Source organism: uncultured Albimonas sp. (assembly GCF_963977235.1).
Classification (GTDB): domain Bacteria; phylum Pseudomonadota; class Alphaproteobacteria; order Rhodobacterales; family Rhodobacteraceae; genus Albimonas.
In genome coordinates this window covers 1-57,518 of the sequence record NZ_CAXBOD010000019.1, presented here as the reverse complement: position 1 = coordinate 57,518, position 57,518 = coordinate 1, and the positions used below count along the sequence as shown (strand labels likewise).

Sequence of the window (57,518 nt, the reverse complement as noted above, 5' to 3'; positions counted from 1 at the left end):
CGGCGTCGCGGGCGCGAATCGCCTCCATCAGCGGATCGTGGGAGGCCGCGATCCGCTCGGGATCGTCGTAGAGCCGCCCGACGATGGCGATTCCCGCCCGGAGCTGGGTCGCGAGCTGGTCGAAGATCCGCAGGATCTGGCCGTTGTCCCCCAGCTCGCACAGCATCCGGTGGAATCGGTAGTCCTCGGCCACCTGCTCCTGCGCCGCGCCGGCCCGGCCGAGCCGGTGCAGCGTCTCGACCTGCGCCTCGAGGCGGGCGAGGTCCGCCTCGGTGATCCGCTTCAGCGCCATCCGCGAGGCGTGGATCTCGAGCACCTCGCGCAGGTCGTAGATGTCGTGCATCTCCTTGGAATCGTAGGCATGCACGAAGAATCCCCGACGGGGATGCGAGACGATCAGCCCCTGGCTCTCGAGCAGCCGCAGGGCCTCGCGGGCGGGCGCGCGAGAGGTGCCCAGCTCCCGCGCCAGCTTCGCCTCGGCCACCTTCTCGCCGGGGCGCAGCCGGCCGTCGCCGATCGCGCGCACCACCTGGTCGGCGATTCGCGTCACCAGATCGTCAGGCTCGAGCACCTTGAAGGTGCGTGCAGTCGATGGGTCCTGAAACTTCTCGAACATACTCGAAACAAGTCCTCTTCCGCCTCCCGGACGGGCCTCGGCCGCGGCGGTTGTCCGCCGTCGATCCCCCCGCCTGGTCCGGCCGCGCGCCGCGGTCGGGACGCGTGAAGCGAGTCGCACAAGGGAACGCCGAAGAAAACAATCTGTCGACAGTTGATTTGTCGAGAAATCTTCATCATCGTGTTTTGCGACGCAGCAGAATCGTCCGGACAACCCCGGACGGCAAGCCTTTCCGGAGTTTGCCATGACGATCCAGACCCAGATCTCCACCGCCCAGCCGGTGGAACGGGTTCACCTCGCCGCCGCCTACCGGCTGATCGCCGAGTTCGGCATGGACGACTCGATCTTCACCCACATCTCGGCCCGCGCTCCGGCGGCTGAGGGCGAGCACGCCTTCCTGATCAACCCCTACGGCCTGCGCTTCGACGAGGTGACGGCCTCGAACCTCGTCACCGTGGATCTCGACGGGAACATCCTGCGCGACGACTACGGGCAGGGGATCAACAAGGCGGGGTTCACCATCCACTCGGCCGTGCACATGGCTCGGCCCGACGTGCATTGCGTGCTGCACACGCACACCGTCGCCGGCGTCGCGATCTCCTCGGCCGAGGAGGGGCTGCTGCCGCTGAACCAGTGGTCGCTCGAGTTCTACGACCGCATCGCCTTCCACGACTACGAGGGCATCGCCCTGAACCTCGAGGAGCGCGAGCGCCTGATCGCCGACCTCGGGACCAAGATGATCATGATCCTGCGCAATCACGGGCTGATGACCTGCGGGACCTCGGTGGGCGACGCGTTCAAGGCGATGTTCAACTTCGAGCGCGCCTGCAAGGCGCAGCTGGCGCTGATGGCGACCTCGATGACCCCGCGCCTGGTCGCCCACGACCTGGCCGAGTTCACCGCCCGCCAGGGCGAGGACTGGTCGGCCAGGCACGAGGCCTCCGGCAAGCCCGACCCGGAGTGGGAGGCCTACCTGCGGCTGGCCAAGAAGCGCTGCCCGGACTTCGACTCCTGAGATGAATGCGATCCCGCCCCTCCAGCCCTTGCCAGAGGGCGAGGCGCCGGCCGCCCCGGCGATCGGCGTCTACCTCTCCAGCCGCCTGGACCTGAAGGAGATCTTCGGCGAGGCGACGGACCCTCGCCTGGTCCTGATGCGCCCCGAGGAGGTCGAGGATCCCGCCGCCGTCATCTGCGCGCTGTGCTGGCAGGCGCCCGACGACGGGTTCGACGCCTATCCCAACCTGAAGGTCGCGGGGTCGATCGCGGCGGGGGTGGACCATATCCTGTCCTGCCCCTCGCTGCCTGCCGACGCCGTGGTCACACGGGTGCGTGACGACAGCCAGGCCGACCTGATGGCGGGCTTCGCGGCCTTCCACGTGGTCTGGCACCACCGCCGCATGGACGATTTCCACGCCTGGCAGTCCCGCGGCGAATGGCGGCGCACCGACCGCCCCGCCGAGCCGTGCGAGACCACCGTGGGCGTGCTCGGCTACGGGCTGATGGGCCGCGCGGTGGCGCGCGCGGTCGCGGCCCTGGGGTTTCGCGTGGTCGCCGCGGCCCGCAACGCGGCAGAGGGCGACCCCGGCGTCGAGGTCGTTTCGGGCGAGGACGCCATCGGCCGCGCGGCCGAGCGCGCCGACATCCTGGTCAACGTCCTGCCGCTGACCGAGGCGACGCGCGACGTGCTCGACGCGGCGCTGTTCGCGCGGATGCCCAAGGGCGCCTGCGTGATCCAGATCGGCCGGGGCGAGCAGATGGTGGAGGAGGACCTCCTCGCCGCGCTGAACGCCGGCCAGATCGCCGCCGCCTCGGTGGACGTGTTCCGAAACGAGCCGCCGGGCGACGACCATCCGTTCTGGGCGCATCCGCGGGTCTTCGTGACCCCGCACCGCGCCTCGGACACCTCGCGACACGCCACGGTCCGCCAGCTTGCGGACGCCGTCGAGGCGCTCGCGCAGGGCCGCGCGCCCGAAAACCGCGTCGACCGCGCCAAAGGCTACTGAGCGCGTCCTCCCCCTCCACGCCCCCCCTTCCCGGAGCCGACAATGACCCCAACCGCCCCCGCCGCCCCCCTCCCGGAGCTTCGCGCATGACCCGGACCGCGGACCGCATCCTCGTCGGGGGCAAGATCTGGGCCGGCCTCGCGGAGGGTTTCTTCGAGGCGCTGGCGATCGAGGGCGACAAGGTGCTCGCCACCGGCACGCGCGAGGAGATCGAGGCGATGGCGGGCCCGCAGACCGAGGTGATCGACCTCAAGGGAAAGCTCGCCACGCCCGGTCTGAACGACAACCACATGCACCTGCACATGTACGGCTTCAACATGAAGCAGGTGGACCTGCGCGCCCGCGACGGCGTCCGCTCGGTCGAGGCGCTGCTGGCGCGGATCGCCAAGGCCGCCGAGACCGCCGAGCCGGGCGAGTGGATCGTGGGCCGCGGCTACGACCACGACAAGCTGGCCGAGAGCCGCCACCCCCACAGGCGGGAGCTGGATGCGGCCGCGCCCAACAACCCCGTCTATATCGTGCGCGCCTGCGGGCATGTCGGCGTGGCCTCCTCGAAGGCGCTGCAGATCGCCGAGATCGGCCACAACACCCCCGACCCGTTCGGCGGCGCCATCGGGCGGGCCGAGGGCGAGCTGACCGGCTGGCTGGCCGAGACCGCGCGCGAGCCGGTGCAGCGGGCGATGCCCTCGCCGACCGTCGACGACATCGTCGAGGCGATCGAGGTCGCGGGCCGCGACCTGCTGACCTACGGCATCACCTCGTGCATGGAGGCCGCCATCGGCATCCGCGACGACATGAGCGAGATGCGCGCCTACCAGAAGGCCCACGCCGAGAACCGCCTGCCGGTGCGCGTGGCGGGCGTGCTGATGGGCGACCTCGACCGCAACGTCGTCGACCAGTGCCACGCCGAGGGTCTGGTGACGGGCGTGGGCGACGACATGTTCCGCATCGCGGGCGTGAAGATCTTCCTCGACGGCTCGGCCGGCGGGCGCACCGCCTTCATGTCCGAGCCCTACGAGTCCGAGACCGAGGGCGCGCCCGCGAACTACGGCCTGCAGTGCCAGACCGCCCAGCAGACCGAAGACTTCGTGATGAAGTACCACAAGTGGGGCTACCAGGTGACGCCCCACGCCATCGGCGACGCGGCCATCGAGCAGATGCTGGTCGCCTACGAGAAGGCCTACGCCGCCCACCCGGTCGAGGATCGCCGCCACCGGATCGAGCATTGCGGCTGGCTCTCGCAGTCGCAGATCGACCGGATGGCGAAGATGGGCATCGTTCCCGCGCCCCAGCCCACCTTCATCTACTTCTTCGGCGACGGCTACGAGGCGTGCCTGGGCAAGGAGCGCCCGCAGTTCTGCTATCCGATGAAGGCGTTTCTCGAGGCCGGCGTGCATCCCTCGGCCTCGACCGACTGTCCGGTCTGCGACATCGACCCGTTCGCCAACATCTATGCTATGGTCACCCGCAAGACCGATACGGGCGTGGTGCTGGGCGAAGATCAGCGTCTGAGCATGGCCGAAGCGCTGCACTGTTACACCTACGAGGCCGCCTACGGCGTCCACGCGGAAGAGCGCAAGGGCCGCCTGATCCCGGGCCAGTACGCCGACGTGGCCGTGTTCTCGAACGACTTCTTCGAGATCGACCCCGAGGCGATCCTGACCACCGTCTGCGACATGACCCTGCTGGGCGGCGCGGTGGTCTTCGACAGGGAGGCGAACGCGACATGATCTCCACGATCACCGACCGGCTGCTGCTCTCGATCCCGGTCCTGTTCGGCGTGCTGCTGTTCGGGTTCCTGCTGCTGCAGCTTGTCCCCGGCGACCCCGCGCAGGTGGTGGCGGGGCCCATGGCCGCGCCCGACGTGGTCGAGGCGATCCGGGTCCAGATGGGCCTCGACCAGCCGATGATCTACCAGTTCTGGGCCTATCTCGAGCGGATGGCCCAGGGCGACATGGGCCGCTCGATGATCTCCAACAAGGCGGTGACCGAGGAGCTGTGGTCGGCGATCGGCCCGACGGTCGAGCTGATGGTCGCCTGCCTGTTCTGGTCGGTGCCGCTGGGCATCGGCATGGGGACGCTGGCCGCGGTGCTGCGCGGCTCGCTGGTCGACCGCTTCATCATGGGCCTGTCGGTGGCGGGCGTGTCGCTGCCGATCTTCTTCATCGGCCTGCTGGCGGTGCAGTATTTCGGCGTGCTGTGGTTCAACCTGCCCTTCATCGGGCGCGGCGGGCCGCTGTGGTCGGCCGACGGGCTGATGCACCTGATCCTGCCCGCGGTCTCGCTCGGCGCGATCATGATCGGGCCGGTGGCGCGGATGACGCGGTCCTCGGTGCTGGAAGTGCTGAAGCTCGATCATGTCCGCACCGCCCGGGCCAAGGGCCTGACCGAGACCCAGGTGATCCTGCGCCATGGCTTGCGCAACGCGCTGATCCCGGTGGTGACGCTGATCGGCCTTCAGGCCGGCTACCTGCTGGGCGGCGCGGTGGTGACCGAGACGATCTTCTCCTGGCCCGGCATCGGGCGGCTGACGGTGGGGGCGATCCTGAGCTCGGACTTCACCGTGGCGCAGGGGGCGATCCTGGTGTTCGCGCTGGCGTTCATCATCATCAACCTGATCGTCGACGTCCTTTATTCCCTTCTCGATCCGCGGGTGCGCCGATGACCCTGGCCGAAGCCTCCTCCGTCGCCGCCGCCCCGGCCGTCCCGCCCGAGGACGCGGCCCCTCCGCGCCGCAAGTCCTGGTTCCGCCGCCTGCTGCGCGACAAGGCCGCCGTGGTCGCGATGTCGGTGCTGGGGATCATCATCCTCGGCGCGATCTTCGCGCCGCTGCTGGCCACCCACGATCCCTATGTGAACTCCCGCTCGGTGATGACGCCGCCGGTCTGGCAGGCGGGGGGCGAGGCCGAGCACCTGCTGGGCACCGACGGGCAGGGGCGGGACATCTTCTCGCGCATCCTCTACGGCTCGCGCCTGACGCTGCTGATCGGGCTGATCTCGGTCGGTGTGGGCGGGTTCATCGGCTCGATGATCGGGCTGCTGTCGGCCTTCTACACGCGGCTCGACGCCTGGCTGATGCGCCTGATGGACATGATGCTCAGCTTCCCCGCCATCCTGCTCGGCCTCGCGCTGGTGGCGGTGATGGGGCAGGGGGCGGTGCCGGTGATCATCGCGCTGGCGATCTCCTCGATCCCCGATTGCGCCCGCATCTCGCGCGGCATCGCGGTCGGCGTGATGAAGATGGAGTTCATCGAGGCGGGCCGCGCGGTCGGCCTCTCGGACCGGGACCTGTTCCGCAAGTACCTGCTGCGCAACTGCATCTCCTCGATCATGATCTTCATCTCGCTGCGCTTCGGGCAGGTGATCCTGATCGGCGCGGCGCTCAGCTTCCTCGGCCTGGGCGCGCGCCCGCCGATGGCAGAGCTGGGCATGATGGCCTCCCAGGGGCGCGACTACCTGCTGTTCGCCCCGCATATCGCGGTGATCCCCTCGGTGGTCATCTTCATCATCGTCCTTTGCGCGAACGTCGCTGGCGACGCGCTTCGCGACGTGCTCGATCCGCGGCTTCAGGCGTAAGCCGCGGCCAACCCCGCATCGCGGACCGGGGCGCAAGACCCCGGCCGCCATCGCACCAGACACGTGCCGACAAGGAGGGCCCGTTAGATGACCAAGAGAACCCTGGGACTGGGGGCGGCGCTGGCCGTCTCGCTCCCGGCGCTGGCGACGGCGCAGACCGTCACCATCGTGCGCGAGCTCGACTCGAACAAGTACGATCCCCCCGCGATCACCGCGCTGGCGGGCTCGGAGGCGCTGTTCATGATGGGCGACACGCTCGTCGCCCTGAACGACGACATGCAGACCATCGAGCCGCTGCTGGCCGAGAGCTGGGAGGTCTCGGAGGACGGCAAGACCTACACCTTCAAGATCAAGGAAGGCGTGACCTTCTGCGACGGCAAGCCGATGACCGCCGAGGACATCGCCTACTCGATCAACCGCTGGGTCAGCCCCGAGCTGAAGTCGGGCGTCGCCTGGCGCGCGGGCGACATCAAGGAGGTGGTCGCGCTCGACGATTACACCCTGAAGTACGAGCTGAACGCGCCCTATTCCGAGCTGCTCTACCAGCTGGCCCAGTCCTTCGGGACCGTGGTCGACAAGGACAACGTCGAAGCGCTGGGCGAGGACTTCGGCATCAGCGGCTTCAACGGCACCGGCCCCTTCTGCTGGGAGAGCTGGGAGCCGCGCAACCAGCTGACCATGACCAAGCATGAGGGCTACAACTGGGGCCCGCCGATGTATGGCGAGGGCGCCGAGGCCAAGGTCGACAAGGTGGTCTGGAAGGTGGTCCCCGAGGCCGCGACCCGCACCGTGGCCCTGCTGACCGGCCAGGCCGACGTGTCCTACTACGTGCCCTTCATCGGCATGGAGAAGATGCGCCAGGCGCCCAACATCGAGGTCGTCCGCTCCGACGCCGCGTTCTGGACCAACTTCATCGGCTTCAAGGTCGACAAGCCCGGCATGAACGACCCGGCGGTCCGCAAGGCGATCAACCTCGCCGTCAACCGCGAGGCGATGGCCGAGGATCTGTTCTTCGGCGAGGTCGATCCGGCCTACACCTACGTCTCGGCCGGCGCGCTCGACTACAACCCCGCGGTCGAGGAGTTCGTGTTCAAGTACGACCCCGAGCAGGCCAAGCAGATCCTCGAAGAGGCCGGCTGGACCCTGAACGGCGACGGCGTGCGCGAGAAGGACGGCGTGGTCCTCGAGCCGACGATCTACTCGTTCATCGGCGAGTGGGCCAAGACCTCCGAGGTGGTCCAGGCGGACCTGCTGAAGGTGGGCATCAACCTGCAGATCCAGGCCTTCGACCCCACGGTCATCTGGGGCAAGCTGGCGACGCAGGAGTTCGACATCTTCACGATGGGCTTCCCCTACGTCTCGACGGGCGACGCGCTGAACCTGTACTTCCGCTCGGCCAACATCCCCTCGCCGAACCGGATGAACTGGAACGACCCCGAGACCGACGAGCTGCTCAAGACCGCGGCCGCCGCCACCACCGACGAGGCGCGCGCCGAGGCCTACGGCAAGGTGCTGATGAAGGTGCAGGAGGCGGTCACCTGGCTGCCGATCTACGAGCGCCCGATGCAGATCGCCTACGTCTCCAAGCTCGCGCCGATCACGCCGCACAACATCTACGGCGCCGGCCTCTACAAGGGCCTGCAGCTCGAGTTCGTGGACTGATCCGTCCTTGAAGACCGCGCGGCCCTTCCGGGGGCCGCGCCCTTGAAGACCGGCGCAGCCCTCCCGGGGGGGCGCCATGACGACCGCGCCGGCCCCCTTCGAGGGCCGGCGCCTCCCTCCCGAATTTCCGCCCGCGCCGGCGCCCAAGCGCCGCCCGGGCCGCGACCCGAGGTCCGCCCCAGATGTCCGACGCCTCCGCCCCCGTCACCGTGATCCGCAGCGCCGCCTGGATCGTCGCCTGGGACGAGGCCAGGGGCCGCCACGTCTATCTGCATGACGGCGACGTCGCCTTTGCCGGCGACCGCATCGTGCAGGTCGGCGGCCGGTATGAAGGCGAGGCCGCGGTCGAGCTCGACGGCCGCGACCGCATGGTCGCCCCGGGCCTGATCAACATCCACTCCCACCCCTCCTCCGAACCGATGAACAAGGGGATGCTGGACGAGCTCGGCTCGAAGCGCCTCTACATGTCCTCGCTCTACGAGTTCATGCCCCTGTTCCGCCCCGACCCCGAGGGGGTGCAGCACTGCGCGCAGGTGGCGCTGTCGGAACTGATGATGTCGGGCGTCACCACGCTCGTCGACCTCTCGGTCCCCTACGAGGGCTGGCTGGACCTGCTGGCGCAGAGCGGGCTTCGCGCCTACGCCGCGCCGATGTACCGCTCCGCCCGCTGGTACACCAGGAACGGCCATGTCACCGAATACGAGTGGGACGAGGCCGCGGGCGAGACGGCGATGGAGGAGGCGATGGCCGTCGTCGAGGCCGCCGTCGCCCATCCCTCGGGCCGCCTTTCGGGCATCGTCTCGCCCTCCCAGATCGACACCTGCACGCCCGAGCTGATCCAGGCTTCCGCCGCCGAAGCGAAGCGGCGCGGCCTGAAGATGACCCTCCACGCGGCCCAGAGCGTGGTGGAGTTCCAGGAGATCACGCGGCGCCACGGCATGACGCCGATCGAGTGGCTCGACAGCCTCGGCGTGCTCGACGACAACCTGATCATCGGCCACGGCATCTTCCTCAACGATCACGCCAACGCCAACTGGCCGATGGCCAACGATTTCGAGACGCTGCAGAAATCCGGCGCGGCGGTGGCCCATTGCCCGACCGTCTTCCAGCGCCGCGGCATCACCATGCGCACGCTGGGCCGCTATCTGCGCGGCGGGATCCCGATGGGGCTGGGGACCGACACCTACCCCCACAACATGCTCGAGGAGATGCGCAACGCGCTGACCAACTCCCGCGTCATGGCCACCAACGTCTATGACATCCGCACCGCCCAGCTGGTCGACATGGCCACGACGGGGGGCGCGAAGATCCTGGGCAACGACCAGATCGGCAAGCTGGCGCCGGGGATGAAGGCCGATCTCTTCACCGTCGACATCCGCCACCGCGCCATGCGCCCGGTGCGCGACCCGCTCTCGTCGCTGGTCTACGTCGCCGCCGAGCGCGCCGTTTCGGACGTCTATGTCGACGGCCGCCAGGTGGTGAAGGACGGCGACTGCGTCGCCTTCGACCTCGACCGTGCGCTCGACGGGCTCGAGGCCGCCCAGCGTCGGGCCGAGGCGATGTTCCGCCAGCTCGATTTCGCCGGCCGCAGCCATGCGCAGGCCGCTCCCTACGTCTACGCCAACGAGGGCGCCGAATGACCGACACCTCCGACGCTCCCCTCCTCGAGGTCCGCGACCTCCAGGTTCATTTCGACACCGAGGCGGGCACCTTCCGCGCGGTCGACGGCGTGTCCTTCTCGGTCCGCCGCGGCGCCACGCTGGGCATCGTGGGCGAGTCCGGCTGCGGCAAGTCCGTGACCAGCCTGGGGATCATGCGCCTGATCGCCCGCCCGCCGGGCCGCTACGCCGGCGGCGAGGTGCTGTTCGAGGGCAAGGACATCCTCAAGATCTCCGAGAACGAGATGCGCAAGCTGCGCGGCGGGCGCATGGGGATGATCTTCCAGGAGCCGATGACCTCCCTGAACCCGGTCTACACGATCGGCGACCAGATCATCGAAAGCCTCCGCGCCCATGGCTGGAAGGACAAGGCCAAGGCCCGCGCCCGCGCGGTCGAGATGCTGGACCTCGTGCGTCTGCCCTCGCCCGAAAGCCGGATCGACGACTTTCCCCACCAGCTTTCGGGCGGGCAGCGCCAGCGGGTGATGATCGCGCTGGCGCTGGCCAACGACCCCGAGCTGCTGATCGCCGACGAGCCGACCACCGCGCTCGACGTCACCATCCAGGCCCAGATCCTCGACCTGATGCGCGACCTGCGCGAGCGCACGGGATCGGCCATCGTGCTGATCACCCACGACCTCGGCGTGGTGGCCGAGACCTGCGACGACGTCGTGGTGATGTATGCCGGCAAGGTGGTCGAGAAGGCGCCGGTCGCCGATCTTTTCGCCTCGGCCCAGCATCCCTACACGCTGGGGCTGATGGCCGCCGTGCCGCGGCTCGACGTGCGGGCCGACCGGCTCGAGACGATCCCCGGCTCGGTGCCCCCGCCCTATCTCCAGCTTCCGGGCTGCCGCTTTGCGGGCCGCTGTCCGCTCGCCACCGACCATTGCCGCGCCGCGCCGCCGCCGCTGAAGGAGATCGGCCCCGGCCGCTCCGTCGCCTGCTGGCGCGCGCCCATCGAGGAGGCCGCCGCATGAGCTCCCCCATTCTCGAGGTCCGCAACCTGACCAAGCACTTCCCGATGAAATCGGGCGTGTTCAAGCGCACCACCGGCGCCGTGCAGGCGGTGACCGACGTGACCTTCTCGGTCGGCGCGGGCGAAACGCTGGCCATCGTGGGCGAGAGCGGCTGCGGCAAGTCCACCACCGGCCGGGCCCTGCTGCGCCTGCTGGAGCCTGACAGCGGCTCGGTGGTGCTCGATGGCGAGGACATCATCGCGCTGCCCCCCGCCCGCCTGCAGGGCGCGCGCCGGCACATGCAGATGGTGTTCCAGGACCCGTTCGGCTCGCTCAACCCGCGCATGACGGTGCGCGAGACGCTGATGGAGCCGATCCTGCTGCACCGCGTCGCCTCGGGCCCCGCGGCCGAGAAGCTGGTGGCCGAGCTGCTCAAGACCGTGGGCCTGAACGCCTACCACGCCGAGCGCTACCCCCATGAGTTCTCGGGCGGCCAGCGCCAGCGCATCTGCATTGCGCGGGCGCTGGCCACGCGGCCCCGGCTGATCGTGTGCGACGAGCCGGTCTCGGCGCTGGACGTGTCGGTGCAGGCCCAGATCGTGAACCTTCTGCAGGATCTGCAGAAGCAGTTCGGAATGGCCTACGTGTTCATCTCCCACGACCTCGCCGTGGTGCGCCATATCGCCAAGCGCGTGGCGGTGATGTACCTCGGCCGCATCGTCGAGGAGGCCCCGGCCGAGGAGATCTTCGCCACCCCCCGCCACCCCTACACCCGCGCACTGATCGAGGCCGCGCCCAAGCCCGTGCCCGGCGCGGCCGAGGGGCGGGAGATGGTGATGGGCGACGCGCCCTCGGCCCTGCGTCCGCCCTCGGGCTGCGCCTTCCACCCGCGCTGTCCGCTCGCCCAGGACATCTGCAAGACCGAGCGGCCGGTGCTGCGCGCCATGCCCTCGGCCTCGGGCCCGGCCGCAGCGGCCTGTCACTTTGCCGAAGCCGTGGCCGCGATGCCGACCGGGGTCGCCCGCCCGACGCCCGAGCTTCTGGCCCGCCGCCTCGCCGTCCTCTCCGACGCCCGCGCCGCCCAGGCGGCGGCCCCGGCCGCCGGCTGAGCCCCGCCCGGGCGACCGCAGCAAGACCCAAGCGCCCCGGGGCATCCCCCGGGGCGCGCGTCGTTTGGGCGGGGGGGCGGCGGTCTCAGGCGACGTCGCGGGCAGGGGGCCTGGGCGCGGCGGCCAGAAGCTCGGCGGTGTAGGGATCGGCGGGGGCGGTCATCACCTGCTCGGTCGGGCCCTGCTCGACGATCTCGCCGGCCTTCATCACCACCACATGGTCGCACAGCAGGCGCACGACGTGCAGGTCGTGGCTGACGAACAGGCAGCTCATCCCCAGCCGCGCCCGCAGGTCCGCCAGCAGGTTCAGCACGATCGCCTGGATCGAGACGTCGAGCGCCGCCGTCGGCTCGTCCAGCACCAGGAACCGCGGGTTCACCGCGATCGCCCGCGCGATCCCCACCCGCGCCTTCTGCCCGCCCGAGAGCTGGTGGGGAAACCGGTCCAGCAGCGGGCGGGGCAGGCCCACCAGATCGGCCAGCTCCTCGATCCGCTCGGCCCGCGCGCGTCCGCGCAGGCCCGCCATGGCGCGCAGCGGCTCGGCGATGGTCTGGCGGGAGGTGTGGCGGGGGTTGAGGCTGTCGGTGGCGTCCTGGAACACCATCTGGATCCTGGCGCGCATCGGATCGCGCGCGAACCCCGCCGCCGGGCGCTTCGCAAGGTCCTCGCCGTCGAAAAGGATCTGGCCCGAGGTCGGATCCAGCAGCCGCACCACCATCGAGGAGGTCGTCGATTTCCCGCAGCCGCTCTCGCCCACCAGGCCCACCGACTGGCCCTCGTTGACCTCGAAGCTGACGCCCTTGACCGCGTGCACGGGGCCCGACTTGCCGGCATAGGTCTTGACGAGGTCGCGCACCGAGAGAAGGGCGGTCTGCGAGATCTTGCGCGCAGGCTCGGGCGTGCGGGCTTCGGCGGGCAGCAGGTCGCGGATCGAGGCGCCCTCGCGCGGCGTCGCGTCCACCAGCTTGCGGGTGTAGGGATGCGCGGGCCGCGCGAACATCGCCGCGGGGTCGCCCGTCTCGACGATGCGGCCGTCCTTCATCACCACGATCCGGTCGCAGTACTGCGCCGCGAGCCCCAGGTCGTGGGTGATCAGGATCGCGCTCATCGCGCGGGCGCGTATCAGGTCGGTCACCAGCTCCATCACCGCCTTCTGGGTGGTGATGTCGAGGCCGGTCGTCGGCTCGTCCATGATCAGCAGCCTTGGGTCGCAGGCGAGCGCAATGGCGCACACGATGCGCTGGCACATGCCGCCCGAAAGCTCGAACGGATAGGCGTCATAGCGCGCGGCGGCGTCGTTGATCCGCACCGCCTCCATCGCGGCGATCGCCTTGGCCCTGGCGTCCTGCGCGTCCGCCCGCGCGTGGCGCTTGAGCACGTCCTCGATCTGGCGGCCCACCTTGCGGATCGGGTTGAGGGCCGAGCGCGGGTTCTGGAAGATCATCGAGATCTCGCGCCCGCGCAGGCCCTGCATCTCCCGCTCGCTCGCGCGGCGCAGGTCGACGCCGCCATAGACCGCCTCGCCGGCCTTGATCCGGCCCCCCGCGTCGAGGATCCGCATCAGCGCGTAGGAGGTGACGGACTTGCCCGAGCCGCTCTCGCCCACGACGCCCAGCACCTCGCCCTCGGCGACCTCGAACGAGACGCCGCGCACGGCGTCCACCTCTCCGCCCCGGGTGCGGAAGGCGACGGCCAGGTCCTTGATCGACAGCATTCTCGGGTCCTCCCCCTCAGGTCCGGCGTCGCGGGTCGACCATGTCGCGCAGCCCGTCGCCCAGCAGGTTGAAGGTGAACACCGCGAACATCAGGCAGAGGCCGGGGAAGATCGCCAGCCACCACTCGCCCGAGACGATGAAGTTCGCGCCCTCGGCCACCATGATCCCCCACTCCGCGGTGGGGGGGCGCACGCCGAGCCCGATGAAGGACAGCCCCGCGGCGTTCAGGATCGCCCAGCCGAGGTTCAGCGACACCTGCACCATCATCGGGGGCAGGGCGTTGGGAAAGATGTGCATCGCCAGCACCCGCACGTCAGTGTTCCCGGCGAGCTTCGCGGCCAGCGCGAACCCCGCCTCGCGGCGGATGTTGACCTCGGCGCGCACGAGGCGGGCGTAGAAGGGCACGTTGATGATCGCGGTGGCGTAGACGATGTTCTCGACCGTGTTGCCGAGCGCGGCCACGATCCCCATCGCCAGCACGAACAGCGGGAAGGCCATGATCGTGTCCATGACCCGGCTCAGCCCCACGTCGAGCCAGCCGCCCCAGTAGCCCGCCGAGGCGCCCAGCACCGAGCCCACGACGAAGCTCAGCGCCACCGCGGCGACCGAGATCAGCAGGTCGAGCCGCGTCGCCACGATCGCGCGGCTGAACACGTCGCGCCCCAGGTTGTCGGTCCCGAACCAGTGCGCCCCCGAGGGCGGCTGCAGCGCGACCGAGGCGTTGGTCGCCACCGGATCGTAGGGAACGAGCGAGGGCCCCAGCACCGCGGCGACCAGCAGCACCGCGAACATCGCGAAGGCCAGCAGCGTGACCGGGTTGTCGCGCAGCACATAGATCACATGGTCCAGCGCGCCCTTGCGCCGGGCGGGCGTCGCGGCCTCGGCCGGGATCTCGGTCATCGCAATCATTTGGAATCGAACCCGATGCGCGGATCGATCATCGAATAGGCCAGATCGATCGCAAGGTTGAGGGCCACGAACAGCAGCGCCATGCACAGCACGAACCCCTGCACGGCGGCGTAGTCCGAGGCGACCAGCGCCTCGACCGCGTAGGAGCCGATGCCCGGCCAGGCGAACACCTTCTCGACCAGCACGTTGGCGCCGAGCGTGAAGCTGAACACCATGCCCAGCGTCGTCACCACCGGCAGCAGCGCATTGCGAAAGGCGTATCCGAACAGGATCCTGCGCCGCGTCAGCCCCGAGGCCCGCGCGGTGCGGATATAGTCCGACGACAGCGCCGAGAGCATCGAGGCCCGCGTCATCCGCGCGATGGGCGCCAGCGTGAACAGCGCCAGCGTCGCGGCCGGCAGGATCAGCTGGCGCAGGGCCGCGAGCCAGGTCTCGCCGTCGCGCGCCAGCGCCGCGTCGATCAGGAAGAACCCGGTGACCTCGGGCGGGTCGAGATAGATGAAATCGAGCCGCCCCAGCGGCGAGGGCGCCCAGCCGGTCAGGTAGTAGAAGACGTAGATCAGCGCCACGCCGGTGAAGAAGGTCGGCAGGCTGACCCCGGCCGTGACCAGCAGCCGGCAGGCGTGGTCCACCCAGCTTCCCGGCCGGGTGGCCGCCAGCACCCCCAGCGGCACGGCGATCCCGCAGCTGACCAGCAGCGCCACCAGCGTCAGCTCCAGCGAGGCCGGAAGGCGGCGCGAGAGCTCCTCGATCACCGGCTGGCCGGTGGTCAGCGACTGGCCCAGGTCGCCCTGGACCAGCTGCCACACATAAAGCCCGAACTGCTCGGGCATCGACCGGTCGAGGCCCAGCTTCACCCGCGTCGCCTCGATCGAGGCGGCGTCGGCCGCGTCTCCGGCGAAATAGGCCGCCGGATCGCCGGGCAGGGCGCGGGTCAGCAGGAAGCTGACCAGCACCACCCCCAGGATCACGGGAAGCGCCTGCGCAAGGCGCGCCAGGACCGCCCGCAGGCGCCGGTTCATCGGCTCAGCCCTTCGCCAGCTTGCGGGCGTCGAGCTCGCGGTGGAACCAGTACTCGTATCCCGTGGCCCCGTTCATCGCGACCGAAAGGGCGGGCTGGAACAGGGGGATGCGGGGCAGGTCCTCGAAGGCGATCTCGAACATCCGCTTCACCTTGGGGGCGTAGTCGGGATGCGCGACGGGCAGGTCCAGGGTCTCGCCGACCAGCCGCTCGATCTCGGGGTTGGCGTAGTTCGAGGAGTTGAACAGGTGGCCCTCCTGATAGGCCCAGAAGAAGTAGTAGCAGGGATAGTTCAGCCAGCCGCCGAAGGTTTCCAGCGCCAGCGGCAGGCGCTTCTCGACCAGGCTCGCGGTGCGCCAGTTGGCGCCGGGGATCTTGTCGATGGTCGAGGTGATGCCGAGCTTGGCGAGCTGCTCCTGGATCAGCAGGGCGGTCGGCTCCATCCAGTCCGCCTGGCCGAGGTCGATCGAGAAGGGCACGTCGAAGCCGTTGGCAAAGCCCGATTTCTCAAGGTGCGCCTTGGCCTTCTCGAGGTCGAACGCATAGGGGCTGGGCTGGGGCCAGTCGATGGTCTCGATCCCCGAGCCGCCCCACATCGGCACGCCGCGGCCGTAGGCGGCGGTCTGGAAGATCTCCTCGTAGGGGATCGCGTAGGCCACCGCCTTGCGCACGTCGGGGTCCTGGAACGGCTCGAACTGGTAGTTCAGCGAGACGACGTAGATCGCGTTCTCGATGGGGGTCGAATAGACCTCGACCGCCCCGTCGAGCTCGCTGGCGTCCTTGTTGGGGATGTTCCACGACATCTGCACGTCCCCGCGCTCGATCAGCGCGCGGCGGGTGGCGGGGCTGGGCACCTCGCGCAGCACCACGCGTTTGGCGCCGGGCAGGGGGCCGCCGGTCCACTTGTCGTTGCGCTCGTAGACGAGCTGCTGGCCGGGGTCCCAGCGCACCACCTTGTAGGCGCCCGAGCCTATGGTGTTCTTGTGGACGTACTCCATCGCCCAGGGGTCGGCGTCGGTGACGTGCTGTTTGGCGAGCGTCGCGTTCAGCACGAAGGGCACCGGCACGGCGAGGTCGGGCAGCGAGAGCTTCGAGGGCTTGTCGAGGGTGACCGTGAAGGTCTCCTCGTCGAGCGCCGCGAACTGGTCGGGGCGCAGCAGGCCGCCGGCGGCCATCTGGGTGGTGGGGAAGCCGCCGACCGAGACGGCGCGGTCGAAGGACCACTTCACGTCCTGCGCCGTCACTTTCGATCCGTCCTGGAACACCGCCTCGGGCTTGAGCTTGAAGGTGATGACCTTGCCGTCCTCGGAGACGCTCCAGCTCTCGGCCAGCTCCGGCACGATGGTGGAATAGTCGTAGGAGAGCGAGCCGTCGGGCAGGGTCTTGGTCCCGAAGCTGACCAGCCGGTCGTAGCAGTTGACCGCCACCTGGTAGGAGGGCCGGTTGGTGCCGGTGCGGTGCAGGTCGAGGCTGTTGATGGTCTGGCCCATCACCACCACGACCGTCTCCTCGCCCGCCGCATGGGCCGGCATGAGCTTCAGGAACGGCAGCGCCGCCGCGCCCAGGGCGACGGTCCCGCCGCCTTTCAGAAAACCTCGCCGGCTCGTGTCCAGGCCCATGTCGCTCTCCTTGTCGGTCGTGGGGGATTCGCGACTTTCTTCCGCGCCGCGTGTCGGGAGAAAGCGTGCGGGCGTGCGGTGATCGCATCCATTGCTATTTCCGCAGTGATCCGCTTCCCTTTTTGCAGCGCTCGGCCCGGGCGCCGGCCCGGCGCGGCCCGCTTGTCAGCGTAGGGAGCGCCCCCACCCCGGAGGTCCTGCCATGCGCCACCTTCAGACCCTGCGCCTGATCGAGGCGGTGGCCCGCGCGGGCTCCATCCGCAAGGCGGCCGAGGACATGGCGATCACCTCGTCCGCCCTGAACCGGCGCATCACCGGGTTCGAGGACGAGTTCGGCTATCCGATCTTCGAGCGTCTTCCCCGCGGCGTCCGCCTGAACCCCGCCGGCGAGCTGCTGATCCAGCACATCCGCGGCCAGGTCTCGGATCTGGAGCGGGTGCGGGGCCAGGTCGCCGACCTGTCGGGGGAGCGGCGCGGCCATGTCTCCATCGCCTGCTCGCAGGCGCTGCAGCCCTATTTCCTGCCCGAGCAGATCTCGGCCTACCGGAGCGGGCATCCGGGCGTCAGCTTTTCGGTCCATGTGCGCGACCGGGCCTCGGCCGAGGAGGATCTGTCGGCCTTCCGCTCCGACCTCGCGCTGGTGGTCGAGCCGGTGTATCTCGCGGAATTCGAGGTGCTGTTTGCGCTGCAGCAGCCGATCCACGCGGTCATGGCGGTCGATCACCCGCTTGCCGCCCAGACCGAGCTGCGCCTGCGCGACTGTCTCGCCGGCCCCCACGTGGCGCCCACCTCGCCCTACGGCGTGCGGCACCTGCTGGAGCTGGCGACGCGGGGCCGCTCGATGCGGCTGAGCCCGTCGATCGAGGCGGATTCGTTCGAGTTCATGCGCCACTACGTGCTGCATGAAGGGGCCATCGGCTTTCAGATTCCCGTCGGCCTGAAGGACGGGCCGGAGGTTGTCTCCCGCCCGGTCTCGGTGCGCGACGTGCCGCCCGCGCACCTGCTGCTGGGCCAGATGCGGGGGCGCACCCTGCCGGTGGCGCCGGCGCGGTTCGCCCACCAGCTGCAGGCGGCGCTCGCCGCGATGGCCGAGGCCGCCGGCCGCCCGGGAGAGCCGTCGCCCTCCTGAGGCCGGGCCCGACTTCGCCCGGGAGGCGCCGGGTCAGGCCCGGCGCCCCGCCTCAGCCCCTGGCGATGGTCAGCGTGGCCGAGGGCAGCCCCTCGATCTCGGTCGCGCAGACGTCGCCCGGCTCCAGCGCGCCGACGCCCGCGGGGGTGCCGGTGTAGATCAGGTCGCCGGCCGAGATCGCGATCGAGCGGCTGAGGAAGGCGATGACGCCGGCCACATCCCAGATCATGTCGGCGAGCCTGGCCTCCTGCTTCGTCTCGCCGTTGACGCTCAGCCGGATCGCGCCCGCGGGCCGGCCCATGTCCTGCGCCCGCACCAGCGGCCCGCACAGCGCCGAGCGGTCGAAGCCCTTGGCGAAATCCCACGGCCGGCGCATGTCCTTGGCCTGGTTCTGCAGATCGCGCCGGGTCAGGTCGTTGCCCGCGGCGTAGCCCCAGACGTGGGACAGGGCCTCGGCCTCGTCGATCTCGAAGCCCGCCTTGCCGATGGCGACCACCAGCTCGCCCTCGAAATGCAGGTTCTGCGTGTCGGGCGGGTAGGGGATCACGGCGCCGTCGTCGATCACCGCGTCGCCCGGCTTGGTGAAGAAGAACGGCGGCTCGCGGTCGGGGTCGTTGCCGAACTCGCGCGCATGGGCGGCGTAGTTGCGCCCCACGCAGAAGATGCGCCGCACCGGAAAACGGGCGGACGAGCCCGCGACGGCGACCGTCGGGGTCGGCGGGGCGGGGAGGACGAGCTCGGTCATGGGGGAGGCTCCCGGGGCAGGTGTCGGCGGCGCGCGCGCGTGCCGGATCGCGCGAAGGGCGACAGGCGGCGCCCGTTCGCGATAGCCTGCGCAACGCCTCAGGGGAAGGAGAGATCGCGTTGGCCGACCGCCCCGCCACAGAGCCCGAAGAGATCCTGCGCGCCGCCGTGGACAGCCCCGGCGAGGGCACGCTGGGCGAGCTCGCGATGCAGGCCGAGCGGGTGCAGGGCGTGCTGGAAAAGCTCGGCGAGGACGAACTGCGCCGCAGCTACGCCACCCTCGCGCGGATCGTCGGGGGCGTCGAGAAGGGCGAGGATCCCGACGCGGGCGGCGCCCCCCTCGCCGCCCTCGCCGCGGTGCTGGGACGGATGGGCCGGCCGGACGGCGCCCCGACCCGGGCCGAGCCGCGCAGCGAGGGCCGGGAGGCGCATGGCGATACGGCGAAGGTCCGCGTGTCGAGGTCCCGGCCCCGCTCGAAACTGGCCGAGAAAACCGCTGCCGATCCCCTCGAGGGCGACGAACCGAGCGACCTGCCGATGGACGACCCTGCGCCGGCCTCGCCGCCCGACCCCCGCGCCGTCCTGCTCGACCGCCCCGACCGCGCCGTGCCCTTGCACGCCCTTGCCGAAACGCCCGCGCTTGAGGGCGAGATGCTGCTGGCGCCGACGCTGTTGCGGCTTCTGCAAGGCGCGGCCGGGTCGCGCGAGGCGCGCCTGATGCCCGCGCCCCATGACGCGCAGGCGCGCGTGGTCGGGGTCACGCCGGCGGCCTTCCTGTCGGCGGCCCTCGCGGAGGGGCGGGACGAGCCCTCGCTCGGCTCGATCACGGGCGCGCTCCGGCGCGAGGCCGAGAAGCTCGGGGCGATCCCCGCCGCGCCGGAGCGCGAAGACGCCCTCGATCCCGCGCGGACCGAAGGGGCCGAGATCCTGGTCGGCCCGGCCCTGCGCGGGATCCTCGCGCAGGCGGCGCAGCTTGCGGCCGAGGTGCGCGGACGCTCGACCGCGCCGGGGCGCAAGTTCGCGCTTGCGGCCCTGATCCTGACGCCTGAGGGCCGCCAGGCCTTCGCCGACCTCGGGATGATCCGCGGCGCGCCGGGGGGTTTCTTCTCAGACCTCGCGCAGTGGCTCTCGGACTGGCTGACGCAGGACGACGCCCGGCACGACCGGGTCGACTGGGCCGCCTGGTTCGCGGCCAACCCCCTCGATCCGCCCGAGGCGCTGGCCGAGGGCCTGGACCTGCGCCTGCCCGCGCGCCTGTCGGTGCCCGACTACGCGGCCGACGACGCGGCGCGGCGGCGCGGGGCGCAGGGCTCGATGCTCGAGGGCGACCGGCTGGGGGTGGCGGCGGACGCGCGGGCGCTCGCCGACCTGGTGTGCCTGCAGGCCGCGCGCCCGCCGCTCGCCATCGGGCTGTTCGGGCCGTGGGGCTCGGGCAAGTCCACCTTCATGCGGATGATCGAGGAGGCCGCCGAGGCCAACCGCGAGACGGCCGCGAGGATGCGCGCGGCCGGCGCCGCCCCGCCCTTCGTCGAGACCATCGCCCACGTCTGGTTCAACGCCTGGCACTACCTCGACGCCAATCTCTGGGCCTCGCTGGTCAGTCACATCTTCCGGGAGCTGCACCGCCTGTCGCGCGGCGCCTCGCCCGAGGAGGCGCGGCGGATGGATTACCTGGTCGAGAAGCTCGCCTCCGCCGCCCAGGCCGAGGCGGCGGCGCGGGAGGGGGTGCGGGCGGCCGACGCCTCGGTCGACGCGGCCGAGAGGCGGGTGGCGGAGGCGGACAGCCGCCTCGACGCGCTCCGCCGCCAGCTGGCCGAGGCGGCGCCCCGCGCGCTGGAAGACCTGCTGGCCGAGGAGACGCGCAGGGGGCTCGCGGCGCTGGAGGGGGCGGGCGTCCCGGGCCCCCTGCGCAGTTTCGAGCAGCTGCGCGACCTGCGGCGGGAGCTTTCGGGGATGGGCGGGCGGCTGCGGCTGCTGGGCTCGGCGATGCTGCGCGGCGGGGCGCGGACCTGGGGGGCGCTGGGCCTCGCGGGGGCGGCGCTGACGGCGGGAGGGCTGGGCGCGGCCTGGCTGGGGCAGGGCGGCGGCGAGGCGACGGGCTGGCTTCGGGCCTTCCTCGCCGAGGCCGCGGGGTGGCTCGGCGTGGCGGGGGCGGTCGCCGCGGCCGTGGCGCCTCACCTCAAGCGCGCCAACGCGGCGCTCGACGCGCTGGCCGCGGCCGAGGAGGAGGCGCGCGCCACCCTCGCCGCCGCCGAGGCCGAACGTCGGCGGCTGGAGGCCGAGCTTGCGGCGCTCGAGGCCGAGCGGCTGCGCGCGCAGGACGACCTCGACGCCCGCCGGCGGGAGCGGCAGCGGCTGGAGGCGATGCGCCGGGGCGAGCAGCCCGCCGAGCTGCTGGCCCAGTTCATCGAGGAGCGCGCCCGCGCCGAGGGCTATCGCAAGCACCTCGGGCTGCTGTCCCAGATCCGCGCGGATTTCGAGCTGATGGCCGATCTGCTGGCCCCGCGCTCGCCGGCTGTGAAGGCGGACGCGGCCCGGCGGATCCAGGCCGACCCCGAGGCGCTGCCCCATATCGAGCGCATCGTCCTCTATATCGACGACCTCGACCGCTGCCGGGACGAGCAGGTGGTCGAGGTGCTCGAGGCGATCCACCTGTTGCTCGCCTTCGACCTGTTCGTGGTGGTGGTGGGCGTGGACGCGCGCTGGGTCGAGGGGGCGCTCTCGCGCTTCTACGCCCAGCAGCTGAGCCCTGGCGAGTCGCACGACGGCCGGCCCAGCGTGGCCGACTACCTCGAGAAGATCTTCCAGATCCCCTTCCGCCTGCGCCCGATGGAGATCGGGGAGGGCGGCGGCTACGCCCGCCTCGTCGCCGAGATCGTGGGCCCCGTGCAGGAGACCGATGAGGGGGAGCCGGACCTGCCGGCCGAGGCGAGCGACAGGGCCTCGTCGTCCGAGGCGCCGCGCGACCCCGCCGGCCCGCCGCCCCTGCCGGCCATCGACCTCTCGTCCGTCTGGCCGGCGCAGGAGACGCCCGCGCAGGTGCTCGAGCGGGTGACCCTGACCCGCCCCGAGCTGGATGCGATCCAGGCGCTGGGCCCGCTGGTCGGCCGCTCGCCCCGCACCGCCAAGCGGTTCGTGAACCTCTACCGGCTGCTGCGCTCGCGGCGGCGGGGGGAGGCGCTGGAGGCGTTCCTGGAGGGGCGCGAGGGCCACGCGGCGCCGTTCCGCGGCGCGCTGTTCTGGCTGGCGCTGGAGACCGGCCTCGACACGCGGCAGGCCGCGCTTCTGGGCGAGGCGCTGGGCGGCGACTTCGTCCGGAGCTGGCGCGAGTTGATCGACGCGCAGCAACCTGCGCTGCACCGGATCCTGGACGACGCAGGGCTCCCTGAAGATGCGCGCAACGCGATCGAGCGCCGCAAGGCCTTCTGGGACTCGATCGACGGCGTCGAGCGTCTTGCCGTCCTGACCGACGGCTTCGAGACACTGGACGCTGTCTGGCCCGACGACCGCGCCGCCCTCGTCGCCGAGGCCTCGCGCTATTCCTTCCGCTTTGGCCCGAGCCTCTGAGGGCGTTGGGCCGGGCAGCTCTGGCCGCTCGGCGGCCCTCGCGGCCCTGTGAGCGATCCTTCCCCGACGTCGCCGTCGCCCTCGTCGCTTCGGACGATCCGCGACGGTTTCCGCTTCCTTAATCGTTCAACTAACCGGCGCCCTCAATGCGTCGCACGGGAGGAAACATTGACGTCGTTGCTCGACCTGCTCGACAGGACGGGGCTGTGGCTGTCGCGCATCGGCGCGGCGGGCACGGTGCTCGCCCTCGTCGCGATGATGCTGCACATCTGCGCCGACACGCTCGCGCGGTGGCTGTTCCATAGCCCCTTCACCGGAACGCTCGAGATCGTCGAGAACTACTACATGACTTCGGTCGTGTTCCTCGCGCTGGCGCTCGTCCAGCGCGCGCGCGAGCACATCAAGGTCGAGATCTTCGCCAAGTTCTTCCCGCCCCGGATGATGCGGATCACCGACCTGATCGCCTCGACGCTGACCGCGGTGTTCTGTTGCGGCTTCGCCGTCGCCGCGATCCAGGAGACCGCCCGCCAGACCGAGAAGGGCGCGTTTCGCGACGTGATCTTCTTCGACATGCCGATCTGGCCCTCCTACTGGATCATGGCCTTCGGCGGCGTGCTGATCGCGCTGGCCACCGCCACCAGCCTGCTCTCGGACCTGCTGCGTCCCGAGCGCGACGACCCCCACGAGAATCCCGAGGCCTTCCTGTGAGCGACTCGATCCAGATCGTCCTGACCGCGCTGGCCGCGCTGCTCGTGCTGTTCGCCATCCGCGTGCCGATCGCGGTGGCGCTGGGGATCGTGTCGTTCCTCGGCATCGCCTATGTGCGCGGCTTCGGCGCCGCCTGGGGCGCGCTGAAGACCGCGCCCTACGAGTTCGGCGCCCACTGGTCGCTGTCGGCCGTGCCGATGTTCCTGCTGATGGGGGCCGCGGCCTTCCGGGGCGGGCTGACCTCGTCGCTGTTCGAGGCGATGCGGGTCTGGTTCGGGCGCCTGCCCGGCGGGCTCGCGATTGCGACCAACATGGCCTCGGCGGTGTTCGCGGCGGCCTCGGGGTCCTCGGTCGCCTCCTCGGCCGCGATGGCGCGCATCGCGGTGCCCGAGATGCTGAAGTCGAACTACAGCCCGGCGCTGGCGACCGGCGTGGTCGCGGCCTCGGGCACGCTGGGGGCGCTGATCCCGCCCTCGATCATCTTCGTGATCTACGGCTGGTACACCCAGACCTCGATCGGCACGCTGCTGATCGCGGGCATCATCCCGGGGCTGCTGACCGCCGGCTGCTATGCGCTGCTGGTGCTGGGCATCGCGCTCTGGAAGCCCGAGATGGCGCCGCGGGACACGCGGATCTCCTCCTTCGGGGAGAAGATGCGGGTGCTGGGCACGATCTGGCCGGTGCCGGTGCTGATCGTGGCGGTGATCGGCTCGATCTACTCGGGCGTGGCGACGGCCACCGAGGCGGCGGCGCTGGGCGCGGTCTCGGCGATCGTGCTGTGCGCGATCCGCGGCACCCTGACCCGGCAGAGCCTGCGCGAGATGATCGGCGACACCGTCGGGGCGCTGGGCTCGATCTTCTTCATCGCGCTGGGCGCCTCGCTGCTGACCCGGTTCCTCGCGCTGTCGGGCTTCCCGACGTACATGATGGTGATGGCCCAGGGCGCCGAGCTTTCGCCCCTGATGATCATCATGGCGCTGGTGGTGGTCTACCTGATCCTGGGCGCCTTCCTCGACCCGATCGGCATCATGCTGGTGACGCTCCCGATCCTGCTGCCGCTGTTCCGCGCGGCCGACCTCGACATGATCTGGATGGGCGTGATCGTGGTGAAGATGATCGAGATCGGCATGTTGACGCCGCCCGTGGGATTGAACGTCTTCGTGGTCAAGGCGGCGCTGGGCGAACGCGTGGCGCTGGGCACGATCTTCAAGGGCGTGTCGTGGTTCCTGATGGCCGAGATCGTGATCATGACCCTGATCATCGCCTTCCCGCAGCTGACCCTGTGGCTTCCCGAACTGATGTCCCGCTGAGGCGGGACGTCCAAGACCAACAAGGGCGGCCGCGCTGCGCCGCCCGCACCCGGACGCTTCTGTCCCAGACGACTAGGAGGAAACTCATGTCCAGAACGACCCTGGCCTCGACCGCCGCGGCGCTTGCGCTGACCACCGCCGCCGCCGCCCCGGCCCTTGCGACCGATCTCGCCTACGCCACCCACATCCCCTCGACCAACGTCACCGTCGACCTGGCGCTGCAGCCCTGGGCCGACCGCCTCGAGGAGAAGGCCGGGCTGAACGTCAACTTCTTCTGGGGCGGCACCGTGGCCAAGCACGGCGCGATCCCCTCGGCGATGCGCGACGGGCTGGCCGACATGGGCTTCATGGCCGACCTCTACGGCGCGCAGGACCTGCCGAACTCGGTGCTGGTCACCAACATGCCGCTGGTCAACCTCGACCCGATCGTGATGACCGCGGTCGCGGCCGAAGCCCGGATGATCGGTTGCGAGGGCTGCGAGGAAGAGCTCGAGGAGTTCGACGCCTTCAACTACAACGTCTTCTCGCTGCCCTCCCAGTACCTGATGTGCCGGGAGCCTGTGACCTCGCTCGCCGAGCTCGAGGGCAAGAAGGTCCGCGTCACGGGCGTTCTGGGCCGGATGCTGGCCAAGTGGGGCGCGGTGCCCGTCGCCATGCCCGTCACCGACGGCTACGAGGCGCTCGAGCGCGGCCAGGTCGACTGCACCACCGGCATCATGACCTTCATCCAGGACTACTCGTGGTGGGATTCCACCAAGTACGTGCTGGACATGCCGCTCGGCGTCTTCGCGGGCGTGCTGACGATGATGTCCCAGAGCAAGTTCGACAGCCTCTCGGAGGAGGAGCAGTCCGCCCTCCTGTCCGAGCGCGCGCGCATGGCCGGCGAGAGCGCCTTCGCCTACTCCGACAAGAGCGCCGAGGCGCGCGAGCTCGCGATCTCCGAGCATGGCGTGACCTTCGTCGACCCGGCCGAGGACATCCAGGCCGCGCTTGAGGAGGCCCGCTTGGCCGAGCGGGAGGAGAACCTCGAGCAGTCGCAGAAGCTCGGCGCCACGGACCCCGAGGCGCGCATCGCCAACGTCGCGGCGCTCGCCGAGAAGTGGCAGGCGATCTTCGACGAGACGAACGGCGACAAGGCGGCGTTCATCGAGGCGATGGAGCGCGAGATCTACTCGAAGGTCCAGCCCTGAGCGATCGCGCCTGAACGGCCCTGACCCCGCTTCCGGTCGGGGCCCGGGGGCCCCGGCCTGACGGCGCGCCGCGCGCGCCCGACGGTCCGGCCCTTCCCGCGGCGCCGGGTCCTCCCACCCGCCGCCGCGGCTGACGACCCTGGCCCTGCGCGCGCCTCGACGCTGGACGTCGGCGCGCGCGCAGGGCAGCTTCGCCTCCCCGGATTCGATCCGCGCCGACGCATTCCGCCTTGGCGCGGGCGGTCCGCCGGATCCCCGGTCGGAGGCGAGCCCCCTTGTCCCGCGTCTACATCGGCGGAAAATTGCGACCTCCTTCGATCACGTCGGACCACCTGTCGCGCCGGCGGCTGGCGGAGCGTTTTCTCGCTGCCCCCGGAGCCCGGCTGACGGTGCTGCGCGCGCCCTCGGGCTTTGGCAAGACCATGCTGATGGCCGAGTGCCGCGAGGCGCTGGCCACCCAGGGGCTGCGCACCGCGTGGCTGGCGCTCGACCCCGCCGACAACGACGCCTCGCGGTTTTCGGCAGGGCTGATCGGGGCGCTGGCCGAGCTGGGGATCGAGCCGCCCGAAGGCGGCGAGCGCGGGGCCGAGGGCTGGCTGGCGCTGCTCGACCGGCTGGCGCGGCACCCGTCCGCCTTCGCGCTCTTCCTCGACGATTTCGAGTTCGTGGCCGACGACGCCGTGCTCTCGCTGGTGCGCGAGCTGATCCAGGCCTTTCCGCCGGGGGGCGCGGCTTGTGGTGGGTTCGCGCACGCCGCCCGACCTGGGGCTCGGCCGCCTGCGCGCCCAGGGCCTGTTGCAGGAGTTCGACGCCGGCGACCTGCGCTTTTCAGGTCCCGAGACGGCCGAGTTCCTGACCCGCGCCCGCGGCCTGCGCCTGGCGGCCGGGGATCTCGCCCGCCTGCAGGACAAGACCGAGGGCTGGCCCGCCGCCGTGCGCCTCGCCTCGATCGCGCTCGAGCGGCAGGGCGAGGGCTCGGATTTCGTGGCCCGCTTCTCGGGTTCGGACGAGGCGGTGGCCGAGTATCTGGCCGAGGACGTGCTCGCCGCCCAGCCGGCCGAGCGGGTGCGCTTCCTGCTGCGGACCTCGATCCTGCGCCGTCTGGACCCGGAGCTGTGCGACGCGCTGCACCCGCCCGGCGGCTCGGCGGCGATCCTCGACGCGCTGGCGGCGGGCAACGTGCTGCTGACGCCCGACGACGGGGCCTATCGCTATCACTCTCTGTTCGCCTCGTTCCTGCGCGCCCAGCTCCGCCGCCGGATGCCCGAGGAGACGCCCGAGCTGCACCGCGCCGCCGCGCGCTGGTATCTGGGCGCCGGGCGTCCGGCGCCCGCCATAGATCACGCGATCGAAGGCGGCGACATGGCCTTTGCCGCCGATCTCCTGGCGCTCCACGCGCGCGGATTCCTCGAGCAGGGGCGCATGCGCCTGCTTTCGCGCTGGTTCGACGCGCTCGACGCCCGCGCCTTCGAGGGACGGCCCGAGCTGCATCTGATCCGCGCCTGGGCGATGTGCTTCAACCGCGGGCCCCAGGCCACGGCCGAGCTGCTGGACGCGACCGGCGTCGAGGACAACCCGCGCGAGGAGATCGCCGCCGAGGCCCGCGCCGTGCGCATCCTGGTGCTGAGCATCGCCGACGACTACCCCGCCGCCGCCGCGCTGGCCCGGCAGGCGATGGACGGCCCGCGGCTGGAAAGCCGCTATGCCGCGGCCTCGCTCGCAAATTCCCTGGCCACGGTGTTTCTCGGCGTGGGGGCCTTCGACGACGCCCGCCGCGCCCTGCTCGAGGCGCGGCGAGAGGTTGGCGGGGCCGCGGACCAGTCGGGGTTCAATGCGCTGTTCGCCGACGCGACCGAGGGGATCATCGACTGGCTCGAGGGGCGGATCCGCGACGCCGGCGCCCGCTTTCGCCTGGCGCTGGCGGCCGGGCGCGACGACCCGCTCAGCCGCAACGGGGGCAACGCCTGGGCCGCCCTCCTGCACGCCACCGCGCTCTATGAGCGGGACGACCTGCGGCGGGCCACGCATCTGTTCCACCTGCATCTGCCGACGGCGCGCGACCTCGGGCTGGTCGATCACACGATCATCGGCCACGTCATGCTCTCGCGCATCGCCGACCGCGACGGCGACGCCGAGACCGCCATGGGGCTGCTGGGGGAGCTCGAACATCTGGCCGAGCGGCGGGCCCTGCCGCGGGTCGCCGCCTCGGCCCGGCTGGAGCGGGCGCGCCAGCTGATGGGCCGCGGTCACCTTGACGCGGCGCGCGAGCAACTCGCCCGGGCCGACGACGCCGAGGTCTGGGCCCGCATGGCCACCCTGCGCCTGCGCGCCAACGATCTGGAATACCCCGAGGTCGGCCGCGTGCGCCTGGCCCTGCACGAGGGCCGCGGGCCCGAGGCCCTGCCGATCCTGCGCCGGGAGATCGCGACCGCCGCCGCTTCGGGCCGCCACCGCCGCGCCCTGCACCTGCGCCTGCTGGCCGGCGCCGCGCACCATGCGGCGGGCGACTACGAGACCGCCGCCTCCTGGCTCGAGCGTCCGCTCGCCGACGCCGCTCGCGAAGGCGTCATGCGCCTGATCCTCGACGAGGGCGAGCCGCTGGCCGAGGCGATCCGCGCCGTGGCCCAGCGCCACGCCCTGCAGGGCGCCGGCGCCGCCGCGCGCGACCCGCATTTCCGCGCCTGGCTCGAGGATCTGACCGCGGCCATGGCCCCTCCGCGCCGGGCCGGGGCCGAGGCCCGGGGCGAGACCCTGCTGACAGCCCCCATCGAGGCCCTGACCCGCAAGGAGCGCGAGGTCCTGCGTCTGCTCGCCGAGGGGCTGCCCAACGCCACGATCGCGGCCCGGCTGGGCGTCTCCGACAGCACGGTGCGCACGCATCTGCGCGCGATCAACTCCAAGCTCGACGCGCGCAACCGCACCCAGGCGGTGGCCGTGGCCCGACGGATGGGCGTGCTGGCCTGAGGCGGGGCGGCCCCCGCCGATCCGTGTGCGCGGGAGGCCCCGGGGCTTGACCCGGGGCCTCCCGCGCAACGCCCGCCGCCGCGCGTCGCGGGATCTCGGGCGGCGCCTCAGCCGGGTTTCTGCGGCAGCACCAGCACCGCCCGGAAGTCGTTGACGTTGGTCAGCGTCGGTCCGGTCCTGACCAGGTCGCCCAGCGCCTCGAACAGGCTGTAGCTGTCGTGCCCGTCCAGCATCGCGCGGGGATCGAGCCCCGCCTCCCGCGCGCGCGCCAGCGTTCCGGGGCCGACGAGCGCGCCGGCCGCGTCCTCGGTCCCGTCGATGCCGTCGGTGTCGCCCGCAAGCGCATGGATGCCCGCGCGGCCCCCCAGCGCCACGGCGAGCGCCAGCAGGAACTCGGTGTTGCGCCCGCCGCGGCCGGGGGGCGTGTCGCCGATGGTCACGGTCGTCTCGCCGCCCGAGAGCAGGACCGCCGGCGCCGGGGCAGGGGTCGCGTGGACGGCGACGGACCGCGCAATGCCGGCCATCAGGATCCCGGCCTCGCGCGCCTCGCCCTCCAGCGCGTCGCCCAGCAGGACCGGGGCGAGGCCGGCGGCGCGGGCGACCTCGGCCGCGGCCTGCAGCGAGGCCTGGGGCGTGGCGATCAGGCGGTAGTCGGGGAAGAACGCCTCCTGGCGCTCGCCCGGCGCCTCCAGCAGGCGGCGGGCGGCCTCGGGCAGGTCGGGGCCGAGGCGCGCGATCAGGCGCGAGAGGTCCTCGGCGGCCGTGGGATCGGGGACCGTGGGGCCCGAGGCGATGGCCTCGGGATCGTCGCCGGGCACGTCGGAGATCGCCAGCGTCACCAGCCGCGCCGCGCCGGCCGCGCGGGCGAGCCCGCCGCCCTTCACCCGGCTCAGCCGGCGGCGCACCCGGTTCATGTCGTCGATGGCGAGCCCCGACTTCAGCAGCAGCCGGTTGACCGCGATCTTCTCGTCGAGCGTCAGCGGATCCCGCGGCAGGGTCATCAGCGCCGAGCCGCCCCCCGAGATCAGCGCCAGCACCAGGTCGTCCGGGCCTGCGGAGGCCGCCGCCGCCATGATTTCCCGCGCCGCGGCCTCGCCCGCGGCGTCGGGAGTGGGGTGGGCGGCCTCGCGCACCGCGATGCGCTGGGTGGGCACGGCGTGACCGTAGCGGGTGACCACCACGCCCGAGAGGTCCACGTCGGGCCAGGCGTCCTCGACCGCGCGGGCCATGGCGGCGGCGGACTTTCCGGCGCCGACCACGATGCAGCGGCCGACGGGCCTCGAAGGCAGGAACCGCGCCAGCACCTGCGCGGGGTCGGCGGCGGCGACGGCGGCGTCGAACATCGCGCGCAGCAGGGCTTCGGGCTCACGCATCGCTCAGCCCAGCGCGTCAGCGATGGCCTTGCCGCAGGTCTGGGTGTCCGCCTCGCCGCCGAGATCGCGGGTGCGCAGGGCCGGCTCGGCCAGCACCCGCTCGATCGCGGCCACGATCTCTGCCGCGGCCTCCGCATGGCCCAGGTGGTCGAGCATCATCGCCCCCGCCCAGATCTGCCCCACCGGGTTCGCGATCCCCTGACCGGCGATGTCGGGGGCGGAGCCGTGCACCGGCTCGAACAGCGAGGGGAACAGCCCCTCGGGGTTGATGTTGCCCGAGGGCGCGATGCCGATGGTCCCGGTGCAGGCGGGCCCGAGGTCCGAGAGGATGTCGCCGAAGAGGTTCGAGGCGACCACCACGTCGAACCGGTCCGGGCTCAGCACGAAGCGCGCGGCCAGGATGTCGATGTGCTGCTTGTCCCAGGTCACGTCGGGGTAGTGGTCGGCCATCGCCTCCACCCGCTCGTCCCACCAGGGCATGGTGATGGCGATGCCGTTGGACTTGGTGGCCGAGGTCAGGGTCTTGCGGGGGCGGCGGCTCGCCAGTTCGAAGGCGTAGCGCAGGACCCGGTCGACTCCGACGCGGGTCATCACCGTCTCCTGCATGACGATCTCGCGCTCGGTCCCCTCGAACATGCGGCCGCCGACGGAGGAGTATTCCCCCTCCGTGTTCTCGCGCACGATCCACATGTCGATGTCGCCGGGGCCGCGGCCGGCGAGCGGGCTCGGCACGCCGGGCATCAGCCGGGCCGGGCGCAGGTTGATGTACTGGTCGAACTGGCGGCGGAACTGCAGCAGCGAGCCCCACAGCGAGATGTGGTCGGGCACGGTGTCGGGCCAGCCCACCGCGCCGAAGAACAGCGCGTCGGCGCCCTCGAGCCGGGCCTTCCAGTCGTCGGGCATCATCTGCCCGTGTCTGGCGTAGTGATCGCAGGAGGCGAAGTCATGCTCCTGGAAGGCGAGGTCGAGGTCGTGGCGCTTGGCGACCGCCTCCAGCACGCGCAGCCCCTCGGGGACCACTTCCTTGCCGATGCCGTCGCCGGGGATCACGGCGATCTTCATGCGGTTGTCCATGGCGTGTGCGTCCCTTCGGTTTCCTGCGCGATCGGCGCGAGGATGCGCCGGGGCGCGGCGGCGCGTCCAGAGGGGCGCATGAGAAAGGGGCCGGCGCGCGCGGCGCCGGCCCCTTGAACAGGTCCCTCGACGGGGATCAGCCGTGCGACATCAGGCTGGGCAGCCAGGTCGAGAGGGCGGGGAAGGCGATCAGCAGGATCATGATCACCAGCTCGCAGGCCAGGAACCAGGCCACGCCCTTGAACACGGTCGCGAGCGGCACCGAGTCGCCCGCAACCCCCTTCACCACGTAGACGTTCAGGCCCACGGGCGGGGTCAGCAGGCCGACCTCGATCATCTTGACCACGATCACGCCGATCCAGATCAGGTCCATGTCCAGCGCGTGGAACGCGGGCAGGAACACCGGCAGCGTCAGCAGCATGACGCCGATCGGATCGAGGAACATGCCCAGGATCAGGTAGATCACCGCCAGCGCCATCACCAGCGCCACCGGACCGAGGTCGAGGTGCGCCACGGTGTCGGCGATGAAGGTCGGAACGCCCGCCAGCGCCAGGAACCGGGTCAGCATCACCGCCCCGATGGCGAGGAAGAACAGCGACGAGGTGGTGCGCATCGCATCCCCCACGCTGTCGGCGATCACCTTCTTGGTCAGCCGGCCCTGCGCCGCGCCGATCACGAAGGCGAGGAACGCGCCCAGCGCGCCCGCCTCGGTCGGCGTGGCGAGGCCCGAGTAGATCGCCCCCACCACGCCCAGCACCAGCAGCGGCATCGGCCAGACCTTGCCGAGCGCGGCGATCTTCTCGGCCATGGTGACCTTCATCGCCACCTTCGGCGCCAGCGAAGGCGTGATGATGCAGCGGGTGACGATCATCACCGTGTAGAGGCCCGCGGTCATCAGTCCGGGGATGATGCCCGCGATCAACAGGCTGCCCACCGACTGCTCGGTGAACCAGCCGTAGATCACGAAGGCGATCGAGGGCGGGATCAGCGCCCCCAGCGTGCCCGAGGCCGCCACGGTGCCGGTCGCCAGCGCCTTGTCGTAGCCGAACTTCAGCATCTCGGGGATCGCGAGCCGCCCCACCGCGGCCGAGGTCGCGACCGAGGAACCCGAGGCCGCCGCAAAGCCCGCGGCGGTGAAGTTGGTGGCCACCGCCAGCCCGCCCGGCAACTCGTTCAGCCACAACCTCGCGGCGTTGTAGAGCGAAGAGGTGAGCCCCGTCTGGTAGGCCGCGGCGCCCATCAGCAGGAACATCGGCACCGCCGAAAGCTCCCAGCTTGCGGCGAAGTCGTGGGGCAGGGAGCCCAGGATGCCGAGCGCGGCACGCTCGTTCCGCAGCACCATGATGCCGATGAACGACACCGAGCCCAGCGCGAACGCGATCGGCACCCGGGCGGCCAGCAGAACGAGGATCGCGCCGACCCCGAGGCCGCCGATCATAAGACTGTCCATGTCGCGCTCCTCAGTCGGCGAGGGTGATGTGGTCGGGGTCCGACGTCGGCCCCCCGGTCTCGGTCTCGCTCAGCACATGCCTGCCGGTCAGCGCCACCGAGATCGAGTCGACCGCGTGCAGGAACAGCCACAGCAGCATCAGCGCGCAGCCCACCGGCAGGAACCAGCGCGTCGGCCAGACCTGCAGGTCCATCGTCGCCGTCTCCCAGACCTCGCCGCGGCGGGTCATCTTCAGCGCCTCGGCGATGGCCTCGTTGAACAGGACGCCGACGTAGGCGAGCCCGATCAGGCAGCCGAACAGCTTCACCCAGCCCAGCGCCCGCGGGCCGAGGTTCTGGGTGAACAGCTCGACCTCCAGATGGTCCTCCTTGCGGGTGACCTGGCCCAGCGGCAGGAACACCAGCGCCACCATGTAATAGGTCGCCACCGTTTCCAGCGTCATCGGGACGGGCCAGTTCAGGAGATACTTGCACACGACGTCCAGGGTGATCTGGAGCATCATCAGAAGCATCACGGCGCCGGCGATCCAGGCCGACAGGCCGGCGCCGAAAGCCGCGATCCTTTCCAGGAGTTTCATTCGGACCTCGAAAGGCTTGGGGGGAGGGGGGAGGGTCCCCGGCCGAAGGGCCGAGGGTCGGCATGAGATCGGGCGGCGAGCGGAACGAGGATCGCGCGCCGCGCCGCGGTCTGCGCCCACAGGGGCGGGCGGGAGGCCAGGGCGCCTGCGGGACCGGAGACCCGGGCGCGGGCAGGGCCGGCGGCCCTTGCGCGCGCCGGCCCCGGCCTCTGGACCGGGGCCGGCAGGGCGCCTGCGGACGTGTCCATCGACATGACTGTCATCCGCGCCTCCGGGGCCGTCGCTTCGCATCGTCGCTCCGGGCTGCGCCGCCGGGCCGGTCGCCCGGCGGCGCAGCGGGTCGTCAGGGCTGGACCTTGGAGAAGATCTCGCGGCGCAGGGCCTCCTCGAAGGTCTGCTTGCCGGCCTCGTCATGGGCGATGTCGGCGACGATGCCCTGCCACTTCTCGAGGATCGCGCGGAACGAGGCGACGGTCTCCTCGGCGTCGTCGAGCCCGTCTTCCTTCGCCTGCTCGATCACGGCCTCCCACTCGGTGGCGCGCAGCTCGTTGAGCTTGTCGAGGAAGGCCTGGTCCGGCTTCACCACCTGGCCGCCCTTGGCCTTGGTGTCGGCGATCCCCGACGCGTCGTCCTCGAACGCGGCCCACTTGATGTCGGCGAGCATCTCGGGGATCTCGTCGAGGATGATCTGGCGGTTCTCCTCGCCCATCGCGTCCCAGGCGTCGAGGTTGACCGAGAGCGTCAGCGTCGAGACGTAGCCCCCGATCGGCTCGTCGATGATCGAGGTGACGAAGTCCTTGATGTTGTAGGTGTTGAGGTAGTTCGGCGAGCCGAGCGCGCAGTCGACCTGGCCGCGCTGCATCGCCTCGTACATTTCGGCCACCGTCACCGATACCGGCACCGCGCCCATCGCCGACATCAGGTCGGCCAGGCGGGACACCGAGCGCACCTTCTTGCCCTTGAGGTCGGCGAGCGTCGAGACCGGCGAGGTGCACTGCAGCACGTAGGGGGTGGTCGAGTACCACGCCAGGCCGATCTGGCCGTTGTCGGCGAAGTCGTCCTTGCAGCCCTCGCAGCCCAGCAGGTGCCACTCGTTCACCGCCGCGCCCCAGGCGAGGCTGTCGTCGGCCAGGATGAAGGCCGAGGAGATGGCCGAGGAATGCGGCAGCGCCTTCTTGGTGTAGACGTCGACGATCAGGCCGGAATCCAGCACCGCGTTGTCGATCGAGCTCAGCAGCTCCTTCGGGCCGCCCATCGAGCCGCCCCAGAAGGATTCGAACTCGACCTCGCCGTTGGTGCGCTCCTTGACCCGCTCGAAGAACGGGATCTGGCCGTCGCGCATGGTCACCGCGGTCGGCTGCAGGAACGAGCCGTAGGTGTAGGTCTCGGCCAGGGCCGGGGCGGCGGCGACCGCCAGGGTCGCTGCGCCGCTCATCAGGGCGATGGCAAGTTTCATGAGGTTTCCTCCCTCTGGATGTTCGTGTTCGGGTTGCTTGGGGCCGCGCCGCCCGTCTCTCCCGTCGGGGCGGCGCGGGATCCGCTCAGGGCTCGAGCTTCGAGAAGATCTCGCGCTGCAGGGCCTCGGCGTAGGCGGCGCGGTCATCGCCGGTTTCGGCGACGATGCCGCGCCACTTCTCGACCACCTCGCGGAAGCCGTCGACCACGGCCTGGGCGTCCTCGAGGCCGTCGGCCTCGCCCTGGGCGATGGCGGCGTCCCACTCGGCCTCGCGCAGCTCCAGCAGGCGGGCGCGGAAGTCGTCGCTGGCCGCAACGTACTGCGCGCCGTTCTCCTCGACGGTCATCCTGGTGGCCTCGTCGGCCTCCTCGAGGTAGGCGAAGGTGGTGTCGGCGACCAGCTGGCCCAGCCCGTCGATGAAGGCCTGGCGCTGCTCGGGCTCAAGGTCCTCCCAGGTGTAGACGTTCATGTTCATCAGGCCCGAGCCGATGTAGGCCCCCAGCGGGTCCTGGATGATCGTCTTCACGAAGTCCTTGATGTTGTAGCCGGTCAGCCAGGCGGCCGCGCCGACCGAGCAGTCGGCCTGGCCGCGCTGCATCGCCTCGTACATCTCGGCCGAGGTGATCGACACGGGCGTCGCGCCCATGTTCTGCATCAGCACGCCCATGCGCGAGGTGGCGCGCACCTTCTTGCCGGCCAGATCGTCGAGCGAGCGCACGTCGGAGGTGCACATCAGCAGGTAGGGCGAGGTCGGATACCACGCGAGCGGCACCACCTCGTTCATCTCGTAGTCCTCGAGGCAGCCCGGGCAGTGCAGCAGCTGATACTCGTTGAGCGCGGCGCCGTAGACCTTCACGTCGTCGGCCACCACGAACAGGCTCGAGAGCAGGTTCGAGTGCGGCAGCGCGGTCTTGAGGTAGACGTCCACCACGCCGCCCGAGTCGATCACGCCGGTCTCGATGGCGCCCAGCAGCTCCTTCGGGCCGCCCATGGCGCCGCCCCAGAAGGTCTCGAAGGTCACTTCGCCCCCGGTCGCCTCGGTCACCCGCTCGAAATAGGGGGTGACGCCCTGGGTGTTCACCACGTGCACGGACGAGATGTAGTGGGCGTAGCTGATTTCGGCCGCCTGAGCGGAACCGGCGGCGAGGGCGAGGGCGAGCGCCGACGCTTGAGCGAAGCGGATCATGGGATCTCCTGGTCGAGGGTCGTCACGTGGCATGGATCTGCGCGGACCGCCGGGCGGGCGCGCGCGGGTCGTCTGGAGCCGGCGCAGGGCGCCGGCACGGGTCAGGCGGGAGGGGCGGAGGGGCTTGCGGGCCCACGGGCGCGCAGGCGCCCGGCCAGAGCCGCGCGCCGGGGCTGCGCGGCGGCGGACGGCGTCGCACCGCCTGGGGCGAGCGCGCAGGGCGTCGCCGTCCCTTTGGGCTGGGGCATGTCTCCTCCACTCCCGACGCGGTCCGAGGGACCGGATCGACACCGCTTCGCGCCTGATTCCACATTGCCCGCAATTCCACGGGATGCTGGCGTCATTTGTTATAACATGGGAACCATAGCAGCTCGCGAGTCAACCCTGACCGGCGAAATCGGCGCGTCGCACCGCGGTATTGCAAGGTCGCAGGCGTCGCAAGCGATCAGGTCTTCCGCCCGGCCTCAAACATTGGAATGATGGCCCCCTGGACCAGAGCGGGCCCGGCCGCAGGGAGGCGGACGGGACCAATCCGCCGATGCGCCAGGATCAGGGAGGAGGGCCGGAGCATTCCGCCGCCTGCACGCACTGCCGCCGACATCGCCGAGGAGGCCCGCGCATCGCGCGGGGCCGCGCCCGACGCCCGGCCCGACGCCGCCGCGCGCCCGGCCGCGCCTGCCGCCGAGGCCGCCCCGTCCCCGCGCCCGGGCGAGGACTGGGCCCGGCCGCTGGTGCGCGAGAACCTGTCCGAATCCGCCTACCGCGCGCTGCGCGCCGCGCTGACCGAGGGCCGCCTGAAACCGGGCGCTCACCTGGCGCTGCGCCCGATGTCGCGCCGCTTCGCGATCTCGGTCACCCCGATGCGCGAGGCGATGCTGCGGCTCGCCGGCGAGCGGGCGCTGAGCGTCGACGCCCGCGGGGCGGCCACCGTCCCCGTGCTGACGGTCGAGCAGGTCGACGAGATCATGGTGCTGCGCGAGGACCTCGAGGGCCGCGCCGCCGCCCAGGCCGCCGAACGGGCGAGCCCCGAGGACGTCGACCGCCTGCAGCGGATCAACGCCGATCTGGTGGCGCGACACTCGGCCGGCGAGATCCCCGAGGCGGTGCGCCTGAACACCCGCTTCCACCTCGAGGCCTGCCGGCTGGGCGGGTCGCCGATCCTCTCGGAGCTGGTCGAGGGGCTCTGGGTCCGCTCTGGCCCGCTGCTGTGGCATTCGGTCGACGCCCATGCGCCGCGCTGGCGGCCGGGGCCCCACACCGACCTGATCGCGGCCCTGCGCGGCCGCGACGGGCCCGCCGCCCGCGCCGCGATGGTCGCCGACGCCGCTCGCTGGGCGCGGGGCTATCGCCGCTTCGCCGCGCCGGCGCGATAGAGCGCCCGGCCCCTCTCCCGCGCCTGTCCCTCCGCCCTGGATCGCCCGGATCGCCCGAGCGATCGCAGGCGCTCGGCCGGCTTGCGACAAGTCTATAATTCATGTATCCATGAATCATGGAATCAGATCGCAACGTCGAGGCCTTCGCGGCCCTGGGTCACCCCGGCCGGCTGGCCGTGTTTCGCCTGCTCGCCCGGCGCGCGCCTGACGGCGTGCGGCCCAGCGAGATCGCCCAGGCGCTGGGGATGAAGGCCAACACCCTCTCGGTGAACGTGATGGCGCTGGCCCGCGCGGGGCTGGTGACATCGGAACGTCGTGGGAAGTCGGTATTCTACAGCATCGACCTCGCCCGCACCGGCGGGCTGGTCGACTACCTGGTCTCGGACTGCTGTCGCGGGCGGCCCGAGATCTGCATCCCCCTCGCAGCCCGCGACGTGCAGCCCTTCGGAGAGCCCCGGATGACCGCCCCCCGCATCGAGCGTCCCTACACCGTCCTGTTCATCTGCACCGGCAACTCGGCCCGCTCGATCTTCGCCGAGACGATCCTGCGCAAGGACGGCTCGGGGAGGTTCAACGCCTTCTCGGCCGGCACGCGGCCCTACTCGGAGCTGAACCCCCACGCGGTGAAGACGCTGCAGGAGCTGGGCCACGACGTCTCGGGCCTGCGCGCGAAGCACGTGTCGGAGTTCCAGGGCCCCGATGCGCCGCCGCTCGATTTCGTGTTCACGGTCTGCGACCAGGCCGCGAACGAGGACTGCCCGCCCTGGCCGGGCCAGCCGATCTCGGCCCACTGGGGGATGCCCGACCCGGTCAAGGCCGAGGGGACGGAGGCCGAGAAGGGCCTCGCCTTCCTCGAGGCCTACCGCGGCCTGCAGCGGCGGATCTCGGCCTTCACGGCGCTGCCGCTCGACTCGCTCGACCGGATCTCGCTGCAGTCGCGGCTCGACGCCATCGCGCTCGACCGGGACGCGCGCTCGCCCGCGGCCTGACCCCGGCCGTTTCCTGTCGACGGCGCCCCGCCCGGGGCGCCGCTTGCATATCCGGAGACCTCATGCCCCGCATCGCCGTCAACGGCCTCGGCCGAATGGGAAAACTCGCCCTGCGCGCGGCCTTCGACCAGGGCCTGCCCGGAGAGATCGTGCTGCTCAACGACGCCGTGGGCGACCCGGCCCAGCACGCGCACCTGATGGAGTTCGACACCGTCCACGGCCGCTGGGACGCGCAGGCCGCGCATGACGACCACAGTCTGACCCTGCGCGGAACCCGCATGGCGATGACCCGTGCGGCGCGGATCGAGGACCTGCCGCTGGCCGAGCTGGGCGTCGATGTCGTGCTCGACTGCACCGGCGTCTTCAAGACCCCCGCGAAGGCGCAGCCCTACTACGACGCGGGCGTGAAGAAGGTGGTGGTCTCGGCCCCGGTGAAGCAAGCGCCGGCGCTCAACATCGTCTACGGCGTCAACCATCGCCTCTACGAACCCGCGACCCACCACCTTGTGACGGCCGCGAGCTGCACCACCAACTGCCTCGCCCCGGTGGTGAAGGTGCTGCACGAGGCGATCGGGATCTCGCACGGCTCGATCACCACGCTGCATGACGTCACCAACACCCAGACCCTCGTGGACCGGCCGGCCAAGGACCTGCGGCGGGCGCGCTCGGCGTTGAATTCGCTGGTGCCCACGACCACCGGCTCTGCCGCCGCGATCACGCTGATCTATCCCGAGCTGGCGGGGCGGCTGAACGGCCACGCGGTGCGCGTGCCGCTGCTCAACGCCTCGCTGACCGACTGCGTCTTCGAGATGGAGCGCCCGACCTCGGCCGAGGAGATCAACGCGCTGTTCCAGGCCGCCGAGGTCGGGCCGCTGGCCGGCATCCTGGGGTTCGAGAGCCGGCCGCTGGTCTCGGCCGATTTCGTCAACGAGCCGCGCTCGGTGGTGATCGACGGGCCCTCGACGCTGGTGGTCAACGGCACGCAGGCCAAAATCTACGCCTGGTACGACAACGAATGGGGCTACGCCTGCCGGCTGGTCGACGTGCTGCGGCTGGTGGCGGAGGGACTGCGATGACCGCCCCCGCCCGGCCGCTGGCGGCCTACGCGGCGGTGACCGCGGCCTACTGGGCGTTCATGCTGACCGACGGCGCGCTGCGGATGCTGGTGCTGCTGCATTTCCATGTGCTGGGCTTCTCGCCGATCCAGCTCGCCTACCTGTTCCTGCTCTACGAGATCGCGGGGATGGTCACCAACCTCTGCGCGGGCTGGATCGCGGCGCGCTTCGGGCTGACCGTGACGCTCTATGCGGGGCTGGCGTTGCAGATCGCGGCGCTGGGGGCGCTGAGCCTGGTGGATCCGGGGTGGACGCTGGCGCTGTCGGTGGGCTTCGTGATGGCGGTGCAGGGCGCCTCGGGGGTCGCCAAGGACCTCGCCAAGATGAGCTCCAAGAGCGCGGTGAAGCTGCTGGCCCCGACCGAGGGCGGGGGGCTGTTCGCCTGGGTGGCGGCGCTGACCGGCTCGAAGAACGCGGTGAAGGGGCTGGGCTTCCTGCTGGGCTCGGCGCTGCTGGCGGCGGCGGGGTTTCAGGCGGCGGTGCTGGCGATGGCCGCCGGGCTGCTCGCAGTTCTGGCCGCGGTGGCGCTGTTCATGCCCGCGGGCCTCCCGCGCGGGCGCAGGGGGGCGAAGTTCGCCGAGGTGATTTCGAAGGATCGCGACATCAACATCCTCTCGGCGGCGCGGCTGTTCCTGTTCGGCGCGCGGGACGTGTGGTTCGTGGTGGGGATCCCGATCTACTTCCACCACGTGCTCTCGGACGGGACGCCGGCGGGCGACCGGGCGGCGTTCTTCCAGGTCGGGACCTTCATGGCGGTGTGGATCATCGGCTACGGGGCGGTGCAGGCCTTCGCGCCGCGGATCCTGCGCGCGCGCGACAAGACCGTGGCGCAGACGGTGGGGCTCGCGCGGCTGTGGGCGGGGCTGCTGGCGCTGATCCCGCTGGGGCTGGCGGGCGCGGCCTGGGCGGCGGGGGCGCCGGCGGACTGGCTGACGGCCACGCTGATCGCGGGGCTGCTGGTCTTCGGCGCGGTGTTCGCGATCAACTCGGCGCTGCACTCCTACCTGATCCTCGCCTTCTCGAAGGCCGAACGGGTGACGATGGACGTGGGCTTCTACTACATGGCCAACGCGGCGGGACGGCTGACGGGCACGCTGCTCTCGGGGCTGGCCTACCAGGCGGGGGGGCTTGCGACCTGCCTTGCGGCGGCGGGGCTGATGGCGGCCGCAAGCTGGGGCTGCGCCGGGCTGATGGACCGCAAGGAGGGCGCGCGGGCCTGAGCGCGGCGCCCGCGGGCTGCGCGCGGGAGGCCCCGGGGGGCGCTCGGGATGGGCGGCGCCGGCGGCTGGGATGGGCGGCGTCTGTCTGACGGTCGGGAAGCGGTTCCGGGGCGAGCCCGGGACGCGCTCGGACGCTCAGGCGACGCGGGCGGGCCAGGCGCGGGCGAAATCGAGGAAGTCGTCCTCGGCCATCGGGGCGCCAAAATGGTAGCCCTGCAGCACGTCGCAGCCGAGCTCCGCCAGCACCCTGGCCTGCGCCTCGGTCTCGACCCCTTCGGCCACGGTCGAGATGCCCAGCGTTTGCGCGATCTCGAGGATCGCGCGGATCAGCTTGCGCGAGCGGGCGTTCTCGGCCACCGGAGCCACCAGACGGCGGTCGATCTTCAGCGCGTCCGGCGCCACCTGGGTCAGCCCCACGATCGAGGCGTGGCCCGAGCCGAAGTCGTCGATCTCGATGGCGATCCCGGCCTCGCGGATGCGGTCGAGGTTGAAGCGGAACAGGTCGCTCTCCTCCTCCACCAGGGTGGATTCCAGCAGTTCCATGGCGATGCGGGTCGGGCCGGCGCCGATCAGGCGCGAGGTCTCGACCACGTCGGGGTCGCGGATCCGCCCCGCGCTCATGTTGAAGCTCAGCCGCGGGGCGATGAAACCCGCCGCCGCCCAGCGATCCAGCACCTCGCGCGAGCGTTCCATCAGCCGGCGGTCGATGCGAGGCACCAGGCGCAGCTGCTCGGCCACGCGCAGGAAGTCGGGCGGGCCCAGCAGGCCGCGGTGGGGGTGGCGCCAGCGCAGCAGGACCTCGGCCCCGTGCAGCCCGCGGTCGCGGGCGCGGACCTGGGGCTGGAAGAAGGGCGTGAACTCGTCCCGGTCGATGGCGTCCTGGATCTGCACGGCCAGGCGCCGGTCGGTGAGGATGCCGCGGTGCAGCTCGGGCGTGAACATCTCCAGCCGGCTGCGCCCCCCCTCCTTGGCGCGGTAGAGGGCGGCGTCGGCGAAGACCTGAAGCTCCACCCCCGTCTCGCCCAGCGCCTCGGTGTGGGCGATGCCGAAACTGGCGCCGAAGCGACAGGGTCGCCCGTCGTGGAGCACCGGTTCGTCGAGACTGGCGTGGATGCGGGCGACGAGCTCCTCGGCCGCCTCGGGCGTCGTGCCGGGGGCCAGCAGGATCGAGAACTCGTCCCCGCCGATCCGCGCCAGGAAGTCGGCTTGCCGCAGGCCGTTGCGAAGCGACGCGGCGACCTGCCGGAGCACGCGGTCCCCGGCCTCGTGCCCCATGGTGTCGTTGACGGTCTTGAAGTGGTCGAGGTCGAGCCGCACCAGGATCGCGTCCGAGGGGCCCGAGCCTTCGCGCGCGGCCTCGATGCGCGCCCCGAAGGCGCGGTCGTAGGCGCGGCGGTTGGGAAGCCCGGTCAGCCCGTCCTGCAGGGCCTGACGCTCGTTCTCGGCGCGCATCGCGTCGGCGCGGGCGTGGGCCGCGGCCAGCTCGCCCTCGCGGCGCACGTCCTCGGTCACGTCATAGAGCGCGCCGGTCCAGGTCACCGTCCCGTTCGCATCGACCGATGGGACCGATTCCCCCCGCAGCCAGATCAGGCCGCGCCTGGGATGATCGAGACGGAAGCGGCGGTTCCAGCGCTCCAGCGTGCGGGCGCTGCGGTCGGTGCTTTCGGCGATGCCGGCGAGGTCCTCGGGGAAGACGCGGTGGAACACGGTCTCGACGGTGACGGCCTCGCCGTCGGCCGTGACGCCCATCAGTTCCTTCATGTGCGGACTGAGGTAGGGGAAGCTCCAGGCGCCCGCGCTGTCGATGCGGAACTCGTAGAGGCCCACGGGCGCGATCAGCGCGATGCGGGCGAGACGCTCGTGCGCCTGGGCCAACGCCTCGGTCGCGGCGTTGGCGCGCAGCTCGGCGTCATGGCTCGCGGTCACGTCGAAAGCCACGCAGCGCCACGACACGGCGCCGTCGGGCAGGGCGCGGGGCGTGCCCTCGCCGATGATGTGGCGCAGGCCGCGGGTCGGGTGGTTGACGCGGTAGCGCTCGACGCCGGTCTGCATCGACATGCTGGTGGCGGCGATGGTTTCGGCGATCGCCTTCCGGTCCTCGGCCGGGACCAGGCTGAACAGGGTCGCGCCGTCCGCGGCCAGCCGCTCGGCGGAAACGCCGAAGATCTCGGGCGTGGCGGCGTTGAAATAGGGCAGGCTGACCGACCGGTCGGGGTTGAGCCGGTAATCGAACAGCGCCACCGGCGCCTCGTCGGCCATCGACTCGAGCATCGTCAGGCGGTCGGCGGTGTCGAACGCGGCGGGGGCGAGGAGGTGCAGCACGTTGACGCTTTCGGCCAGCCGCACGGTCGAGATGCGGCAGGCCAGGCGCAGGCTCCCGCCCGCGGCGTCGCGGAAGGCGCCCTCGATCAGGACCTCGCGCCCCCGCGTCGCCAGCGCCCGCGCGACGGCGTCGCGGTGCGCGGCGACCAGCGCGGGGTCGGGGTCGAGCAGGTCGTCGACCCTCGCGGGGCGCCAGTCCGCATTGCGTCCCAGGCGATGGGCGAACGCGACGTTGATGGCCAGCGCCCGTCCGTCCGCCGCGGCGAGCAGGGCAGGGACCTCCGCCCCCCCGAGCAGGGCGTGAAAAAGTTCCGCGGCATCCGGCATCAACGAAACCCTCGGCGACCAACGCATGTCGCGGCTGGTATCGCTCATTCGTGAGGATCGCTTTAACGCCGGCCCGATCGCGAGCCCGTCCGGAGCCCCGTCGGGGGCGCGCGGAGGGCCCGGAGGCGCATCCGGGCGCCCCCGCGCGGAGCGGGAGGCCCCCGCGCGGGGGCGCTCCCTGTCTCATGGACGGCCAGGGGTCAGCCGTTGTCGGGCTCGCCGATCTTGTCCTGGGTGCGCAGGTCGAAGTCCGAGGCGTCGTGGCGCTCGTGCAGCTGGCCGGCGGGGTGGCCGGTCAGGCGGTTGACCTTCTTGCCGCGCTTCACCGCGGGGCGGGCGTCGATCGCCTCGGTCCAGCGGGCGACGTTCCGGTAGGAGCTCACATCCAGGAACTCCCCCGACTCATAGAGTTTCCCCTGCTGGAGCTGGCCATACCAGGGCCAGATCGCCATGTCGGCGATGGTGTAGTCGGGGCCCGCGATGAACTCGCTCTCGGCCAGCCGGCGGTCGAGCACGTCGAGCTGGCGCTTCACCTCCATGGCGAAGCGGTCGATGGGGTATTCCCATTTCTCGGGCGCATAGGCGTAGAAGTGCCCGAAGCCGCCGCCGAGGTAGGGGGCCGAGCCCATCTGCCACATCAGCCAGGAGAACATCTCCGCGCGGGCGGCGGGGTCCTTCGCGATGAAGGCGTCGAACTTCTCGGCCAGGTGCACGAGGATGGCGGCGGATTCGAAGACCCTGACCGGCTCGGGGCCCGAGCGGTCGAGCAGCGCCGGGATCTTGGAGTTGGGGTTGATCGACACGAACCCCGAGGAGAACTGGTCGCCGTCCCCGATGCGGATCGGCCAGGCGTCGTACTCGGCGCCCGTGTGGCCGGCCGCGAGCAGCTCCTCGAACATGATGGTGACCTTCACCCCGTTGGGGGTGGCCAGCGAATAGAGCTGGAAGGGGTGCTCGCCCTCGGGCAGGTCCTTTTCGTGGGTCGCGCCGGCGATGGGGCGGTTGATCGAAGCGAAGCGGCCGCCGCTCTCCTTGTTCCAGGTCCAGACCTTGGGGGGCGTGTAATCTTCGGGCATGTCGCGTCTCTCGGTGCGGGTCGCCGACAGGGGCCGGCGCAAGGGACATCGCCGGCGGAAGGCCGGCGCGGGGGGCGTGGGGTCGGCCCGCAGAGGGCCGGCCGCTCCAAGACCTCGCCCAGCCGCGCGCCATTGTCCACCGTGCGCCGCCTGCCGGCGGCAGGCGGGCAGAGGCGGCGGGAGGGGGGCGAAGCCGGCAAGCAGGCCCGCGGCCACCGAGCTCTCGACGGGGCGGCCGACGCGGGCATGGCCGAACCACAACGCCCCGGCGACGGCGTCCGCGCCCCTGAGCGCCACGGCGGCGAAGAACGGCGCGAAGCGGAGGCGCAGGCCGGGTCGCGAGGTCGGGCCCGCCTCTGTCCAGGGTCGCGCATCGCTCTCGACGCTGTCTGCATCGGGGTCGGGGTCGACCTTCGGGGTGGCGTGGGGGGCGTCCTCGGCCCCTGCGTCGGAGGTGTTGGCGGCGGAGGTCTGCGGCCCGTGCGCGGAGTCTCCTGTTCCGGGTCGGCCTGGCGGAGCCATCGCCTCAGTCCGCCGGCAGGGCGCGGAGGGCGGCGGTCCGCTCGCGCGTGTCGAAGGGCATGCGCGGGAGCGCCTCGGCGCCGGTGGCCAGGCGGGTCAGGCCGAACCCTTCGCGCCCGATCGGACCCTGCAGCGCGAGGGCGATAGCGTCTTCGTCCTCGACCGCCAGCACCGAATGGTCAGGCATCCGAGGCGCTGAGGGGCGCGGCTCGGCCGGGCAGGGCGCCCGAGGCGCCGGGCGCCCCGGGCGCGCAGGCGGCGGCGACCAGGGGATCGTCGGCGGGCACGGCGCGCCAGGCGGCGGCCGAGACGTCGGCCAGCGCCGCGTCGGTGACCGGCGCCTGGGCGGCGGGGGCGCAGCGGATCAGCAGCGGCGCCCGGCGGACCGGGCGCCAGCGGCCGAAGAACCAGACCTCGGCGAGCTTCACTCCCTCGGCCCCGGGCTTGGACTGCAGCCCCGCCACGTCCAGCGCCGCGAGGCGCGTGGTCAGCGGCGCCAGGTAGGTCCAGGGGCGATGCAGGGCGGTCTCCTCGACCGTCTCGACCACGTGCAGGCCCGGGGGGAGGCCCGCGCGGGTGCGGCTCTCCCAGTCGTATTCCGACCAGATGGTGGCGGCGAGCATCGCCGCGCCGGCCGCCACCGGCGCCCCCCAGCGGGGCAGGCGCCCGCCCGCGAGGCGGTTGACCAGCAGCACGAGGCCCGCGGCCCCGACCCCCGCCACGATCGTCGCGATCAGCTCCAGAAACATCGGCGCGGCCTCCCTTGCCCACCCTCGCCCGTCCAACCTGGCCCGCCCGCCCTCAGGCGCCCTGGCCGAGCGCGGACTGCATCGTCTTGACCACCAGGAACGCGTCGCGAAGGTGATTGCGCTCGAGGTCCGAGAACCCCTCGGGCGCGAGGTGGTTGTCGGGCGCTTCCCCGCGGCCGATCTGCGCGGCCTGATGACGAAGCCGGGTCTGCGCGATCAGGTCGTAGGCGTCCAGCAGGTCGTGGCCGCCGGCCCGCGAGATCACGCCCAGGTCCCGGGCGGCGAGGATCCTCTCGCGCGTGTTGGCGGGCTCGATCCCGCCGCGCAGCGCGTAGATGCGGGCGAGGTCGACCACCGGGACCACGCCGGCCATCTTGAGGTCGAGCGTATTGCGATGCGCGCCCGAGCGGATCGTGGACAGCCCCCGAAACAGGCTCAGCGGCGGCGCGTGCCGGAGCGCGTTGCCGACCATGTGGCGCAGGAAGATCGAATTGCCCCGCGCCATCGCGAGCGTTCGCGCATGCAGGTCGTCGAACAGCGCCATCTCGCCCGCGATCGGCCGCAGGTCGAACATCACCGAGGCGAGCATTTGGGCCCTGTCGTCGGGCTCGGCGATCCAGTCCGCGAACCAGCCCAGCCAGCGGGCGCGCGGCTGCCGCCAGCGAGGATTCGTCGCCATCATGTCGCCCGGGCAGAAGACGAACCCCGCCCGGTTCAGTCCGTCGCAGACAAACCGCGCGAGATCTCGGAAATAGGCGTCATGCTCGGGGCGCGCCCGGTCGTCGAGGATCAGGCAGTTGTCCTGGTCGGAGACGCCGGTCTGCTCGCGCCGGCCCTGGCTGCCGCAGGCGGCCCACAGGTAGGGGACCGGCGGCGGGCCCAGCCGCGCCTCGGCCAGTTGCAGCAGGCGGCGGGTGGCGGCGTCGGCGAGGTCGCTGATCCGCCGGCAGATCGCGGCGGGCCTCGCGCCCGCGGCGACCAGCGCGCCCAGCAGTTCGGGCAGCCGGGCGAACACCTCGACCATGGTCTCGGCGTCGGGGGCGGCGACGAGCTCGCCGGCCATGTGGCTGGCCGCGGCGGCCTCGCGGCAGAACAGGTCGGTGCGCGCGATCATCCCCGCCAGCCGCCCGTCCCGGTCGACGACGGGCAGGTGGTTGATCCGCCGACCCGCCATGGCGACCATCGCGTCGAGGCCGGTCGCCTCGGGGCCGATGGTCAGGGGGTCGGGGGTCATCGCCTGCGCGACGGGCAGGTCGCCCGACAGACCCTCGGCCAGCACCTTGCCGGTCAGGTCGTGGACGGTGACGATGCCGACCAGCCGCTCCGCCTCGGTGATCAGGACCGAGCTGACCGAGGCCGCGCGCATCAGCTGCGCGATCTCCCTCACGGATGTCTGGGGCGACGCGCGCAACGGGCGGCGCGCCATCAGGTCGGCGACCTCGAGCGCGGTCAGGCCGGCGGCGCAGGGTCCGTCCCGCTCTGGCTCGGCGGGGACGGCGCGGCCGAACCAGCGGGCGAGCTCGGGCTCTTGCGCCAGCAGGCGGAGGAACAGGGGGGCGGGGATCAGCAGCAGCTCGGCCGCCGTCTGCGCCTGCGCGCCCAGCATGGCGCGGCCGTCGCGCTGCAGGCCGCGCTCGCCCATCGCCTCGCCTTCGCCGCGGCGGGAGACGACCTCGCCTTGGGCGGCGCGCACCTCGATCACGCCCGAGAGGATCACGTAGAGACCGCGGAGGAGCTCGCCCTGCGCGAAGATCGTGTCGCCGGGGGCGGCCGCGAGGCGGGTCAGCTCGCGGTCGAGCTCGGCATGGCGGTCGGGGGGCAGGCGGTCGAAGGGGGCGAAGCGGGCCAGCCGGTCGACGAGCCGGTCTGGCGGCCTCGAGGCTCCGGAGGTGGGGGCTTCGCTCATCACGGCCTCGCCGCTGCGGGCGTCCGGGGACCCTGGGAGGGCGGGACGCGGAGGATATTCGGGGGGCTCCGGGGGCGCGCGGGGCGCGCCCCCGGAAGGGGTCGGGGTCGGCTCAGTGGCCGGCCTGGGCGATCGCGGCGCCGCGGGGGACGCGCACGCTCTCGACCAGCTCCTGGATCTCCTGGGGGGGCTCGCGGGTCATGCCGGCCACCGCATAGGCGACCGCGAAGTTGACCACCGCCCCCACCGCGCCGAACGAGGTCGACTTGATCGTGCCCAGCAGCGGATCGGCGTCGGTGAAGCTGTTGGTCTCGGGGATGAAGAACCAGCCCTTGTGCAGGAAGATGTAGACCAGCGTCACCACGAGGCCCGCCAGCATCCCGGCCACCGCGCCGTGATTGTTGATCTTCTTGGAGAAGATTCCCATCATCAGCGCCGGGAAGATCGAGGCCGCCGCAAGCCCGAAGGCGAGCGCCACGGTCTGCGCGGCGAAACCCGGCGGGTTCAGCCCCAGGTAGGTCGCCACCGCGATCGCGACGGCCATGGCGATGCGCGCGGACAGCAGCTCCCCCTTCTCGGAAATGCCGGGGTTGAGCGAGCCCTTGATCAGGTCGTGACTGACCGCCGAGCTGATCGCCAGCAGCAGGCCCGCGGCCGTCGACAGCGCCGCGGCCAGCCCCCCCGCGGCGACCAGGCCGATGACCCAGCCGGGCAGGTTGGCGATCTCGGGGTTGGCGAGCACCAGGATGTCCTGGTTGAAGTTGGTCAGCTCGTTGCCCTGCCAGCCGCGCTCGGCCGCCACCGCCTGCATGTCGGGGGAGGCGTCGTTGTAGTACTGGATGCGGCCGTCGCCGTTGCGGTCCTCCCAGCCCAGCAGGCCGGTCTGACGCCAGGTCTCCATCCAGTCGTAGGCGGGCGAGGTCTCGATGGTCTCGACCGACACCGCCTCGCCGGCGACGCCCTCGGGCCAGAACTGCTCGGTGATGTTCAGCCGGGCCATGGCGCCGACCGCGGGGGCGGTGGTGTAGAGCAGCGCGATGAACACCAGCGCCCAGCCCGCCGACCAGCGGGCGTCCGAGACGCGGGGCACGGTGAAGAAACGCATGATCACGTGGGGCAGGCCCGCCGTGCCGATCATCAGCGACAGGGTGAACAGCACCATGTTGAAGGTGTCGCCATGGTGGGTGGTGTATTCGGCGAACCCGAGCTCGGTGACCATCTGGTCGAGACGCGCCAGCAGCGGCTCGCCCGAGGCGACGTGGTCCCCGAACAGGCCCAGCCCCGGGATCGGGTTGCCGGTCAGCTGCAGCGAGATGAAGATCGCCGGGATCGTGTAGGCCAGGATCAGCACCACGTACTGGGCGACCTGGGTGTAGGTGACGCCCTTCATGCCGCCGAACACGGCGTAGGCGAACACGATCACCGCGCCGATCAGCAGGCCGGTGGTGTTGTCCACCTCGAGGAACCGCCCGAAGGCGACCCCCACCCCGGTCATCTGTCCGATGACATAGGTGGTGGAGGCGACGACGAGGCAGATCACCGCCACCAGCCGCGCGGTCGAGGAATAGAACCGGTCGCCGATGAACTCGGAGACCGTGTATTTTCCGAACTTGCGCAGGTAGGGCGCGAGCAGGAGGGCAAGCAGCACATAGCCCCCCGTCCAGCCCATCAGGTAGGTCGAGTTGTCGTAGCCCACGAAGGCGATCAGGCCGGCCATCGAGATGAAGGAGGCCGCCGACATCCAGTCGGCCGCCGTCGCCATGCCGTTGGTCACGGGGTGCACGCCGCGCCCGGCGGCGTAGAATTCGGAGGTCGAGCCCGCGCGGGCCCAGACGGCGATGCCGATGTAGAGCGCGAAGGACGCGCCCACGAACAGCAGGTTCAGGGTGAACTGGTCCATGCTCTCAGCCCCTCACTGCTCGTCCACGCCATGGTCGCGGTCGAGCTTGTTCATCCGCCAGGCGTAGAAGAAGATCAGCGCGAGGAAGACCAGGATCGCCCCCTGCTGCGCGAACCAGAAGCCCAGGTCCGATCCCCCGACCGCGATCCCCGACAGCAGCGGACGCAGCAGGATCCCGAACCCGAACGAGACCAGGGCCCAGACCACGAGGCTTCCCACGATCAGCCTGAGGTTGGCAGACCAGTAGGCGGTGCTCGATTTTTCTTCGGACATGGGGTCCTCCCTTGGCGTGTCAGTGGGGTGAGGGCGCCGGCGCCGCCTCCCTGCGGCGCCGGCCTCGAAAGGCCGCGCTCAGGCGAGCGCCGTCTCCGGGACGTCGACCATGGCCGGGTCGGCCAGCCTCGAGGTCTCGCCCGGCGCGTCCGTCCGGTCCGCGTCCCGTCGGCAGGCATCGGCCGAGGCATCGTCGCCGGCGAACATCCCGAAACAGGTCTGCGCGAAGGGCTCGTGATCCAGCCAGATGGCGCGCATCTGACCGGGCCGGCTGCCCTTGATCGCCAGCACGCCCTCGGCCGGTTCCTCGAGCTCTCGTCTCGGGGCGTCGAGCACTGCGGGCTGCATCCCGAAGTCGGGCAGGGTGGCCGGGCCGGGCTCGGCGCCGCTGATGTGCCGGACGGGCTCCTCGGGGGCGTCCGGCTCGAAGATGGTTGCGGTCTGCCAGGCGCGGGTCGCGAGGCGCCGGTCGATGCAGTCGGCCGCCCCGTTCAGGGCGCCGTCCTCGAACCCGCGGATCGAGACGCCGTCGGGCGCGAACGAGGTGTCCTCGGACCGCGTGCGGGGGCGCATCCATTCGAGCCGCCGGCCCTGCTCGGCCCACAATCCCTCGGGGTCGGCGACCGAGCGGGCGTGAAGCTCGGCGTCGCGCGCGGCGTCGGCGCGGGCTGCGGCCGCGATCCCGGCGGGAGGCGCGTGCCGGGGGGGATCGGCAAGGGCGGTTCCGGGCGGGGCGGTCATGGGGGCTTCCTCCGCTTGCGACGCGATTGATCCTGGGCGGTGGGGCGCCGCGCCGGGCGTCTTTGTAAAAAAAGTGTTATCAGAAAAAGCCCGATTTGTCGATTTACGTATTTTTAACAACGGCTTGGTGTGTCAACAATTTGCTGACGCAAACGTCAACCTTGTCAACGGAGCGGCCGCCCTCGCGGTTCTGCGAGGCGTTTCAACAGGCTCGCCGGCGACGGCTCGGTGTTTGCCGTTGCCACGATGCTGCGCTCCGCGGCGACCCCCAGGGCGGGCAGGACCGCCGGAAGCTGACCACCGCCGGACAGGTCCGCATCGCAGCGTCGGGCGGCAGGCCGGCGGCGTGGACGCCCCCGAATCACGGCGCGCGGTCGGTCTTCGGGAGCGGGATGACGTCGCGGCGATCAACCCTGGCGGGGAGGATCGGGAGGCGTGTCGACCGACCGGCCGGCAAGTCTTGCCTCGGCCCGCGACGCCCGCCATCGTGCACGCCGCAACCGCCGCCGCCCCGGGAGAGAACCGCGCATGAAGGCGATCCAGGCCGCCAGCCTCGAGTCCATCGACGCCTATCGTCAGGTCGAGCTGCCCACGCCCGAGCCGGGGGCGGGAGAGCTCCGCCTGCGGGTGGGATACTGCGGCGTCGGCTATGTCGACGCGCTGGTCTCGCTGGGCCGCTACCAGGTCAAGCCGCCGCTGCCGCACGTGCCGGGGGGCGAGGTGGCAGGGGTGGTCGAGGCGCTGGGCGAGGGGTCCTGGGACGTCTCCCCCGGCGACCGGGTGATGGCGAAGGTGTCGGGCGGCTTCGCGCAAGGCGCGCTGGCCACGGCCCGCGACGTGCGCGCGATCCCCCCCACGATGAGCCTCGCCCAGGCCGCGGGGTTCCGGGTCAACTACCTCACGGCCCTGCATGGGCTGCGCGACCGGGCAAGGCTTGCGGCGGGCGAGACGCTGCTGGTGATCGGCGCGGCCGGCGGCACGGGCATGGCCGCGGTGCAGGTGGGCCGGGCGATGGGCGCGCGGGTGATCGCCGTCGCCTCCACGCCCGAGAAGCGCGCCGCCGCCGAGGCCGCCGGCGCCCATGCCAGCCTCGACCGCGAGCCCGAGGGCTGGCGCGAGCGGCTCAAGGCGCTGGCGCCCGAAGGCGTCGACGTGGTGTTCGACCCCGTCGCCGGCCCGCTGATGCAACCCGCCTTCCGCTCGCTGCGCTGGGGCGGGCGGCACCTGGTGATCGGCTTTGCCGGCGGCGAGATCCCGGCCCTGCCGGTGAATCTGCCGTTGCTCAAGGGCGCCTCGCTGGTCGGGGTCGACTACCGCCAGTTCTCGGCCGTCTTCGAGCCCGAGGCGGCCGAGCGCGCGCTGGGCGAACTGCTCGACTGGGTCGCCGAGGGCCGGCTGGTCCCTCCCGTCGGCCGGGTGTTCCCGTTCGAGGAGGCGACGGCGGCGCTGGAATTCGCGCTGACCGGCGCGGGCTCGGCGAAGACCCTGCTGGCGGTGGATCCGACGCTGGACTGAGGGCGCGACCGGTCGCGAAGCCGCGGGCCGCGGCGGCGCTCAGGGATCGCGGATCGCGGCGGCGCCCAAGGCGGCCCCGGGGAAGACCCCGGAGCCTCCCTGAGCCGCGCTCAGGCCCGGGCGGGGACCGCGGGGGCGGCGTCCGCCTCGGCCGGCGCCTTGCCGTCGAAGATCAGGCCCTGGAACCCCTCGGCGGCGGTGCGCTCGAGCGTGCGCTGATACTTCGGCGCGCCGCCGTTGTAGACGATGTGGCGGACCTTGCCGATCTCGCGCCCCTCGATGTTGGAGTTGTAGCCGGTGAACCACGAGCGCGACTTGCGCAGCAGCAGCATGTCGTACATCTCGCGCACATGGGTCACCCAGGCGTCCTCGGCCGCCTGCGTCGGCTCGATCCGCTTCGCGCCGCGGGCCAGCGCGTGCTCCATCAGCGAGGAGACGAAGTTCACGCACATCTCGATGGAGCGGGGGTAGTTCACCGAGGCCGAACTGCTCTGCGGCCCCGAGGGCGTGAACAGGTTGGGGAAGCCGTGGCTCATGATGCCCAGCCAGGTGCTGGGATCGGGGGTCCACTTCTCGTTCAGCTTGACGCCGTCGCGGCCCTCGATCTCGAGCATGTCGAAGGCTCCGGTGACGGCGTCGAAGCCGGTGGCGTAGACGATCAGGTCAAGCTCGAACTCGCGCTCCGAGGTGCGGATGCCGGTCTCGGTCACCCGCTCGATGGGGGTCTGCGAGATGTCGACCAGCTCGACGTTGTCGCGGTTGTAGGCCTCGAAATACCGGGTCTCGAGCGGCACGCGCGCCCAGCCGAAACCGTGGTCGCTGGGGATCAGCTTCTCGGCCGTGGCGGGGTCGTTCACCCGGCCGCGGATCCGCTCTGCGATGTAGTCCGAGAACTCGGCGTTGGCCTTCTCGTCGAAGAAGATCTCCTTGTAGTTCGACAGCCAGATGCCGAAGCCGGGCTGGTCGTAGAGGCGATCCCACAGGGCGCGGCGTTCCTCGGGGGTCGCCTCCCAGAAGCCGGTGCGCGCGGGCACATGCTCGAACCCGCCCGGAGAGGCCGCGCAGGTGGCGAAGATCTCGTCGTAGCGGGTCTTGATGTCGGCCATCTCCTGCGCCGAAATCGGGCCGTTGTTGAGCGGCGCGCTCCAGTTCGGGCGGCGCTGGAAGACGGTCAGCGAGCCGACCTTGTCGGCGATCTCGGCGATCACCTGAATGCCGGTGGCGCCGGTTCCGATGATCCCCACCCGCTTGCCGGCGAGGTCCACGCCCTCATGGGGCCAGTCGTAGGTGTGGAAAGCGGGGCCCTTGAACGCGCCCACGCCCTCGATCCGGGGCATGGTGGGGCGGGAGAGCACGCCGATGCCCATGAACAGCCAGCGGCACTCGATGGGGCGGGCGCCCTCGACCTCGACCCGCCACAGGTTGCGGGCGTCGTCCCAGCGGGCGGCGGTCACGCGCGAGTCGAAGCGCATCAGGCGGCGCAGGTCCAGCCGGTCCACCACGAAGTCGAGATAGCGCAGGTTCTCGGGCTGGGCGCTGAACCGCTCGGACCAGTTCCATTCCTCGAGCAGCGCCTTCGAGAACGAGAAGCCATAGGTGTAGCTCTCGGAATCGAAGCGCGCGCCGGGGTAGCGGTTCATCCACCAGGTGCCGCCCGGCGCGGGGTTGGCGTCGAGCGAGACGACGTCGAGCCCCATCTCCCGCAGCCGGTAGAGCTGGTAGATCCCGCAGACCCCGGCGCCGACCACCACGGCGTCGCGCCGCTCGGGCGTCTCGGCCCCGGGCGCGCCCTCATTCTCGATGCGCATCGCGCTCCTCCCATCTGGTCGCCCCGGTCCTGCGGCCGCATGCGCGCGCCGGGCAGGGCGTTCGCGGGGCAGTGTATCGCGTTCGCGGGCGCAGATCACCTGCCGACCGGCAAGCAATTCGTCTGGCCGCCGCGGCGCGCCGCCGCTAGGCTCCGCGCGAAACCGGAGCACAGGGAGACGTCGATGGATGCGAGCGGCACGGCCCATGACGCGGCGATCGAGGCGCAGGCGCGGCTGCATCACCAGTGGCTGCTGGGGCTGCAGCTGATGGTCGCCACCCGCGAGGGGCCCGAGGCGGTGGGCGAGTGGATGTTCCGCCTGTTCCGCCGCCAGCACCATGACAAGTTCCTCTCGAGCTTCGCGAAACTGGGGCTCGAGGGACTGCCCCACGCCGTCGCCTGCGCGCGCTACCATGTGCTGTCGAACGGCGTCGGCGGCGTGGCGGTGGAATACATGGAAGAGGGTCCCCGCAAGGCCTGGGTCCGTTTCCGCCACCCGCGCTGGATGTACGACGGGGCGGTGATCTGCGGCATCCCGATCGAGGCCTCGCGCGGGTTCCTGCGCGGTTGGTACGCGCAGAACGGCGTCTCGCTGGAGAACCCGCGCCTGGGCTTCGTGTGCGTTTCCGAGGACATGAGCGGGCAGTTCGGCCTGTGCGGCTATTTCATCGAGGAAGACCGGGAGCTGGGCGAGCATGAGCGCCTGCGCTTCGCCCCCGCCGAGCGTCCGCCGCCCTTCGATCCCGCCGCCCAGCCCGCGCCCCCCGCCGAGCAGTGGAGCGCCGAGCGTCTGGCCCGCGCCGGCCGCAACTACGCCGTCGAATACTGCCGCAACGGGATCCGGGAGCTCTCGGCCGTGCTGGGCCGCGAGCGGGCGGTGGAGCTCGGCCGCCTCTCGGCCCGGCTGATCGGCCTTCAGGAATACCGCCGCATGGCCGCGGCCGTGGGGGGGGAGGACGCGGGCCCGGCCGAGGCGGCGGCCTTCCTCGCCGCGATGTTCGCAGGCATGGGCGACGCGGCCGAGGTCGAGGTCGCCGGCCGGACCGCCGCGATCCGCCATCAGGGCCTGCGCGTCGTCCGCGGCATCGAGGGCGAGGCGCGCGAGGATCTGCTCGCCTGCTGGACCGAGCTGTGGCGCGGCGCCGTCGCCTCCCACCGCGCCTTCATCGACGTCGAGGCGCGCCCCGAGGGCGAGGCGCTGCGCTGGACCCTGACGCCCGCCGCCTGAGGCGGCGGGCCCGAACATCGGGCCGATCAACGGCCCGCGAGGGAGGAGACCCCATGATAAACCCCATGAGCCTGGAAGGCCGCAGCGTCATCGTCACCGGAGCGGGGCAGGGCATCGGCCTGGCCGTCGCGCGGCTGGTCGTGGCGCTGGGCGGGACCGTCGCGCTGGTCGACATGAACGCCGAGGCGCTGGCCGCCGCCCGCGCCGAGCTGGGCGAGGACCGCGCCCTGCGCATGATCGGCGACGTTTCCGAGCCGGACTTCGCCGGCGCGGTGGTGGCCGAGGCCGTCTCGAAGTTCGGCGCGGTGCACGGGCTGGTGAACATGGCCGGCCTCACCCGCCCCGCGATGATCCACAAGATGACGCTCGAGCAGTGGCGCCTGGTGCTCGACGTGCATCTGACCGGCGCCTTCCTGTTCCTGCAGGCCTTCGGCGCCCACTGCATCGCCCGCCACAAGGCCGGGGACGAGAGCGGCGGCTCGATCGTCGACATCTCCTCGGACGCGGGCGTGCAGGGGACCATCGGCCAGGCGAACTACGCCACCGCCAAGGCCGGGATCATCGGAACCTCGATGGCCGCGGCGCGGGAGTTCGCGCGCTACAACGTGCGCGCCAACACCGTCGCCTTCGGCATGGTCGAGACCCCGATGACCGAGACCATCCGCGGCGAGAAGTTCCGCGACACCTACCTCGCCCGCATTCCGCTGGCCCGCTGGGCCCAGCCCGAGGAGGTCGCCGCCCCCGTCGCCTTCCTGCTGTCGGACGCCTCGAGCTACATCACCGGCCAGCGCCTGTCGGTGAACGGCGGCAGCCAGATGAACCCCTGACGGAGCCCGCCGCGGGAAAAATCCCGCTCAAGTTGAAACTTCGGAGGCCGCACACCCGTATCTGGACCACAAACTGCCGATCCTCTGGGGGGACAGGACCGGCGAGAAAGTGGAGGAAGTCATGTCCAGAATTGTCGGGAATCGCACCTCGGAAGCCCTGTTCGGAGGCCCGGGCGACGATGTCGTCATCGCCAGGGCCGGGGACGACGACGTCTTCGGAAAGCGCGGCGACGACGAGCTGAGCGGCGGCCAGGGCCAGGACGAGTTGCGCGGCGGCCAGGGCGCCGACGCGCTGTTCGGCATGCGCCAGGCCGACATCCTGAGAGGCGGCGCCGGGGATGACATGCTGCTCGGCGGGCTGGGGCGGGATTCGCTGTTCGGCGGCGCCGGCGACGACGAACTGCGCGGCGGCGGCGGGCGCGACCTGCTCGCCGGCGGCAAGGGCGAGGACGCGCTCTACGGCGGCGCCCGCGCCGACGTGATCCGGGGGGGCGGCGACGACGACCGGCTCTTCGGCGGCGGCGGCGCGGACCTCCTGCGCGGGGGCGGCGGCGAGGATGCGCTGTTCGGGGGCGCGGGCGCCGACCAGCTGCGCGGCGGCGGCGCGAACGACCTGCTCCGCGGCGGCGAGGGCGACGACGCGCTTCGCGGCGGAAGCGGCGCGGACCGTCTCTTCGGCGAAGCGGGCGCCGACCGCCTCTGGGGCGGCGGAGACGACGACCGCCTGTTCGGCGGCGCCGGCGACGACGCGCTGATGGGCGGCGGCGGCGATGACACGATCGAGGGCGGCGAGGGCGCCGACGTGCTCGACGGAGGCGCGGGCGACAACGTCCTGCGCGGCGGCGCGGGCGCGGACGAGTTCGTGTTCAGCGGCGGCGCCGACACGCTCGAGGACTTCGACGCCGCGGAGGACTCGATCGACCTCTCCGGCGCCGGGGGCATTTCCAACCTGCTCGACGTCCTGGGCGTGGCGCTCCAGGTCGGGGATTCCGTGGTGCTTGGCCTGGACGAGGGGGAGGTGACGATCCTCGACTTCTCGCTCCTCGACCTGACCGCGGGCATCTTCGACTTCGAGGACGGCGGCCTCCTCTTCTGATCCCGACCTCTTCTGATCCCGCGACCCTGCGAAACCGCGCGCCCCCGCCCAGCCGGCGGGGGCGCGTTCGTTGCGGGACCAGGCCCGCGCCGCAGGGCCCGGGCCCGGGCCTCGCGCTGCGGCGGCTTGCCATGATGATGAAGAATATATTACTGGAAGGTTAATATTTCAGTCAGCTTCGCCGCTGCCGGGCGGAGTCGAGTTTCAGAGGGGGGAGGCGCATGATCCGGACCGTCATCGTGATCGCGGGGCTGGCGTCGACCGCCGCCTGCGCGACGATCACCCAGGGCTCCGACGACACCGTCACGGTGACCACGCAGCCGCCGGGCGCGGTCTGCGAGATCAAGCAGGGCGCGGCCACGGTCGCCTTCATCAATCCCACGCCGGGCTCGATGATGGTGCCCAAGAGCAAGAACGACCTGTCGGTGGTGTGCCGGAAGGAGGGGTTCGAGCCCGCCGCCGGCACGCTGTCGTCCGAGTTCCAGGCGATGACCTTCGGCAACATCCTGTTCGGGGGCGTGATCGGCGTGGCGGTCGACGCGGCCTCCGGCGCGATGAACGATTACCCGCCCATGATCACCCTCGTGCTGCAGCCCGAGGCGTTCCGCTCTGAGCAGGAGCGGGACCTGTTCTTTGACACGCTGCGCAACCAGCTCGACGAGGAGACCGACGCCGCGATCGCCCGCATCCGCGAGCTCTGCAAGGACGGCCCCGGCGCCTGCGAGCGGCAGGTCGAGGACGCGCAGGCCGCGCGCCTGCGCCAGATCGAGGAGATCGAGGCCCGCCGCCGTGTCGCCAGGGTCCTGTCGGCCTGACCCCCACGACGCCCGCCCGCGCCGCCGCCCGCCCGCGCCCTTCGCCGGGCCGGCCCGGCGCAGGCGGCCGCGTGGCGTGGCATCGGCTCGAGGCGACCGCGGCGCCGGTCGAGGGGCTCGAACCCCCGACCCCCTGATTACAAAT

The 57,518-nt window shown here is 71.6% G+C and carries 45 protein-coding genes (1 of these 45 running past the window's edge); 24 read left to right on the top strand and 21 right to left on the bottom strand.

Features of this window, described 5'->3' with window-relative positions:
- Positions 1–616, bottom strand: partial view of a GntR family transcriptional regulator gene (locus AAC134_RS11390; protein WP_339949214.1) — the 5' portion only. 86 nt of this gene lie to the left of the window's left edge; only the first 616 of its 702 coding nucleotides appear in the window; its start codon is at positions 614–616; its stop codon lies off the left edge, out of view.
- A 244-nt stretch (positions 617–860) separates the two neighbouring features.
- Between AAC134_RS11390 and AAC134_RS11385 the strand changes: the two genes are divergently transcribed.
- From AAC134_RS11385 to AAC134_RS11345, 9 genes are all read left to right on the top strand, one after another.
- Positions 861–1,631: a class II aldolase/adducin family protein gene (locus AAC134_RS11385; protein ID WP_339949213.1), complete on the top strand. Its 771-nt coding sequence runs from the start codon at positions 861–863 to the stop codon at positions 1,629–1,631.
- Between the two features lies 1 nt (position 1,632).
- Positions 1,633–2,619 carry an NAD(P)-dependent oxidoreductase gene (locus AAC134_RS11380; protein ID WP_339949212.1) on the top strand — a complete coding sequence of 329 codons (987 nt, stop codon included), beginning with the start codon at positions 1,633–1,635 and terminating at the stop codon, positions 2,617–2,619.
- Between the two features lie 86 nt (positions 2,620–2,705).
- Positions 2,706–4,349: an amidohydrolase gene (locus AAC134_RS11375; RefSeq protein ID WP_339949211.1), complete on the top strand. Its 1,644-nt coding sequence runs from the start codon at positions 2,706–2,708 to the stop codon at positions 4,347–4,349.
- Positions 4,346–5,284, top strand: coding sequence for an ABC transporter permease (locus tag AAC134_RS11370; protein ID WP_339949210.1), 939 nt, complete (start codon positions 4,346–4,348; stop codon positions 5,282–5,284). Before AAC134_RS11375 ends, AAC134_RS11370 begins: the two co-directional genes overlap by 4 nt.
- Complete coding sequence (locus tag AAC134_RS11365) at positions 5,281–6,195, top strand: ABC transporter permease (RefSeq protein ID WP_339949209.1); 915 nt, start codon at positions 5,281–5,283, stop codon at positions 6,193–6,195. The genes AAC134_RS11370 and AAC134_RS11365 overlap by 4 nt, the downstream gene beginning before the upstream one ends.
- 87 nt (positions 6,196–6,282) lie before the next feature.
- Positions 6,283–7,857: an ABC transporter substrate-binding protein gene (locus AAC134_RS11360; RefSeq protein ID WP_339949208.1), complete on the top strand. Its 1,575-nt coding sequence runs from the start codon at positions 6,283–6,285 to the stop codon at positions 7,855–7,857.
- A gap of 182 nt (positions 7,858–8,039) precedes the next feature.
- Positions 8,040–9,497 carry an amidohydrolase family protein gene (locus tag AAC134_RS11355; RefSeq protein WP_339949207.1) on the top strand — a complete coding sequence of 486 codons (1,458 nt, stop codon included), beginning with the start codon at positions 8,040–8,042 and terminating at the stop codon, positions 9,495–9,497.
- The gene (locus AAC134_RS11350; protein WP_339949206.1) at positions 9,494–10,492 is read left to right on the top strand and encodes an ABC transporter ATP-binding protein; all 999 of its coding nucleotides are present in this window, start codon (positions 9,494–9,496) and stop codon (positions 10,490–10,492) included. The genes AAC134_RS11355 and AAC134_RS11350 overlap by 4 nt, the downstream gene beginning before the upstream one ends.
- Positions 10,489–11,580 carry an oligopeptide/dipeptide ABC transporter ATP-binding protein gene (locus tag AAC134_RS11345; RefSeq protein ID WP_339949205.1) on the top strand — a complete coding sequence of 364 codons (1,092 nt, stop codon included), beginning with the start codon at positions 10,489–10,491 and terminating at the stop codon, positions 11,578–11,580. The genes AAC134_RS11350 and AAC134_RS11345 overlap by 4 nt, the downstream gene beginning before the upstream one ends.
- Positions 11,581–11,665: 85 nt before the next feature.
- Here AAC134_RS11345 and AAC134_RS11340 read toward each other — a convergent pair whose 3' ends face one another.
- Genes AAC134_RS11340 through AAC134_RS11325 form a run of 4 tightly spaced genes read right to left on the bottom strand, consistent with a single transcriptional unit; the run spans position 11,666 to position 16,844 of the window.
- A complete protein-coding gene (locus tag AAC134_RS11340) occupies positions 11,666–13,294 on the bottom strand; it encodes an ABC transporter ATP-binding protein (protein WP_339949204.1) in 1,629 nt (542 codons plus the stop codon).
- Between the two features lie 16 nt (positions 13,295–13,310).
- The gene (locus tag AAC134_RS11335; protein ID WP_339949203.1) at positions 13,311–14,195 is read right to left on the bottom strand and encodes an ABC transporter permease; all 885 of its coding nucleotides are present in this window, start codon (positions 14,193–14,195) and stop codon (positions 13,311–13,313) included.
- Positions 14,196–14,200: 5 nt separating this feature from the next.
- Positions 14,201–15,226 carry an ABC transporter permease gene (locus AAC134_RS11330; protein WP_339949202.1) on the bottom strand — a complete coding sequence of 342 codons (1,026 nt, stop codon included), beginning with the start codon at positions 15,224–15,226 and terminating at the stop codon, positions 14,201–14,203.
- A gap of 4 nt (positions 15,227–15,230) precedes the next feature.
- Positions 15,231–16,844, bottom strand: coding sequence for an ABC transporter substrate-binding protein (locus AAC134_RS11325; RefSeq protein WP_339949201.1), 1,614 nt, complete (start codon positions 16,842–16,844; stop codon positions 15,231–15,233).
- Positions 16,845–17,046: 202 nt separating this feature from the next.
- Between AAC134_RS11325 and AAC134_RS11320 the strand changes: the two genes are divergently transcribed.
- Positions 17,047–17,973 (top strand): LysR family transcriptional regulator, encoded by a 927-nt coding sequence (locus AAC134_RS11320; RefSeq protein ID WP_339949200.1) that lies wholly within the window; start codon positions 17,047–17,049, stop codon positions 17,971–17,973.
- A gap of 52 nt (positions 17,974–18,025) precedes the next feature.
- Here the strand turns inward: AAC134_RS11320 and AAC134_RS11315 are convergent, their stop codons facing one another.
- Entirely contained in the window at positions 18,026–18,718 is a 693-nt protein-coding gene (locus AAC134_RS11315; protein WP_339949199.1) for a fumarylacetoacetate hydrolase family protein, read from the bottom strand.
- 119 nt (positions 18,719–18,837) lie between these two features.
- Here AAC134_RS11315 and AAC134_RS11310 point away from each other — a divergent pair, with 119 nt between their 5' ends.
- From AAC134_RS11310 to AAC134_RS11290, 5 genes are all read left to right on the top strand, one after another.
- Complete coding sequence (locus AAC134_RS11310) at positions 18,838–22,284, top strand: P-loop NTPase fold protein (protein WP_339949198.1); 3,447 nt, start codon at positions 18,838–18,840, stop codon at positions 22,282–22,284.
- A 168-nt stretch (positions 22,285–22,452) separates the two neighbouring features.
- Positions 22,453–22,992 carry a TRAP transporter small permease gene (locus tag AAC134_RS11305; RefSeq protein WP_339949197.1) on the top strand — a complete coding sequence of 180 codons (540 nt, stop codon included), beginning with the start codon at positions 22,453–22,455 and terminating at the stop codon, positions 22,990–22,992.
- A complete protein-coding gene (locus AAC134_RS11300; RefSeq protein ID WP_339949196.1) occupies positions 22,989–24,302 on the top strand; it encodes a TRAP transporter large permease subunit in 1,314 nt (437 codons plus the stop codon). Before AAC134_RS11305 ends, AAC134_RS11300 begins: the two co-directional genes overlap by 4 nt.
- 86 nt (positions 24,303–24,388) lie before the next feature.
- A complete protein-coding gene (gene dctP / locus AAC134_RS11295) occupies positions 24,389–25,492 on the top strand; it encodes a TRAP transporter substrate-binding protein DctP (protein WP_339949195.1) in 1,104 nt (367 codons plus the stop codon).
- A 738-nt stretch (positions 25,493–26,230) separates the two neighbouring features.
- Positions 26,231–28,456 (top strand): LuxR C-terminal-related transcriptional regulator, encoded by a 2,226-nt coding sequence (locus tag AAC134_RS11290; RefSeq protein WP_339949194.1) that lies wholly within the window; start codon positions 26,231–26,233, stop codon positions 28,454–28,456.
- A 107-nt stretch (positions 28,457–28,563) separates the two neighbouring features.
- Here the strand turns inward: AAC134_RS11290 and AAC134_RS11285 are convergent, their stop codons facing one another.
- The 6 genes from AAC134_RS11285 to AAC134_RS11260 all read right to left on the bottom strand — a co-directional run bounded on the left by AAC134_RS11285 (position 28,564) and on the right by AAC134_RS11260 (position 35,572).
- A complete protein-coding gene (locus tag AAC134_RS11285) occupies positions 28,564–29,829 on the bottom strand; it encodes a glycerate kinase (protein WP_339949193.1) in 1,266 nt (421 codons plus the stop codon).
- Positions 29,830–29,832: 3 nt separating this feature from the next.
- Positions 29,833–30,903 carry a tartrate dehydrogenase gene (locus tag AAC134_RS11280; protein WP_339949192.1) on the bottom strand — a complete coding sequence of 357 codons (1,071 nt, stop codon included), beginning with the start codon at positions 30,901–30,903 and terminating at the stop codon, positions 29,833–29,835.
- Positions 30,904–31,039: 136 nt separating this feature from the next.
- A complete protein-coding gene (locus AAC134_RS11275; RefSeq protein WP_339949191.1) occupies positions 31,040–32,353 on the bottom strand; it encodes a TRAP transporter large permease subunit in 1,314 nt (437 codons plus the stop codon).
- A 10-nt stretch (positions 32,354–32,363) separates the two neighbouring features.
- Positions 32,364–32,930 (bottom strand): TRAP transporter small permease, encoded by a 567-nt coding sequence (locus AAC134_RS11270; protein WP_339949190.1) that lies wholly within the window; start codon positions 32,928–32,930, stop codon positions 32,364–32,366.
- Positions 32,931–33,273: 343 nt separating this feature from the next.
- The gene (locus AAC134_RS11265; protein WP_339949189.1) at positions 33,274–34,386 is read right to left on the bottom strand and encodes a C4-dicarboxylate TRAP transporter substrate-binding protein; all 1,113 of its coding nucleotides are present in this window, start codon (positions 34,384–34,386) and stop codon (positions 33,274–33,276) included.
- Between the two features lie 85 nt (positions 34,387–34,471).
- The gene (locus tag AAC134_RS11260) at positions 34,472–35,572 is read right to left on the bottom strand and encodes a C4-dicarboxylate TRAP transporter substrate-binding protein (RefSeq protein WP_339949188.1); all 1,101 of its coding nucleotides are present in this window, start codon (positions 35,570–35,572) and stop codon (positions 34,472–34,474) included.
- A gap of 731 nt (positions 35,573–36,303) precedes the next feature.
- Here AAC134_RS11260 and AAC134_RS11255 point away from each other — a divergent pair.
- From AAC134_RS11255 to arsJ, 4 genes are all read left to right on the top strand, one after another.
- Positions 36,304–36,945 carry a GntR family transcriptional regulator gene (locus tag AAC134_RS11255; RefSeq protein WP_339949187.1) on the top strand — a complete coding sequence of 214 codons (642 nt, stop codon included), beginning with the start codon at positions 36,304–36,306 and terminating at the stop codon, positions 36,943–36,945.
- 116 nt (positions 36,946–37,061) lie between these two features.
- The gene (locus tag AAC134_RS11250) at positions 37,062–37,934 is read left to right on the top strand and encodes a helix-turn-helix domain-containing protein (protein WP_339949186.1); all 873 of its coding nucleotides are present in this window, start codon (positions 37,062–37,064) and stop codon (positions 37,932–37,934) included.
- Between the two features lie 62 nt (positions 37,935–37,996).
- On the top strand, positions 37,997–39,010 hold the full coding sequence (locus AAC134_RS11245; RefSeq protein WP_339949185.1) for an ArsJ-associated glyceraldehyde-3-phosphate dehydrogenase: 1,014 nt from the start codon (positions 37,997–37,999) through the stop codon (positions 39,008–39,010).
- A complete protein-coding gene (gene arsJ, locus AAC134_RS11240) occupies positions 39,007–40,269 on the top strand; it encodes an organoarsenical effux MFS transporter ArsJ (protein WP_339949184.1) in 1,263 nt (420 codons plus the stop codon). Before AAC134_RS11245 ends, arsJ begins: the two co-directional genes overlap by 4 nt.
- Before the next feature lie 135 nt (positions 40,270–40,404).
- Here the strand turns inward: arsJ and AAC134_RS11235 are convergent, their stop codons facing one another.
- The 8 genes from AAC134_RS11235 to AAC134_RS11200 all read right to left on the bottom strand — a co-directional run bounded on the left by AAC134_RS11235 (position 40,405) and on the right by AAC134_RS11200 (position 50,085).
- Positions 40,405–42,918 (bottom strand): EAL domain-containing protein, encoded by a 2,514-nt coding sequence (locus AAC134_RS11235; protein WP_339949183.1) that lies wholly within the window; start codon positions 42,916–42,918, stop codon positions 40,405–40,407.
- Positions 42,919–43,118: 200 nt separating this feature from the next.
- Positions 43,119–43,994 carry a glutathione-dependent disulfide-bond oxidoreductase gene (gene yghU, locus AAC134_RS11230; RefSeq protein WP_339949182.1) on the bottom strand — a complete coding sequence of 292 codons (876 nt, stop codon included), beginning with the start codon at positions 43,992–43,994 and terminating at the stop codon, positions 43,119–43,121.
- 526 nt (positions 43,995–44,520) lie between these two features.
- Positions 44,521–44,703, bottom strand: a complete 183-nt coding sequence (locus AAC134_RS11225) for a hypothetical protein (protein ID WP_339949181.1) — start codon at positions 44,701–44,703, stop codon at positions 44,521–44,523.
- The gene (locus AAC134_RS11220) at positions 44,696–45,265 is read right to left on the bottom strand and encodes a hypothetical protein (protein ID WP_339949180.1); all 570 of its coding nucleotides are present in this window, start codon (positions 45,263–45,265) and stop codon (positions 44,696–44,698) included. Before AAC134_RS11220 ends, AAC134_RS11225 begins: the two co-directional genes overlap by 8 nt.
- Positions 45,266–45,317: 52 nt before the next feature.
- A complete protein-coding gene (locus tag AAC134_RS11215; RefSeq protein WP_339949179.1) occupies positions 45,318–47,171 on the bottom strand; it encodes a putative nucleotidyltransferase substrate binding domain-containing protein in 1,854 nt (617 codons plus the stop codon).
- Between the two features lie 112 nt (positions 47,172–47,283).
- Positions 47,284–49,071, bottom strand: coding sequence for a sodium:solute symporter family protein (locus AAC134_RS11210; RefSeq protein WP_339949178.1), 1,788 nt, complete (start codon positions 49,069–49,071; stop codon positions 47,284–47,286).
- A gap of 12 nt (positions 49,072–49,083) precedes the next feature.
- Positions 49,084–49,344 (bottom strand): DUF4212 domain-containing protein, encoded by a 261-nt coding sequence (locus tag AAC134_RS11205; RefSeq protein ID WP_339949177.1) that lies wholly within the window; start codon positions 49,342–49,344, stop codon positions 49,084–49,086.
- Positions 49,345–49,422: 78 nt separating this feature from the next.
- The gene (locus AAC134_RS11200; RefSeq protein WP_339949176.1) at positions 49,423–50,085 is read right to left on the bottom strand and encodes an acetyl-coenzyme A synthetase N-terminal domain-containing protein; all 663 of its coding nucleotides are present in this window, start codon (positions 50,083–50,085) and stop codon (positions 49,423–49,425) included.
- Between the two features lie 528 nt (positions 50,086–50,613).
- On the opposite strand from AAC134_RS11200, the gene AAC134_RS11195 reads away from it, so the two are divergent.
- Positions 50,614–51,600, top strand: coding sequence for an NADPH:quinone oxidoreductase family protein (locus AAC134_RS11195; RefSeq protein WP_339949175.1), 987 nt, complete (start codon positions 50,614–50,616; stop codon positions 51,598–51,600).
- A gap of 110 nt (positions 51,601–51,710) precedes the next feature.
- On the opposite strand, the gene AAC134_RS11190 is transcribed toward AAC134_RS11195, so the two are convergent.
- Positions 51,711–53,408, bottom strand: a complete 1,698-nt coding sequence (locus tag AAC134_RS11190) for an NAD(P)/FAD-dependent oxidoreductase (RefSeq protein WP_339949174.1) — start codon at positions 53,406–53,408, stop codon at positions 51,711–51,713.
- A 183-nt stretch (positions 53,409–53,591) separates the two neighbouring features.
- Here AAC134_RS11190 and AAC134_RS11185 point away from each other — a divergent pair, with 183 nt between their 5' ends.
- From AAC134_RS11185 to AAC134_RS11170, 4 genes are all read left to right on the top strand, one after another.
- On the top strand, positions 53,592–54,635 hold the full coding sequence (locus tag AAC134_RS11185) for a hypothetical protein (RefSeq protein ID WP_339949173.1): 1,044 nt from the start codon (positions 53,592–53,594) through the stop codon (positions 54,633–54,635).
- A 53-nt stretch (positions 54,636–54,688) separates the two neighbouring features.
- Positions 54,689–55,462 (top strand): SDR family oxidoreductase, encoded by a 774-nt coding sequence (locus AAC134_RS11180; RefSeq protein ID WP_339949172.1) that lies wholly within the window; start codon positions 54,689–54,691, stop codon positions 55,460–55,462.
- Between the two features lie 121 nt (positions 55,463–55,583).
- Positions 55,584–56,558: a calcium-binding protein gene (locus AAC134_RS11175; protein WP_339949171.1), complete on the top strand. Its 975-nt coding sequence runs from the start codon at positions 55,584–55,586 to the stop codon at positions 56,556–56,558.
- A 221-nt stretch (positions 56,559–56,779) separates the two neighbouring features.
- Complete coding sequence (locus AAC134_RS11170) at positions 56,780–57,373, top strand: hypothetical protein (protein ID WP_339949170.1); 594 nt, start codon at positions 56,780–56,782, stop codon at positions 57,371–57,373.
- The last annotated feature ends 145 nt before the right edge of the window (positions 57,374–57,518 follow it).

Coding starts and splice junctions, on each gene's coding strand:
- AAC134_RS11385 (WP_339949213.1), top strand. CDS start 861: ATGACGATCCAGACCCAGATCTCCACCGCCCAGCCGGTGGAACGGGTT.
- AAC134_RS11380 (WP_339949212.1), top strand. CDS start 1,633: ATGAATGCGATCCCGCCCCTCCAGCCCTTGCCAGAGGGCGAGGCGCCG.
- AAC134_RS11375 (WP_339949211.1), top strand. CDS start 2,706: ATGACCCGGACCGCGGACCGCATCCTCGTCGGGGGCAAGATCTGGGCC.
- AAC134_RS11370 (WP_339949210.1), top strand. CDS start 4,346: ATGATCTCCACGATCACCGACCGGCTGCTGCTCTCGATCCCGGTCCTG.
- AAC134_RS11365 (WP_339949209.1), top strand. CDS start 5,281: ATGACCCTGGCCGAAGCCTCCTCCGTCGCCGCCGCCCCGGCCGTCCCG.
- AAC134_RS11360 (WP_339949208.1), top strand. CDS start 6,283: ATGACCAAGAGAACCCTGGGACTGGGGGCGGCGCTGGCCGTCTCGCTC.
- AAC134_RS11355 (WP_339949207.1), top strand. CDS start 8,040: ATGTCCGACGCCTCCGCCCCCGTCACCGTGATCCGCAGCGCCGCCTGG.
- AAC134_RS11350 (WP_339949206.1), top strand. CDS start 9,494: ATGACCGACACCTCCGACGCTCCCCTCCTCGAGGTCCGCGACCTCCAG.
- AAC134_RS11345 (WP_339949205.1), top strand. CDS start 10,489: ATGAGCTCCCCCATTCTCGAGGTCCGCAACCTGACCAAGCACTTCCCG.
- AAC134_RS11340 (WP_339949204.1), bottom strand. CDS start 13,294: ATGCTGTCGATCAAGGACCTGGCCGTCGCCTTCCGCACCCGGGGCGGA.
- AAC134_RS11335 (WP_339949203.1), bottom strand. CDS start 14,195: ATGACCGAGATCCCGGCCGAGGCCGCGACGCCCGCCCGGCGCAAGGGC.
- AAC134_RS11330 (WP_339949202.1), bottom strand. CDS start 15,226: ATGAACCGGCGCCTGCGGGCGGTCCTGGCGCGCCTTGCGCAGGCGCTT.
- AAC134_RS11325 (WP_339949201.1), bottom strand. CDS start 16,844: ATGGGCCTGGACACGAGCCGGCGAGGTTTTCTGAAAGGCGGCGGGACC.
- AAC134_RS11320 (WP_339949200.1), top strand. CDS start 17,047: ATGCGCCACCTTCAGACCCTGCGCCTGATCGAGGCGGTGGCCCGCGCG.
- AAC134_RS11315 (WP_339949199.1), bottom strand. CDS start 18,718: ATGACCGAGCTCGTCCTCCCCGCCCCGCCGACCCCGACGGTCGCCGTC.
- dctP (WP_339949195.1), top strand. CDS start 24,389: ATGTCCAGAACGACCCTGGCCTCGACCGCCGCGGCGCTTGCGCTGACC.
- AAC134_RS11285 (WP_339949193.1), bottom strand. CDS start 29,829: ATGCGTGAGCCCGAAGCCCTGCTGCGCGCGATGTTCGACGCCGCCGTC.
- AAC134_RS11280 (WP_339949192.1), bottom strand. CDS start 30,903: ATGGACAACCGCATGAAGATCGCCGTGATCCCCGGCGACGGCATCGGC.
- AAC134_RS11275 (WP_339949191.1), bottom strand. CDS start 32,353: ATGGACAGTCTTATGATCGGCGGCCTCGGGGTCGGCGCGATCCTCGTT.
- AAC134_RS11270 (WP_339949190.1), bottom strand. CDS start 32,930: ATGAAACTCCTGGAAAGGATCGCGGCTTTCGGCGCCGGCCTGTCGGCC.
- AAC134_RS11265 (WP_339949189.1), bottom strand. CDS start 34,386: ATGAAACTTGCCATCGCCCTGATGAGCGGCGCAGCGACCCTGGCGGTC.
- AAC134_RS11260 (WP_339949188.1), bottom strand. CDS start 35,572: ATGATCCGCTTCGCTCAAGCGTCGGCGCTCGCCCTCGCCCTCGCCGCC.
- AAC134_RS11250 (WP_339949186.1), top strand. CDS start 37,062: ATGGAATCAGATCGCAACGTCGAGGCCTTCGCGGCCCTGGGTCACCCC.
- AAC134_RS11245 (WP_339949185.1), top strand. CDS start 37,997: ATGCCCCGCATCGCCGTCAACGGCCTCGGCCGAATGGGAAAACTCGCC.
- arsJ (WP_339949184.1), top strand. CDS start 39,007: ATGACCGCCCCCGCCCGGCCGCTGGCGGCCTACGCGGCGGTGACCGCG.
- AAC134_RS11235 (WP_339949183.1), bottom strand. CDS start 42,918: ATGCCGGATGCCGCGGAACTTTTTCACGCCCTGCTCGGGGGGGCGGAG.
- yghU (WP_339949182.1), bottom strand. CDS start 43,994: ATGCCCGAAGATTACACGCCCCCCAAGGTCTGGACCTGGAACAAGGAG.
- AAC134_RS11225 (WP_339949181.1), bottom strand. CDS start 44,703: ATGCCTGACCATTCGGTGCTGGCGGTCGAGGACGAAGACGCTATCGCC.
- AAC134_RS11220 (WP_339949180.1), bottom strand. CDS start 45,265: ATGTTTCTGGAGCTGATCGCGACGATCGTGGCGGGGGTCGGGGCCGCG.
- AAC134_RS11215 (WP_339949179.1), bottom strand. CDS start 47,171: ATGAGCGAAGCCCCCACCTCCGGAGCCTCGAGGCCGCCAGACCGGCTC.
- AAC134_RS11210 (WP_339949178.1), bottom strand. CDS start 49,071: ATGGACCAGTTCACCCTGAACCTGCTGTTCGTGGGCGCGTCCTTCGCG.
- AAC134_RS11205 (WP_339949177.1), bottom strand. CDS start 49,344: ATGTCCGAAGAAAAATCGAGCACCGCCTACTGGTCTGCCAACCTCAGG.
- AAC134_RS11200 (WP_339949176.1), bottom strand. CDS start 50,085: ATGACCGCCCCGCCCGGAACCGCCCTTGCCGATCCCCCCCGGCACGCG.
- AAC134_RS11195 (WP_339949175.1), top strand. CDS start 50,614: ATGAAGGCGATCCAGGCCGCCAGCCTCGAGTCCATCGACGCCTATCGT.
- AAC134_RS11190 (WP_339949174.1), bottom strand. CDS start 53,408: ATGCGCATCGAGAATGAGGGCGCGCCCGGGGCCGAGACGCCCGAGCGG.
- AAC134_RS11185 (WP_339949173.1), top strand. CDS start 53,592: ATGGATGCGAGCGGCACGGCCCATGACGCGGCGATCGAGGCGCAGGCG.
- AAC134_RS11180 (WP_339949172.1), top strand. CDS start 54,689: ATGATAAACCCCATGAGCCTGGAAGGCCGCAGCGTCATCGTCACCGGA.
- AAC134_RS11175 (WP_339949171.1), top strand. CDS start 55,584: ATGTCCAGAATTGTCGGGAATCGCACCTCGGAAGCCCTGTTCGGAGGC.
- AAC134_RS11170 (WP_339949170.1), top strand. CDS start 56,780: ATGATCCGGACCGTCATCGTGATCGCGGGGCTGGCGTCGACCGCCGCC.